Annotated in this window: 39 protein-coding genes and 6 pseudogenes; 21 read left to right on the top strand and 24 right to left on the bottom strand. The window is 60.6% G+C overall.

The genetic code is table 11. The features are described 5' to 3' along the window. Positions 1-169: 169 nt before the first annotated feature. Both NKI17_RS32755 and NKI17_RS32760 read right to left on the bottom strand, forming a co-directional pair. Entirely contained in the window at positions 170-1246 is a 1077-nt protein-coding gene (locus NKI17_RS32755) for a glycosyltransferase family 4 protein (RefSeq protein ID WP_352907459.1), read from the bottom strand. Positions 1247-2157: 911 nt separating this feature from the next. After that, positions 2158-4215 carry a polysaccharide biosynthesis/export family protein gene (locus NKI17_RS32760; protein ID WP_352907460.1) on the bottom strand — a complete coding sequence of 686 codons (2058 nt, stop codon included), beginning with the start codon at positions 4213-4215 and terminating at the stop codon, positions 2158-2160. A gap of 1224 nt (positions 4216-5439) precedes the next feature. Here NKI17_RS32760 and NKI17_RS32765 point away from each other — a divergent pair. The 3 genes and pseudogenes from NKI17_RS32765 to NKI17_RS32775 all read left to right on the top strand — a co-directional run bounded on the left by NKI17_RS32765 (position 5440) and on the right by NKI17_RS32775 (position 7259). After that, positions 5440-6279: a LuxR C-terminal-related transcriptional regulator gene (locus NKI17_RS32765; protein ID WP_352700553.1), complete on the top strand. Its 840-nt coding sequence runs from the start codon at positions 5440-5442 to the stop codon at positions 6277-6279. A gap of 102 nt (positions 6280-6381) precedes the next feature. Then, positions 6382-6758, top strand: a pseudogene (locus NKI17_RS32770) (PIG-L deacetylase family protein); the annotation flags it as partial. A gap of 204 nt (positions 6759-6962) precedes the next feature. Continuing rightward, a complete protein-coding gene (locus tag NKI17_RS32775; protein WP_352700554.1) occupies positions 6963-7259 on the top strand; it encodes a hypothetical protein in 297 nt (98 codons plus the stop codon). Positions 7260-8242: 983 nt separating this feature from the next. On the opposite strand, the gene NKI17_RS32780 is transcribed toward NKI17_RS32775, so the two are convergent. From NKI17_RS32780 to NKI17_RS37185, 6 genes are all read right to left on the bottom strand, one after another. Then, the gene (locus NKI17_RS32780; RefSeq protein ID WP_352700555.1) at positions 8243-8995 is read right to left on the bottom strand and encodes a LuxR C-terminal-related transcriptional regulator; all 753 of its coding nucleotides are present in this window, start codon (positions 8993-8995) and stop codon (positions 8243-8245) included. Positions 8996-9939: 944 nt separating this feature from the next. After that, positions 9940-10644 carry a Crp/Fnr family transcriptional regulator gene (locus NKI17_RS32785; protein WP_352700556.1) on the bottom strand — a complete coding sequence of 235 codons (705 nt, stop codon included), beginning with the start codon at positions 10642-10644 and terminating at the stop codon, positions 9940-9942. Positions 10645-11445: 801 nt separating this feature from the next. Beyond that, positions 11446-11790 (bottom strand): phosphoheptose isomerase family protein, encoded by a 345-nt coding sequence (locus tag NKI17_RS32790; protein WP_352700578.1) that lies wholly within the window; start codon positions 11788-11790, stop codon positions 11446-11448. 11 nt (positions 11791-11801) lie between these two features. Next, positions 11802-11924, bottom strand: a complete 123-nt coding sequence (locus NKI17_RS32795) for a hypothetical protein (RefSeq protein ID WP_352700557.1) — start codon at positions 11922-11924, stop codon at positions 11802-11804. Between the two features lie 156 nt (positions 11925-12080). Beyond that, on the bottom strand, positions 12081-12755 hold the full coding sequence (locus tag NKI17_RS32800; protein WP_352700558.1) for a protein-L-isoaspartate(D-aspartate) O-methyltransferase: 675 nt from the start codon (positions 12753-12755) through the stop codon (positions 12081-12083). Positions 12756-12795: 40 nt separating this feature from the next. Continuing rightward, positions 12796-13170 carry a recombinase family protein gene (locus NKI17_RS37185; RefSeq protein WP_502894685.1) on the bottom strand — a complete coding sequence of 125 codons (375 nt, stop codon included), beginning with the start codon at positions 13168-13170 and terminating at the stop codon, positions 12796-12798. Between the two features lie 148 nt (positions 13171-13318). Between NKI17_RS37185 and NKI17_RS32810 the strand changes: the two genes are divergently transcribed. Together NKI17_RS32810 and NKI17_RS32815 are read left to right on the top strand one after the other, a co-directional pair. After that, positions 13319-13708, top strand: a complete 390-nt coding sequence (locus NKI17_RS32810) for an MbcA/ParS/Xre antitoxin family protein (protein ID WP_352700559.1) — start codon at positions 13319-13321, stop codon at positions 13706-13708. Continuing rightward, positions 13705-14222: pseudogene (locus tag NKI17_RS32815) on the top strand (RES family NAD+ phosphorylase). The gene NKI17_RS32810 and the pseudogene NKI17_RS32815 overlap by 4 nt, the downstream one beginning before the upstream one ends. 37 nt (positions 14223-14259) lie before the next feature. Here NKI17_RS32815 and NKI17_RS32820 read toward each other — a convergent pair. Further along, positions 14260-14560: pseudogene (locus NKI17_RS32820) on the bottom strand (site-specific integrase); the annotation flags it as partial. A 64-nt stretch (positions 14561-14624) separates the two neighbouring features. On the opposite strand from NKI17_RS32820, the gene NKI17_RS32825 reads away from it, so the two are divergent. Then, positions 14625-15086: an AI-2E family transporter gene (locus tag NKI17_RS32825; RefSeq protein WP_502894686.1), complete on the top strand. Its 462-nt coding sequence runs from the start codon at positions 14625-14627 to the stop codon at positions 15084-15086. An 88-nt stretch (positions 15087-15174) separates the two neighbouring features. On the opposite strand, the gene NKI17_RS32830 is transcribed toward NKI17_RS32825, so the two are convergent. Next, a complete protein-coding gene (locus NKI17_RS32830) occupies positions 15175-16164 on the bottom strand; it encodes a Tim44 domain-containing protein (RefSeq protein ID WP_352700579.1) in 990 nt (329 codons plus the stop codon). Between the two features lie 368 nt (positions 16165-16532). On the opposite strand from NKI17_RS32830, the gene NKI17_RS32835 reads away from it, so the two are divergent. The 5 genes from NKI17_RS32835 to NKI17_RS32855 all read left to right on the top strand — a co-directional run bounded on the left by NKI17_RS32835 (position 16533) and on the right by NKI17_RS32855 (position 21405). Next, a complete protein-coding gene (locus NKI17_RS32835; protein WP_352907463.1) occupies positions 16533-17252 on the top strand; it encodes a FadR/GntR family transcriptional regulator in 720 nt (239 codons plus the stop codon). A 14-nt stretch (positions 17253-17266) separates the two neighbouring features. Then, positions 17267-18472 (top strand): mandelate racemase/muconate lactonizing enzyme family protein, encoded by a 1206-nt coding sequence (locus NKI17_RS32840; RefSeq protein WP_352700561.1) that lies wholly within the window; start codon positions 17267-17269, stop codon positions 18470-18472. Positions 18473-18511: 39 nt separating this feature from the next. Continuing rightward, positions 18512-19495 (top strand): sugar ABC transporter substrate-binding protein, encoded by a 984-nt coding sequence (locus NKI17_RS32845; protein ID WP_023678770.1) that lies wholly within the window; start codon positions 18512-18514, stop codon positions 19493-19495. 195 nt (positions 19496-19690) lie between these two features. After that, positions 19691-20671 carry an ABC transporter permease gene (locus tag NKI17_RS32850; RefSeq protein ID WP_352684039.1) on the top strand — a complete coding sequence of 327 codons (981 nt, stop codon included), beginning with the start codon at positions 19691-19693 and terminating at the stop codon, positions 20669-20671. A gap of 2 nt (positions 20672-20673) precedes the next feature. Beyond that, a complete protein-coding gene (locus NKI17_RS32855; protein WP_352700562.1) occupies positions 20674-21405 on the top strand; it encodes an ATP-binding cassette domain-containing protein in 732 nt (243 codons plus the stop codon). A gap of 52 nt (positions 21406-21457) precedes the next feature. Here the strand turns inward: NKI17_RS32855 and NKI17_RS32860 are convergent, their stop codons facing one another. From NKI17_RS32860 to NKI17_RS32910, 11 genes and pseudogenes are all read right to left on the bottom strand, one after another. Then, positions 21458-22456 (bottom strand): sugar-binding transcriptional regulator, encoded by a 999-nt coding sequence (locus tag NKI17_RS32860; protein ID WP_352907464.1) that lies wholly within the window; start codon positions 22454-22456, stop codon positions 21458-21460. A gap of 98 nt (positions 22457-22554) precedes the next feature. After that, positions 22555-23610, bottom strand: coding sequence for a hypothetical protein (locus tag NKI17_RS32865; RefSeq protein WP_352907465.1), 1056 nt, complete (start codon positions 23608-23610; stop codon positions 22555-22557). After that, entirely contained in the window at positions 23611-24693 is a 1083-nt protein-coding gene (locus NKI17_RS32870; RefSeq protein WP_352700565.1) for an ABC transporter ATP-binding protein, read from the bottom strand. It abuts the gene before it with no gap. Between the two features lie 77 nt (positions 24694-24770). Next, positions 24771-26096: an iron-containing alcohol dehydrogenase gene (locus NKI17_RS32875; protein WP_352907466.1), complete on the bottom strand. Its 1326-nt coding sequence runs from the start codon at positions 26094-26096 to the stop codon at positions 24771-24773. Then, on the bottom strand, positions 26089-27618 hold the full coding sequence (locus tag NKI17_RS32880) for a xylulokinase (protein ID WP_352907467.1): 1530 nt from the start codon (positions 27616-27618) through the stop codon (positions 26089-26091). The genes NKI17_RS32875 and NKI17_RS32880 overlap by 8 nt, the downstream gene beginning before the upstream one ends. A gap of 65 nt (positions 27619-27683) precedes the next feature. Further along, positions 27684-29213: an ABC transporter substrate-binding protein gene (locus NKI17_RS32885; protein WP_352907468.1), complete on the bottom strand. Its 1530-nt coding sequence runs from the start codon at positions 29211-29213 to the stop codon at positions 27684-27686. 47 nt (positions 29214-29260) lie between these two features. Continuing rightward, complete coding sequence (locus tag NKI17_RS32890) at positions 29261-30160, bottom strand: carbohydrate ABC transporter permease (RefSeq protein ID WP_031212286.1); 900 nt, start codon at positions 30158-30160, stop codon at positions 29261-29263. Continuing rightward, positions 30160-31071: a carbohydrate ABC transporter permease gene (locus NKI17_RS32895; protein ID WP_352907469.1), complete on the bottom strand. Its 912-nt coding sequence runs from the start codon at positions 31069-31071 to the stop codon at positions 30160-30162. Before NKI17_RS32895 ends, NKI17_RS32890 begins: the two co-directional genes overlap by 1 nt. Positions 31072-31415: 344 nt before the next feature. Further along, positions 31416-32462, bottom strand: a complete 1047-nt coding sequence (locus NKI17_RS32900; protein WP_352700569.1) for an NAD(P)-dependent alcohol dehydrogenase — start codon at positions 32460-32462, stop codon at positions 31416-31418. Between the two features lie 666 nt (positions 32463-33128). Continuing rightward, a complete protein-coding gene (locus NKI17_RS32905) occupies positions 33129-33968 on the bottom strand; it encodes a succinate dehydrogenase/fumarate reductase transmembrane subunit (RefSeq protein WP_352907470.1) in 840 nt (279 codons plus the stop codon). Between the two features lie 679 nt (positions 33969-34647). After that, positions 34648-34782: pseudogene (locus NKI17_RS32910) on the bottom strand (IS110 family transposase); the annotation flags it as partial. Positions 34783-34806: 24 nt separating this feature from the next. On the opposite strand from NKI17_RS32910, the gene NKI17_RS32915 reads away from it, so the two are divergent. Together NKI17_RS32915 and NKI17_RS32920 are read left to right on the top strand one after the other, a co-directional pair. Continuing rightward, a complete protein-coding gene (locus NKI17_RS32915) occupies positions 34807-35148 on the top strand; it encodes an AbrB/MazE/SpoVT family DNA-binding domain-containing protein (protein WP_502894688.1) in 342 nt (113 codons plus the stop codon). Beyond that, positions 35145-35543, top strand: a pseudogene (locus NKI17_RS32920) (type II toxin-antitoxin system VapC family toxin). Before NKI17_RS32915 ends, NKI17_RS32920 begins: the two are co-directional and overlap by 4 nt. A 160-nt stretch (positions 35544-35703) precedes the next feature. Here NKI17_RS32920 and NKI17_RS32925 read toward each other — a convergent pair. Then, positions 35704-36495, bottom strand: coding sequence for a class I SAM-dependent methyltransferase (locus NKI17_RS32925; RefSeq protein WP_352700571.1), 792 nt, complete (start codon positions 36493-36495; stop codon positions 35704-35706). Positions 36496-36638: 143 nt separating this feature from the next. Here NKI17_RS32925 and NKI17_RS32930 point away from each other — a divergent pair, with 143 nt between their 5' ends. The 3 genes from NKI17_RS32930 to NKI17_RS32940 are packed head-to-tail and all read left to right on the top strand — an operon-like array spanning position 36639 to position 39650. Then, entirely contained in the window at positions 36639-37748 is a 1110-nt protein-coding gene (locus NKI17_RS32930) for an ABC transporter substrate-binding protein (protein WP_352907471.1), read from the top strand. Next, a complete protein-coding gene (locus tag NKI17_RS32935) occupies positions 37738-38817 on the top strand; it encodes a FecCD family ABC transporter permease (protein WP_352907472.1) in 1080 nt (359 codons plus the stop codon). Before NKI17_RS32930 ends, NKI17_RS32935 begins: the two co-directional genes overlap by 11 nt. Then, on the top strand, positions 38811-39650 hold the full coding sequence (locus tag NKI17_RS32940) for an ABC transporter ATP-binding protein (protein WP_352907473.1): 840 nt from the start codon (positions 38811-38813) through the stop codon (positions 39648-39650). Before NKI17_RS32935 ends, NKI17_RS32940 begins: the two co-directional genes overlap by 7 nt. A gap of 89 nt (positions 39651-39739) precedes the next feature. Here the strand turns inward: NKI17_RS32940 and NKI17_RS32945 are convergent, their stop codons facing one another. Beyond that, positions 39740-40618 carry a GNAT family N-acetyltransferase gene (locus NKI17_RS32945; protein WP_352907474.1) on the bottom strand — a complete coding sequence of 293 codons (879 nt, stop codon included), beginning with the start codon at positions 40616-40618 and terminating at the stop codon, positions 39740-39742. A 242-nt stretch (positions 40619-40860) separates the two neighbouring features. Between NKI17_RS32945 and argE the strand changes: the two genes are divergently transcribed. The 5 genes from argE (at position 40861) to NKI17_RS32970 (ending at position 46005) form a co-directional block, all read left to right on the top strand. Next, the gene (argE, locus tag NKI17_RS32950; protein WP_352907476.1) at positions 40861-41985 is read left to right on the top strand and encodes an acetylornithine deacetylase; all 1125 of its coding nucleotides are present in this window, start codon (positions 40861-40863) and stop codon (positions 41983-41985) included. 16 nt (positions 41986-42001) lie between these two features. Beyond that, positions 42002-42925, top strand: coding sequence for a 2-hydroxyacid dehydrogenase (locus NKI17_RS32955; RefSeq protein ID WP_352907477.1), 924 nt, complete (start codon positions 42002-42004; stop codon positions 42923-42925). 14 nt (positions 42926-42939) lie between these two features. Then, on the top strand, positions 42940-43296 hold the full coding sequence (locus tag NKI17_RS32960) for a cupin domain-containing protein (RefSeq protein ID WP_352907478.1): 357 nt from the start codon (positions 42940-42942) through the stop codon (positions 43294-43296). A 171-nt stretch (positions 43297-43467) separates the two neighbouring features. Continuing rightward, complete coding sequence (locus tag NKI17_RS32965; RefSeq protein WP_352907479.1) at positions 43468-44511, top strand: tartrate dehydrogenase; 1044 nt, start codon at positions 43468-43470, stop codon at positions 44509-44511. Positions 44512-44529: 18 nt separating this feature from the next. Beyond that, complete coding sequence (locus tag NKI17_RS32970) at positions 44530-46005, top strand: NAD-dependent succinate-semialdehyde dehydrogenase (protein ID WP_352907480.1); 1476 nt, start codon at positions 44530-44532, stop codon at positions 46003-46005. Here NKI17_RS32970 and NKI17_RS32975 read toward each other — a convergent pair. Beyond that, positions 46002-46280: pseudogene (locus NKI17_RS32975) on the bottom strand (IS630 family transposase); the annotation flags it as partial. The gene NKI17_RS32970 and the pseudogene NKI17_RS32975 overlap by 4 nt on opposite strands.

Raw genomic sequence — 46280 nt, forward strand, 5'->3', positions numbered from 1 at the left:
GATAACATTTGCGGCAAGATGGCGTCAGACATTTCTTCCGATAGGAAGACGGAGGCGCTCGCGATGTGGCCGCGCTTACGATCGGGTACCAATCGTTAGATCTACTAAGTTTCGTCAACGATTTCGAGATGCACAACAGCACTGCCGAGCGCAGGAAAGGGCAACAAGATCATGCCAAGTAATAATCATGAACTAGCGTCTCTACTAACTTTTCACCCTGGAACATTTCCTTATAACGCCTATAGCCTGCCTCTCCCATCCTCTTCCAAGCCTCTGGTTGCCTGAGCATGTCCCGGATTGCTTTGGTTAAGCTGTCCACATCATCGGGTGTACATAAGACGCCAGCTTCGCCAGCTTCTCCATCAGACATAAGTCCTACTCGAGTCGTCACGATGGGCAACTTCAATGCCATCGCCTCCATTACAGCTATCGGACCCCCTTCCGATCGAGAGGACTGAACATAGACATCGGCTGCAGTTAAAACCTTCCAGCCTTCGTCCCGAATGCCCGCCCAATGAACATGGTAGGCTATTCCTAAATCCCTTGCCAAAGCCGGCAATTTCGATGTCTCAGAATCTACACCGATAATGATCAAGCGTACATCAGGGCAATCTCCGTGTACTTTCTGAAAGGACTTTAGCAAGATATCTAAGCCTTTGACTGGAGAATCGAAGGCGATACACGCAAGGACTTTCTCCTGGCCAGAAATTCGAAACTCACCTCTGAATTTGACTCTTAATTGCGCTGAGTTTGCTGAATTTAAAAACGCACCGTGAGATAATGTCGATAAATTACTGCTAACACCAGAATAGCTCATTATATTTCGTATTTCATTCGAAACACAGATAACCTTATCGTAAAGGCTTAGAACATATCTTCTCATTATGGGACTTGACACGCAATGCTCAGTATCAATTAACTTATTAACTCTCAACAGCCTGGCAATAATTGCAATTTCTAATAGAAGAGCTGAATTCGCAAAATTTACATGAATAATGTCTGGCTTCGCAGTGAAAATTAGTTTTAAGATTTTCAGAGGATTCCATTTCAATGTTACCGTTACAATGTCAACGTCCAGATCCTTTAGATCGTATAAATAGGCGCTGCTTCTAGGCAGGTCCTGATATTGCACAACAGTCCTGTAACCCAACTGGCGGCATTGGCGGGCCGTCTCAAGAAAAAAATGTTCTCCTCCTCCGTATTTGGTGCTTTTCGAACAGGTTATATACAGAACGGTTTTTTCCATAGTGTTCCTCAATTTCTTGAAACAGATTTGGCGCGCTGCTTATCCGCCGCGGCTTGACGATCGCGAAGACCAAGGTTCGGTACATCTGCAGCCTGCTTCTGAGGAGTCCGATCCACGCTTGATCGAGCACATGGCGATGGCGGTGATCGCACAGCCACCGACGAACAGTGGTCCTGCAAACGAACTCTCGGAGAAGAACCGACCGAGCAGTGAGAGCGAACTCGCCAGAAGACAATAACTGACCCAAAGCATAATGAGGCCATGCACGCGCCCTGGATGCGCCGCGTTTCGCCGAGCAGCAGGGTGCCGAGCCCGAACTCCCCCAGTTGAGCCAATAGCACCAATAAGAGCCGACGCCGAGCCAGTCGCCTCAGCCGAAAGCGAACGTGCGGTCAACCACCAGTATAGGAACCCCAAAGCGGCGTTAGTACAATTTCCGGTCGCTATAGCACCGGAATTTAGCTCGAAGACGGCATTTGCACTCACCGCAATCCGCAGGAATTTGGCGGTAGTTGAAAGGCCGAGCGTTCCTTGCCCGGTCGTTAGCGGACAATCGTGCGTTGAAGGCATCCGAGCGCTTTGATCAGCATTCATCAGCTAAGCCGCCAGACCTTTCTCGATCTGAGATGAGCAATAAGTTCTCAGGCGTCCGCGAGTCGCGATACAATTTCAGAATCTTTGACCAATGCCGCTTGATGGGCACCGTTGTCCCGTTCGAATTCATCTGACTGCGCTCGTGCCAGTGCTCCGAATCCCTCTGCGGAAGCGGACATGCTTGTTCACGAGGTCCTCCGATGGGAACCTCCTCATCCCTAGTCCTCCTCATTCCTGGTTGGGTCCCAACGGAGTTATCCATGTAGATGAAGCCCATTCACCAATCTCCTTGCCGGGCATCAATTCGGACCCACCCTCTACTCCCTCACGACGCGGGAGAGCTCGACATCGTTGGAGTTGGATGCGGCCGGCAAGCTCTCGCTGGTCGGCGACGAGGTCGGGACCGGCGAACCGGCCGGCTCGCTTGGCCCGTTTTCGCCCACGATGATGTTGACGAGGTCACCTGGCTGCAACAGGGTCATCCCGACGGACTCAATGCTGACCGGCCCCGCTGCCGATTGCCGCACGATTTGATAGGTTGCGCTGTTCGCGTCCTTGGCAAACTGGACGCGGGTCACCGGCAACGTGTACAGGACGCCTTCGCTGACGTTAAACTCGCGCACATTGGCCGCGATCTGGCTCTCCGTGGTCTCGATCTCGACCTCCAGATCGTTCCTGAGGTCGGCCCGGGTCCGCAACACCTCAGATTCCAGCGAAGCGAGGCGCTGATTGGCGCTCGCGTATTGGTTGAGGGCATCCTGCCGACGCTGTTCCGCGTCGGACAACTCACTCTGGATCTGATCCATCACCGCCATGCTGAGCACTTTGCGGTCCACGAGCGTGCGCATGCTGTTGACGCGCTCCTGGCGCAGCTTGACGAGTTTGTCGAGCGACTCCGTGCGTCCATAAGCGACAACATCCTGCCTGGCCGCCTCCAGCGCCCGCAGGTTCGCGCGCTCGCGATCCTTGTGCGCCGTGGCGACGGCCTTGCGCCGCTCGCTCTGCTCGTTGACGAGGTTAGCCGCTTCGGTCGCGCCGGCCAGTTCAAGCAACTGGCGCGGGATAGTGGGTGCTGTACCGTCGCGCTCGGCCTTCAGCACTGCCGCGCGCGCGAGCAATTTCAACAAGGCATCGATCGCCCCGCTCCGCTTCTGGGTCTCACGCACGGCTTCGATCTTCTGCCACGGCTCGCTCTCGGCCCGGTCGAGTCCGCCGGCCAGGGCGATCGCGTGGAGGACCGTCATGCCGGGCGCGTACTTGAACGAGCCTGGATTCTTGACCGGCCCCAGCACGTAAATGGGCGGGCGCTCCAGCGGCAGGATGTTGACCAGCCCCTTGCGGCCCAGCAGTTGATCGAAGGTTTCCACCAGGTCGGCCTGTACCTGTTGCGTTGACCGGTTGGCGACCGGAATGGAGCCAAGCAAGGGCAGGGAAATCGTGCCGTCCTCTTGGACAATATATTCGCCGCTCAGTTCCGGACGCTGCAGGATGCCGTGCAAGGCCGAGGACGCGCCCCCCCACTTGTCTTCCTCGACGTCGACGCGCTCGTAGAATGCGACCTTGAGGCGGTCGCCGACGCCGAACAGGGCTCCGGTTGGCATGCCTGGCGCGTTGCTGAGGGTTTTGGGGCGCTCGGCACTGGTGGGGACGGCAGGGACGACGGTCCGCTCGACCAACGCCGCGGCCGATGCATCCGGTCCCGTGCTGAGGATTTTGGGGGGCTCGGCACTAGTGGGGACCGCAGGGACGGCGCTCCGTTCGACGAACGTCGCGGCCGACGCATCCGGTCCCGACACGATCGCACGGGAGGGTTCGGCCATGGCTTGAACCGGTTGTTCTTGCCAGCTATCGATAGCAGCAGACACCTTCTGCGCCACGGCTCCGGAGACATCCTGGACCCCCTGCACCACGGTTCCGGAGACATCCTCGACCTTCTGCGCCACGGCTGCGGAGACAGCCTCGACCTTCTGCGCCACGACTGCGGAGGCAGCCTCGACCTTCTGCACCATGGCTGCGGAGGCATCTTCGACCTTCTGCACCATGGCTGCGGAGGCATCTTCGACCTTCTGTACCATGACTGCGGAGGCATCTTCGACCTTCTGTATCACGGTTCCGGAGGCATCCTCGACCTTCCGCATCACGGTTCCGGAGACATCCTCGACCTTCTGCGCCACGGCTCCCGAGGCAGCCTCGACCTTCTGCGCCACGGCTCTGGAAACAACCTCGATGGGTTCCCAGTTTCTGACTGCTCCCGCTCCCAGGACGGCGACCCCGGAGACCCCCAAGACAAGCAGGACGGCCTTCATTCCCCTGCGGCGGGCCGCCTGTGACGAGGGAGTGACGGGCTCGGAATTGTGTTTTGCATCCATGACCATGGCGCGTGGCTTTCACTTTTATTGGGTGGCCAGCCCGTCCCGAACTGGCGAGCATCGGTCGACGAGGAAGGCTCTGCCTTATCGTGACCCTTCACCGCCAGCGGCACAACTATCCCTTTGTAGGCACTCCTTCCGGATAAACACCCCCTCCGGCGAACCCGTCCAATGAGCAGATTGCTGCGCTGAAGGAGAACCTCTTTGATGGCAAACGGGACAAAGGCGATCGAACGCAACGAAGAGCCGGAAATAGTGGTCCGACGCAGCGTCTCGAACCCTCTGCGGCCCCAACATGCGTTCGCAGAATGGCTGGGCCGTCTCCAACTTCGTCGTCCAGGCCCTGGAGAACGAGCCAGTCACGACCTCAGACTCCTAGCCGCAAACCCGATCATTCTGCTATGTCGATGACCTGATCGACGGCTTGACTCGCCTGATGAATGAAGAGGCGACCTCGACGAAGCCGCAATTTTGGCAACCCTATCGAGGTAGCAATAGCAGAACTGGCCCGCCTCATCATTTCTCTCGCCGGATCTCACCAGGCTCGAATTTCGGCCTCAGCCACGGGACTTCCCCGGCAGCGCTGCCCCGATATGGGCCGCCCCAGGGGCCGCGGCAGGCAACTCCTCTATTGCTCGCTGCAGGTGCAACGCAAGGAAGGCAGACCATCGCCCATTTCGATGCCCGGAAGGTATCCGTGCTGTTGTGCGCGCTGCGGCTCATCGCGCTGGCCCACACCCAGTCGCCACGCCAGCTGTGGCACGTTGCTCCTCAAGCTGGTGAAGCTCGGGCGCTAGTCAGGATCAGCGCGCGCCGCGCCAAGATCGCCTTCTCCTCGGCCTGCGCCGTCATCCCAAAATGGCGGCTGGTCGCGGCGCGGCCCCCTGGGCCCGCGGTTCTCCCGCCTGACAGGCCGCGCCGCCCCGCGCCAGACCGGCGGCACCACCCACGCCCCACGGGAGACCAAGTCCGGCAACTCTCGCGGTCCGCGCATGTGGCGCCACGATGGTGCTGGCTGCCGCCCGGAGCGGCTGAAACCCAGGGCTCGCACTCCTCACTAAGGCCTCGGGCTTGAAAATCCGGGGTACCCCTCGACGAAGTTACCCTACGCCTAAAGAGGGTGTTCTTGTCTAGGGTTTTCCTAGCGTAAGGTAACACGGTCAAAAAAGAAACTATGCGAGGAGCGCCTTGCGAGACGCGCGTACCTCAATCGCGTCAGGGGAGGCTACGATGACAACGAAATCCTTGATGATCACAAAGTCTTTTATGACAGTGCTTGTCAGCCAAAGCGAGTTACTCCGAGAGGGCCTTGTTCTAATTCTGGATGCAGCAAAGTTTCGCATTCTTTTCTCTGCGGCTTGTGTTCACGACCTGCTGCAGAAGCCGCTGCCCAAGCACCGGTCCATCTTGCTCATCATGGATGTCGACGGTATTGATGCAGATGCTGGATTCGCACAAATTTCAGAATTTAAAGGGATTTATCCGACCAGCCATGTCGTTGCGCTAGCCGATCACTGTCGACCGAACGACATAGTTTCAGCCCTTCGTGCGGGAGCTGACGCGTATTTGACAAAAGTTGCCGCTCACGACACCTTCATCAAAGCTCTCGAATTGGTTATGCTAGGGCAGACGGTTCTACCTGCGGAAACTTCGACGTTTATTCAGGACATAAGACATGGTTTGAAATATGATGAAATAGCAGTACATGAGTTTACAAATGTGGCTGTTACAATGGAGAACGCTGATCGAAAACCATCAATGCTGTCAGCTCGGGAAGATTGTATTATACGTTGCCTGATCGGAGGGGAATCTAACAAGACAATCGCGCGCAAGATTAACATCGCCGAAGCGACGGTGAAGGTACACGTGAAGGCCATCCTTCGAAAGATTCGGGTCGGCAACCGTACCCAGGCTGCAGTTTGGGCGATGAACCATGGTATGCTCACTTCCGCTCCTGGCAAAGGTCCGTCAGGGACCGAAAACACGGCTACTCAGCCTTCTCACCATCCGCAAGAGCTACTTGAAGGACAAAAGGAGTACCACCTCCTCAAGAACACTCATCCGGTGTGAACCGCCTCCGGGTCTTGACAGCGACGGATCGAAATGGGGCGCTGAGGTGGACCCACCAACGGGACCACAACCCGGCCTTTAGTGATTGCCGTCGCGGATTTCGCAGACAGATCACGGCTTCATAGCGACGTGGTGTTAATCCAGGCCAGGTTCGACGCCCATCAGGACCACCGGGCCCATCAGGACCACCGGGAGGTTCAACCAACTGACCTGGAACGTCTTCCGCGATCATCTGGTGCTCGAATGCCACCCCGAAATGGGACGGCGACCTTTGGCACCCCAATGCCTACGTGCCGCTCACGGCCGACGTGCTGGAACGCAAGATCGAGCTCCTCGACAAGCACTTCGGAACGCGGCGCTCCAAGGACTGGTTCGACCGCCAGACACTCGCTGGGCTTGCGAGGTTGCGCTGGATGGAATGCCGGGCACCCGAGCATTTCGCCGAGGCTTTCACGCTCCGGAAGGGCAAAATTCTTTAGCAGTTTGCGAACATTCTCTCGCAAAAAAACTTACGGGGCGACCATCGAAAAATGGAGTGGGCCTTGAACTCACCGTGCGATCTGCTTAACTAGTTATTCTACAGCGGTCCGGCAAAAAGACATCTACAAGCAAAGATAGTACAGAACTAGCGATGCAAGCCGATCGTTTCTACTTTCCATTTTGAAGTTGAGGGATGTATCAAAGTGGGCAAGGCAAAAATAGCTCCTGGATTTTCGTTCAAAAAAGCGCGGATCGGAACGGTCGAGGGCGGAGAATCCGGGGTTCTGGTGTGGAAATGGGATCAACTGGTCGCGGTCCTTACTCAGATCGACGAGGAAGCCTACTCCACGAAGGGCAAATGGTTCCTCGAGACAGGCTTCGGGCTGCTGAGCGGGCAGCACAGGAATTTCGATACGATCGAAGAAGCCATAAGATGGGTGGCCAGCCACACTTTCCCTGACACTGCAGATGGATCGGCGGACTCAGCGGCAGAAAGTTAACCCGATTTGCGGTCAGCTTCCGGCTTGGCGGAAGTCGCGCATTCCCTTCTCAATCGGTCGTCCGCGAGGCAAGTTTCCTGTCGGCTGGAAGCTTCTTGGCTTGCGTGCCGATGCAGGTGCCGGCGAAGTCTTTCGGCCCATGTCTGATATCTACCCCGCGCTGGCGGGACTTAGACCCGTTTGTCAGACGGCCGTCACCTTATTGGTCCGCAACCGAAGTGAGGCGTGCTATCACCGGCAGTGCACCGTCGGCGGCCTATATCTTCTTCCTGACAGCCGCCTCGGCGCGGTGTAGCTGACGACGAGAGCGGCATGAGCACTCCACGCCTGAACATCCTGCAGGAACAGGGGACGGTATGTCTACGCCGGCTTGCCGTGGGGTCGAGCGCAGAGAGCTTCTGCGGCCGCACCCGGGGAGCATCTGTATTGGACGCACTTGTTCCTGTCGGCGTCCCAGACATGGCACTCCAAACCGCGCTCGAGGAAGCTCGGCGCGAGGACGGGACACTGGTTCTCGCCTTTCGTGGACGTGTGGCTGCCTGCCCGGGATCAGTTCACGGCCGCCTTGCTGCAGGGGGACGGATTTGGGCAAACGAAGGCTTTGCTCAGACATGCGGACCCCTCCATTCCGGCAGCAAGGTCTACATGCTCGGCTGAGGATTTACGCCTTCCCTGTAGGGTCTCGGATAGCATCTATGGTGGAGGCCCGAGGCGGACACACTGCCGATACTGCGCCCCTTGGAACAGCTTTCCAGAGGACTGCAGAACAAGATCATCGCGACGAAGCCGGGGCTTCGGAGCGCCCCGCCAAAATCCCCCTACAGCATGCTATCAGGAAGCTCGGGGCAACGAATCCGCACCGGGGCGCCCTGTATCTCGGGCGACTTCCAGATACCATTCAATGCAACGGAGATCCCGCGACTGTCACTAAGACGGCCCGCGGGATTCACCCGAGGCGGGCCGTCACATTGCTTGGGAACGCTTCAGGAAGAGTTCCTTCTCGCGAAGAGATCGTTGACCTTGTAGGCGACTTCCGTGCGGTTGGTCGCCTTCAGCTTCTTCATGATGTTTCGGATGTGGACCTTCACGGTGCTTTCGCGCAGGTTCAGTTCGTAGGCGATGATCTTGTTCGCTTTTCCGCGCCGGAGCGCCTGGGCGACCTCGGCCTGCCTGAGCGTGAACATGCCTTTCAAAGGCTGCGTGTCGCGGCTGTCCGAACCTATCAGGTGGCGCATGCAAAGGACACTGCTCGCAGTGACGAAGATGCCTCCCGCTGCCGCAAGGTTTATAGCCTCGACACAGACATCGATTCCGACCGAGGTCGGAATGTAGCCGCGCGCGCCGCATTCGAGAGCGGTCAGTATGTGTGCAAGATCTTCGGTGTCGGCCAGGATAACCACAGGGACTGATTTGAATTCGGACGAAATATGCCTAATCTCGTCTGCGATGCCATGATCGGTGACCTTCCGGCCGCCAAGGTTCAAGAGTATGGCTGCAAGGGGAGGGACCGAGCCCTTCTTCACGCGCCATTCATCGATTGAACCCATGGCCGCGATTTCCATGCCGAGCTCGTGGTCCGCGAGGGCAAGTGCGAGACACTCGCGGTCTAGGGGCCTTCCGTCCAGGACGAGGAGGCTTCCCCTGCCTGCTTGGCCGTGGACGCTTTCCGTTCCGCTGGACAGGACTCCTGACCGATTGGCCGAAGTGTAATTATGCCGTCCTGCTGCGGAACCCATGTCAATCCCCAATCTTTTCGCACACAAGCCGCGTTGCGGCTGCCAAAACTCCCCTCATTCTCTCGCAATCTGAAAGTCTGAATACCCAGCCCTGTCTTGAATGCGCTCGTGTGTGAATACCCAGCCCCTGTGAAAGCGTGAGGTTCACCCAGCTCGGGCGCCTTCAGCAGTTCTTCGCCCCCTAGCGAGAACAGCTTGTGCAGCCTATCGTCTATTTATAAGTGTTCTCTAACATAAGTTAATTTTTGGGAAATTTCACGTCGACGGTCTCGCCTGAGAGGACACGTGTTGAGACCGCGTCACCCCGCCCTGAAGGTCCCGCGAGTTCGATCGTGACGCGCGGGACCGGCAAGATTCAATGTCTGTGGCCATGTGCCACCGGTGAAACGATATCCGACCGCTCAAGGAATGCCAAGGAAGGGGATACCTCTAGGAGGTTGATTAACCGGGTTGGCGAAGACGCCATTCTCAGGAATGGGACCGCTTAGCCAAGCCCAATCCCAGCAGCCATTCGAGGACGATCGGTAGTTCCTCGCGATTGTAGAGAATTCCTGAAGGTGGATATTGGCATGACCAGGGCGCAGTTCGTGACATCCGGGGCCCAGCGTTTTAGTCCGAGAACACTTGGCTGTATCTGCCGCAATGTATGGGCAGCTTGCACGTATTGCGGCAGCACGTTCTCCTCATGTGATAGGCCATTTTGCCGTCGGTCATGGTAACCGGGCCTTTGCGGCTGCCCTCGTCAAGATAGACTGCGGCCCCGCCAGGTAAGCCGCGCACTACCGGCCCGGAAAACTCGTGTGGAACTGCTCCAGCGACGGCGCACTGTCGTCCAGCAGAAATCTTGCTGACGGCCCATGCACTGGCGCCCCGCACCGCGCCGCAGGGGGCGACGCGAAAGCCCCGCTAGGGACGATTGAACCCGAGCTAGAGGGGAATAACCTTTACCTGAGGTACTCGCTGTCGAATCCGGCTGTTTTGACCAGCTTCTTGCGGTTGATCACCTCTACACGGCCTGCCTTGAAAGCGACGAGATCGGCCTTGCGGAGTTCCCTCAACGTCCGATTGAGGTGAACGGTGGTCATTCCCAGGATGTCGGCCAATTCGTGCTGGGTAAGGGGACACTCATATCTTCCATGGGCCGACAGGCCAACGATCGAGAGCCTCTCCTCCAACTCGAGCAGGAAATGGGCGGTGCGACTCATCGCGTTTCGCCGCCCGGCATTCATGAGGTGTTCGGCAAGGATGGCGTTCAGGCGGGCCAGGGAGCAGGCGATAGTCTTGCCAAGGCGGCCTTCCGACAAGATGGCCTCTACTAGTTTCTTGCTGGAAATTTCATATGCAGCTAGTTCGGTTATGGACGCCAGGGACGCTAGACGGGGTCCGTCTACGGAACGGAACCCGACAATGTCCCCCGGCAGAGGAGTGTCGATGATCTGCCGTTCTCCGCCCAGTAGTCCGCGGTAAAGTAGGGCCCAACCGGATTTTACGATGAATATCCCATCGTTGTTGTCATCCTGGCGGCATATCACCGAATGGGGTTTGTAAATTCTTGGGATAATACCGAGAAAATCGTTGTTACCCCAATCGTCCTTCGAGAATGTCCCCCCTACGGGATGCGAGTGTATGAACTGCAACAGTGTTTGCATGTTGCTTCAATTTCCGCACAACCTACACTAATTGCTCCCGCACGAGTTTGACAGAAGGACCACCGACGGTAGAGGCAGGATTGCCTACTGTCCTCGTCTGTTTGAATGAGGTAGACTCCCTTGAGATCAAGGGATTGCAAGCATCATCAGGCAGTTAAGTCTTCCGGCTTCGGCGAGACGATCCACGCCAAGGCCCGCAGAAGTGTGGTAAGATCATTGCTCAGCAGCTGCTGGCCTGCGACCGGCTTCCTAGCTCTCGCCGGACCAAGTCAAGTGTCGGATCATCGGGATAAGTCGGCACAGTGAATCCCATGTCGCGTCGATCCCAATAGCAGCCCGATTTTCGTCTTGAGGCCCAGTCCTCCGGCACATCTTGCTAAGTGGGCGAGCGGATTTCGCGGCGCTGAAGCGCAGATTGCTGACCAGCAGTCGGACCATCGGCGCGACCGGAAATGGTTATCGCTGCTCCGGTGCGGCTCCGGGAGCGGCGGGAGCGGAGCCGGCGGACGGCGGGGAAGGCGGGGAAGGCGGCTGGGGAGGTTGATCGGGTCAGGTTGTGAGGGCCAGAGAAGGATTGCACGACTCTAGCGTTCCGTGGCTTTTGATCGATTCAGGAGGACGCCGAAGTATGATGTGTCAGAGCCGCACCTTTGGCAACGAACTCTCGCGAAGGTCGCTAGACGCGTGCGCTCGCAGTGTCTTTTGGACCGCATCACTATAGTTACGAGCGCAACACCAGTTGGGCATGAAGGGTTGATCACGGATCGCTTCGTCGATCCCGACTACGCCGGCGAATAGACATCAACGTGTCAATCGGCTCGGAACATTGACTCCACATTGGACTGGGCGTGAGCCCCATGTGATTTCACCCATGTCAATGATGATGTCGCTGATAAGTCGCAGGTCAGACTCTGGGTGAGACGTGACGGCAACGACCTTGTGAGGGCCTAAATGTCGGGACAACTCCACCATTCCACCACCTCTCGGGTCTTTCCAGAAGTGGAGGAATGCAAAAAGGCAATCTTCAGGGCCAATTATACCCAAGTCGCCATGTGCTGCCTCGCCCGGATGCACAAAGGCCGCAGGTGTACCAGTCGAGCAGAGGACCGCAGCAAAACGATGAGCAGAAAATCCGGCCTTGCCCATGCCCGTGATGTTCACTTTCCCTGGCAGGCTTCTACGGTTTTGATGGCGGCATCAAAGGCCGAGTTTAGCTCCACGGCTTCAATAGCTGCCGCTTCAGCCCGCAAAATTTGTGTGCCCGTTCTTGGATTTGTCATTTTCCATTTCCGATGAAACTTACGAAGACAACCTGCCTTCTATTTGGAAAGTCTGCAACGGGTTGTTTCTTCGCGTTCACCAAGGGCGAAGAAACGCGGAAGCCTGGCATCTGATTGAAGGTCGGAAAAGCGCGGCGCGCCAGTTGTCGCACCTCATTAGACCGTTTCGAGCCGGCTGAACCGAACCGGGATGAGTTTGCGAGTCTTCAGTTGCCCTGCCGAATCCTTGTCGATGACCGTCAGCAACTGCACATCTTCAGGTCCCACAGGCAGAACCAGCCGTCCCCCCGGCTTGAGCTGCTCAAGCAAGGCCGGCGGCGCGCGCCCAGCTGCGACGGTGACCAGGATCTTGTCGTATGGGGCGTGCTCAGGCCAGCCGCGCGACCCGTCTCCGACACGAATGCCGACATTGGATAAGCCGAGGTCCTGCAGCAGAGCCTCGGCATGGCTTGCGAATTCCTCGATGATTTCGACGCTCCAAACTTGCCCGGCGAGTTCCGCGAGGATTGCGGTTTGATAGCCCAGGCCGGTGCCAATCTCGAGCACCGCCTCGTGCGGTTGCGGCGCAAGGAGATCGGTCATGAGAGCGACGATGAAAGGCTGCGAGACGGTTTTATCGAAGCCGATCGGCAGCGGCATGTCCTGATATGCATAAGGTGCAACCGAGGCTGGCACGAAGAGATGCCGCGGCACTCGCCGCATCGCTGCCATCACCCGCTCATCGAGCGCCGCCTTGCCGAGTTCTTCGCTTGCAAGGTCGGTATGGATTGCAATCATCTCGACCATGTGCCTGCGTAGGACCGCTAGGTGCTCTTCGTTCATTGGCTTCATGACGGTGGGGCTTCCTCAACCAGCTTGCTGCCAGAGAGCCTTATATCCTGTTCGTCACGGTAGCGCCCGCCGTCGTTTCCATTACGGGTGTCCAGGGCAAGCGTGGGTGACAGTCTTGGCAGGCTATCGCCGGCGGCGACCCTGGAGATTCTGGGCGCCATATCGCCATAGCGGTGTGTCCCACGGCTATGGCGCGCATCAGCTTCGCCAGCCCCGGCCGGGAGCGCGAGGCGCCGGAGCCGTGCTCCTGATGGACCAAGCGGCCGCCGGCCGCCTTGTGTTCGTCGACTTGGGCGCTCGCCTGGTCCTCGGTCGAGACGCGGGCATCGCCAATGAGGCCGCAGCTGGGGGCACTCGCGATTGTGCGCGCATTCGGTCGTTTTTGACAGGGCTCTTTTTTGGGGTGTTTATACACATAAGGAATGTGCCAGAAAACGAACGTATGAATGCGTCTGGTGAGGCCTCAAGACGTCCCATCAGCCGACCGAGGCTTATAGTCCGTCGCGCAATGCCATATCTGGTGCACAAGAAATCTGTTTCTGAATGTGGCAAGGGAGACAGGGTTGACCCAAGCGTTGAAAGTTCCAGTTCAGAACGAACCGTTGGTGCTGTCCTATCTGGATCGGGCTGGGAAGATCGCTGTCGCTCAGGTTGCGGATGGATTCGGTATGTCCAAAGGTCAGCTTGCCGAAACGGCGGGTCTTGCACGGGAAACCTTCTATAGGGTTGAGCGTAGCCGTGCTGCAAAGACGCAAGGTCGCCTTCGTGAAATGCTTGAGATCATCAGCAGGGTGACCGACTGGGCTGGAGGCAAAGAGCAGGCGATGGCCTGGTACCGGGCGCAGCCGATACCGGCATTCGGCGGGCGGACGGCGGAAGCTCTGGTTAAGGAAGGCAAGGCCAGCGCGGTTCGCGACTACCTGGATCATGTCGCCGTTGGTGGCTTTGCTTGAGGTTTGCCGGAATTTGCTACCGCGCCCATGATCCGCGTTGGTTTTTCCAGCCGATCTCAGGGGACGGAGCGGCTATTCGGGGTGCCAGATTCAACGCGAAAGGTGTGCCTACGCTTTATCTGGCGCTCGACATCATGACGGCCGTGAAGGAGGGCAATTAGGGTTTTGCATATCGCATTGATCCCTGCGTGCTCTGCTCATACGAGATCGATTGCGATGACATTGTCGATCTGAGGACGGCGCAAGGCCAGGCCGACGCCGAGATCCGGTTCGAAGATATAGCTTGTGCCTGGATGAATTTTCTCGCGGATGTAAACGGCCGCCGTCATGGACCATCCATGACCGCCTCGTTGCTGAAGGCAAGTTCGGCATTCTCGTGCCAAGCTTCGCGCCAGGTGCCGACACATCCGATCAGAACCTCGTGCTATGGAGCTGGGGCGAGGTGCTCCCGCACCAGGTCAAGGTGATCGATCCCGGACGCCGGCTGCGTCGGAACCAATTGTCCTGGAGCTGACGCCGCAAGGGTCGGATCGATCTGCGACTCAGACGATTTACCGCGCCGCCCGCCCGAGCGTGCGTTCCGCGTCATTGTAGTAGTTCGAGGCCTGCTGGACGGAGCGATGCTGCGACTGCTGCATGGCTTCGTGCAACGGAATGCCGCGGCGTGCGGTTTCGGTGAGATAGCCGGAGCTAGGCCGTGGCGGAGAAGGCTTGCGGATCGAGCCCGGCCTCGGCGATGCGCCGCTTCAGGATCAGATTGACGGCCTGCGGCGTCAGGGCGCGCGCTTCGAGATTGCCCCAGCGGTCGAGGTCGCGAAACACGGCGCCTTCAGTGGTGCCGGCGCGTTTCAAACTGTTTTCGTAGCTGTTCCGGCCACGAGTGGCTGAGACCGCCCATGCAACACTGCTCGGAACCGTGTTTGTCGCCGCCGTCCAGGGAACATTGGCTGGCCTGATGTTCTGGTGGCTCGGCGTGCCCACCCCGGTCTTTTGGGGCCTTGTCATGGGACTTCTTGCCATCGTGCCTGTGCTCGGGGCATTTGTGATCTGGGTGCCGGCAGCGGTCTATCTCGCGCTGCAGGGGGCTTGGGCCAGCGCGGCGATATTGACGGTCTGGGGCGGCGTCATTGTCGGCGGCATCGACAATCTGCTCTATCCGATGCTTGTCGGGAACAGGTTGCGCCTCCACACGGTCGTGGCCTTTATCGGCTCGGTCGGCGGCATTGTCTTGTTCGGAGCATCCGGCCTTGTCCTCGGCCCCGCGGTGATCGCCATCACCATCAGCCTAATTGATGTGCTGAAGAACCGATTGACTGATCAGCCCGAGTCAGCGCCGACGCGCCCTGGTGAGCTACCGCATCAGTCCGCGACGGATTGATCAAGGGCGCGAAAAGGGCGCTGGCCTTCGAGTGGTAGCGCGAAACCTGAACAACCTCTGGGCAGACATCTCAATGAAGGCAAGCACATCAGCCAGGCTGCTGGATCGCTGCGAGCTTCCAGTCCCCGCCGTCCTGGCGCATGAAGGTCCACAGTTCGGTTGTCTCCGTCGGCCGATCGGCCTGGCCCTCAACGATCTTGCCGCTGATGCGATCGCGGGTCACGTCGCGAGATTCATAGCGCAAAGCAGCCGTCGCGTAGTCGCGATCACCCTCCCGCCAACTTTCCGCAATATCGGCCTCCAGCAGGCCCACATCCGACACCTCGTTCCTGAGGCCCTTTTTGGCGTTATCGGCAAGTTCCTCGGACAGATAGGAGACCATTTCTGGCGTCGCCAACCGGCGCAAGGCGGCGTGGTCCTCGCGCCCGAATGCTTCCTGAACTTCCGTCAGCCGGTGCTGGAACGTGTCCAGATCGGTTTGGGTGAGAGTGATCTCATCGGAAGCATTGTCTTGGTTCGTTCCGCCATATCCTGACCCAATGCCTGGAATGGGGAACGCTGTGGTGTTGCTCGGGTCAGGCCGGGCTGCAGCGCTTCGCCCAAAGGTCCCCGTACCCCGCGAGGCACCGGCCATAGCGGACGCCGGGCTTTGCGCCGCCTGCGAGCGGAAAAAGCGGATCGCCAGCATGATCGCGCCGCCGATCAGCAGCACTTGAAGCAAAAGACCCAACATGCCGGCCAAGCCGCCGAACCCATGGCCCAGTAGAACGCCGATCAAACCGCCGAGAAGCAGCCCACGCATCATCGATCCGCCGAGGCCGTTGAAGAAGCCCGGGCGCTGGAATGCCTGCGGCTGACGGGCCGCATTGTTCGTTGCCGCATTGGGCGTCATCGAGCGCTCGACCGGTGCGGCCGGTTGCGGCGCAACTCTGGTCGGCGGGACCGGCTGGAAAGTGCGCATGCCGCGACTGCCGAAGCTGCCGCCACGGCGCGCATCGGCGTGATCCACAGCGACCATGGAAAATGCCAGGAACAACCCCGCAAACAAAACTGCAAACCGTCCCCAACGCGAAATCAGCATAGGCAAGTCCTCAAGTGACACTCTTTCCGCTCATATGGGGTGCGTCGATCGAGATATCAGTGAATCGTCCGCCGAGATATTTTCGGGCGGCATGGTCGGCCGCCCGCCGGTGTTCACGACGAGAATGTCTGCCCTACCCAAGCGCGATGATCGCTGTTCGATCATGCAGGCTCCCGCACCCGGCCGACCGGCATCGGTCGCGTCAACAGCATCTGTCATGCAAGCCTCTGGTCATCGATCTCCCCGGCGATGATGCCGAGGGTCTCCCGGCGAAGACTCGATTGACATACAGCTTTCCTATGCACTATCAACATATCTGGAAAAACCTGCCATACAGGTTTGCCCACTCCTGAACTGGAGATTGCGTGAGCACGGCCGTACCCGCAAAACATTCCGACGCAGCGAGCCTGGTCAGCAATACGATCGGCGAGATCACGCGCCATATCCGCGCGAATGAGCTCGGGCCCGGCGACCGGCTGCCCAGCGAGGCCGCGCTTTCGAGACAATTGAGCGTCTCGCGTACCGTGGTTCGCGAGGCCTTCAGCTCGCTCGCCGCCATGCGGCTTATCGACCTGAGGGCGGGCAGACGGGCTACCGTCGCCGAGCTGGATTATGGCGCCATGTCACTGGTGATCGAGCATGGCGTCCACACCGAGCAGATCACGGTGCAGCAGATCTACGACGTGCGCCGCACGATTGAGACCCGCACCGCCATGCTGGCGGCCTTGCGCAGAACAGCTGACGAAGTGGAAAGGATCAGGACGCACGCGCTCGCCATGCGCGAGAATTTCCAGCGGCCGGAACAGGTCATGGAGCACGATCTCGCCTTTCACCTTGAAATCGCCAAGGCTGCGAAGAATCCGGTTTTCAGCCTCATCGTCGGCGCGTTCGAGCGCGTATCGCGCCAGACCTGGCCGATCGGCTGGCGGAGCCGCCCTTCCGATGCCGAGCAGTTGGAGATGATCCAGATCCATATCGACCTCGCCGAAGCAATCGAGACCGGTGATCCCCAGTCGGCGCGTGACCTGATGGCGAGGCATTTTGACGAGAGCGTCAAGGCCCTGCTGGCGGCCGGCATCGCCTGAGGAGCAGGGGCGCAATGAAGATCACGAAACTGGAAACGCTGCGGCTCAAGGAGCGGCCGAACCTTCTCTGGGTCCTGGTTCACACGGACGAAGGCCTCGTCGGACTCGGCGAGACCTTCTTCATGGCTGAAACCGTCGAGACCTATCTGCACGAATATGTCGCGCCGAGCGTGATCGGGCGCGACCCCTTGCAGATCGACCTGCTCGCCGCCGACCTCGTCGGCTATCTCGGTTTCCGATCGACGGGCGCGGAAGTCAGGGGCAATTCCGCTTTCGATATCGCGCTTTGGGATCTGTTCGGAAAGGCGACGGGTCAGCCGATCGCACAGCTCCTCGGCGGTTTCACACGGCACGAGATCAGGACCTACAACACCTGTGCCGGAACCGAATACATCAAGAAGGCCACCGGGCAGACGACGGCCAACTACGGGCTCGACAAGGCCGGCGACGCCTATGATGATCTGAACGGCTTCCTTCACCGCGCCGACGAACTGGCGCATTCGTTGTTGGAGGAAGGCATCACGGCCATGAAGATCTGGCCCTTCGACATGGCCGCCGAGAAAACGCGCGGCCAGTATATATCGCAGCCCGACTTGAATTCCGCGCTGGTGCCATTCGAGAAAATCCGCAATGCGGTCGGCGACAAGATGGACATCATGGTTGAATTCCATTCAATGTGGCAGCTGCTGCCGGCCATGCAGATCGCTCGCGAGCTTGCCCCCTACAAGACCTTCTGGCACGAAGATCCGATCAGGATGGACAGCCTGTCCAGCCTGAAACGCTATGCCGAGGCTTCGCTGGCGCCGATATCGGCTTCGGAAACGCTCGGTTCCCGGTGGGCCTTCCGCGACCTTCTCGAAACCGGAGCGGCCGGTGTCATCATGCTTGATATCAGCTGGTGCGGCGGGCTCTCGGAGGCGCGCAAGATCGCTGCCATGGCTGAAGCATGGCACCTGCCGGTCGCGCCACACGACTGCACCGGTCCAGTGGTGCTCGGCGCATCGACCCACCTGTCGCTGAATGCGCCGAACGCACTTGTCCAGGAGAGTGTCAGGGCCTTTTACAAGACCTGGTACCGCGACCTTGTGACCGCTTTGCCGGAGGTGAAGAACGGCATGATCACCGTGCCTCCCGGACCGGGCCTCGGCATGGAACTGAACCCGGAGATCGATCGCGCCTTCACGGCGCTTCGACGGGTGAGCGACGCATCTACTCTCTGAAAATGAACCTGAAGCAGCTTTCTACGGAGGAGGAGAACCATGAAGAAGCTACTTATCTCGGCAGCCTTGGGAGCAGTACTGGCTGGAGGCTCGGCAATCGGCTCACGCGCACAGGAGCCGATGAACATCGTCTTCACGCATCATTCGTCGGCGTCGAACCCGTTCTGGCAGGCGGTGAAGAAGGGGTTTGACGACGCCTGCGCCAAGATCCAAGCCAATTGCCAGATGGTCTTCACGCAGACCGAAGGCTCGATCGAGCAACAATCGGCCAACATGCAGGCGGCACTCGCGGCAAAACCGGACGCGCTGATCACCTCGATCGTCGACAACAATGCCTTCGACCAGATCATCGCCGACGCCCGCGCTGCCGGCGTCACGGTCATCGCGTCCAACGTCGACGACACCGAAGGTGCAGCCGGCAATGCCCGCCAGGCTTTCATCGGCCAGGGCTTCATTCCCGCCGGCTACGAACTCGGCAAGAAGATGTCCGAGTTCTTCCCCAAGGAAGGCAAGATCAGGGCGCTCGTCGGCGTCTCCGCGCCCGGTCAGAACTGGTCGGAACAGCGCGCTGCCGGCGTCATGAAGTTCCTTGAGGAATACAAGGCCGCGAATGCCGGACGCGAAGTGGTCATTGAACGGCTCGACACCGGCACAGATGGCGCCGTCGTCGCCGATCGTGTTGGCGCCTATCTGTCTGCCCACCCGGACACCACGGTGTATTTCGACACCGGCCTTTGGCATGCCTACGTGGCCCAGGTCCTGATCGATCGCGGCATCGAGCCGGGCAAGGTGCTGATGGGCGGCTTCGACATCGTCTCGGAAGTCCTGCAACAGATGGAAGCGGGTTACATCCAGGTCCAGGTCGACCAGCAGCCCTACATGCAGGGCTTCATGCCGGTGATGGAAGCCTATCTCGCCAAGAACGTCGGTCTGCTGCCGGCAGACATCGACACCGGCAAGGGCATCATCGTCAAGGAAGACGTGCCAAAGCTCAAGGAACTGGCCGCACAAGGCGTGCGGTAGGCGCGAAGCCGGCGTCCTCTCCTCGTTCTTTACGCGGAGAGGGCGAGGGCGAGGGCCAGGGAGCAAGGCCTTGGGCGTCGGCTCCGTCCCACCTCCAACGGCATCTCCCTTGTCAAGGGCGGTAGAAGACAGACTGCCGCCATGCCCTTGCCGATGCGACAAGCCAGCGCAAACAATCCCAAGCCGGAGCGAATGATGAAGCGCTTGATGAAGATTTATCTGGAGAAGCCGGAGCTTGCGGCGGTCGTGTTCCTGCTCCTTCTCCTCCTCGTCTTTCAGATTCGCTCGAACGGCGTATTTCTGAACACACAGAACGTGCGCGGAATGCTTGGGCTGCTGCCTGAAATGGGGCTGGTCGCGATCGGCGTGACCCTGCTGATGATATGCGGCGAGTTTGATCTTTCGGTAGGCTCGGTATTTGCGCTGACCCCGATGACCATGGCGGTGATGCTGGCGGCAGGCGTGCCGTTCGCGCCAGCCTTTGCCGCCGGGCTCGCGATCGCCGCCCTGATTGGCTTCTTCAACGGGTTCATAACGATTCGTTTCGCGATACCAAGCTTCATCACCACGCTTGGCATGCTGTTCATCGCGCGTTCGCTGACGGTGGTAATCTCCGGTGGCTTCCCTCCTGTTATCCCAGCCAACGCTCTGCCCAAATGGCTGTTTACGATCTATGTGGGGCCGGGCGACCTCTTTCGCATGTCGTTCTTCTGGTTTCTCGCCGTGGCAATCCTGGTGACGGTGCTTCTGTCGCGCACGAATTTCGGCAACTGGGTGCGCGCCACCGGCGGCTTTCTGCCCGCCGCGCAATCGATGGGCATCCCGACGGCCCGGGTGAAGGTCGCCTGCTTCATGATCTGTTCGGTGCTCGCCGGCTTTGCCGGCACCATTCAGGTGATGCGGCTCGGCGCGCCGCTGCCCTCGATCGGCGAGGGGCTGGAGTTGCAAGCCGTGTCGGCTGCCGTCATCGGTGGCGCCTCGCTGGCTGGCGGCATCGGCACCATCTTCGGCGGCATCATCGGGGCTGCCCTTATCCGCGTCATCGACAACGGACTGGTGCTGAGCCAGGTTGACGCCAACTGGTTCAAGATGGCAATCGGCTTCCTGACTATCTTCGCGGTCGTCGTGAACGCCTGGCTTCGAAAGCGGGGCAGGGCAATGAAGGTGGAGACCTGATCATGGCGGTACCCATCATCGCGATCAAGGGACTCCAGAAATGGTATTCCGGCGTTCACGCCTTGAAGAACGTCACTCTGGACATTTATCCAGACGAGGCGCTGGGCCTTGTCGGCGACAACGGCGCCGGCAAATCGACGCTGATCAACATCCTGTCAGGCACCCAAAAGCCCGATGGCGGCGAGATCAGAATCGAAGGTGAACCGGTCCGATTCTCGAACCCGCGCGACGCCATGGATCGCGGCATCGAGACGATCTACCAGTACAATTCGATGGTCCCGACCATGACCATCGCCCGCAACGTCTTCATCGGACGCGAGCCGGTGAAGGGCTCGGTTTTCGGCATCGGCATCCTGGACCAGAAGCGCATGCGTGACGAAAGCGTCAAGGCGATCGCCGACGTCGATCTGCATCTAAGATCACCCGACGCGCTGGTCGGCGAACTGTCGGGCGGCCAGCGCCAAGGCGTGGCGATCGCCCGGGCCATGCACTTCAAGTCGAAAGTCATGATCCTCGACGAGCCGACCAATCATCTCTCGGTGAAGGAGACGCGAAAGGTGATCGGCTTCGTTCGCGCCCTCAAGGCCCAGAACATCACCAGCGTCTTCATCAGCCACAACATGCATCATGTTTTCGAATGCTGTGACCGGGTCGTGGCCATGGCGCGCGGCGAGATCGTTCTCGACAAGCGGATCGGCGAGACTTCGATCGAGGAAATCCACGAGGTTTTGTGACGCGAAGAAGCGATCACTCGCGAGCCGCTCTGCTGGTAGAGGTCAGTCTGCGCTACGGCTTTTCCGCAAGGATCGCCTCAGCGGTTTTCTCGTCGGTGATCAGCACATCGACGACGCCCAGACGCAACACGGCGCGCAGCACCGGAACCTTGTCGAGGCCGCCGGAGGGCAAGATCACAGTGTCGACGTCGCGCAGATGTTCGGGGGCGAGGCCGATGACACGGCTGTTTAGCGGGTGATCGACGAGTTGTCCGTCGGGGCCGATCCAGTGGCCGCAAATATCGCCGACAGCTCCGGCTTGGCGGAGCGATCTGAGATCATCGTCTCCTACCAGTCCGATCCGAAAGATGGTGGCGTCCTTGTGCACCGCGCCCACCGAAACGAAAGCGGCGTCAACGTCGCGGGCATGGGTGAAGGCGTCTTCCAGAATAGACTGGCGCATAAGCAGATCGCGCGTGGCCTCGGTGTCCGTGAACACCGGTGCCGCGATGTAGAAGCATTCCGCATCGAAAAGCGCCGCGAGCCGCGAGGCGATTTCATAGATGTTGATCGCCGATCCACGCGTGAGCCCGCCGAGCAGGGAAACGACCGACATCCCTCTGACGGGGCGTACGGTCACTGACCGCAGACTAAGCTGGAGCGTCCGTCCCCATCCCACGCCCACCGATATCCCGTCACGGATTCTATGCGACAGGGCTTCACCGGCAGCGGCTGCGATGACCTGTGGCACTAGGGTAGGATCGGGCGGTGTCGGAACCACGATTGGGTCGGAAACGCCATAGGCGTCCCGCAGCCGGTTCTCCAGCTCGATGCAGTTCGCCACCTTGGAATTGATGCGAATCTGAACGATCCCCCGCTGACGGGCATGCGCCAGCATCCGGTTGACGCGAAGGCGTGTCAGGCCAAGAGACTTGGCGATTTGCGCCTGGGTGAGGTCACCGACATAAGCAAGCCAGGCGGCGCGGACGAGGAGGCCTTCCTCGCGATCGGACGTGACGGAACTCGTTACGGCTTGGCGGCCGTCGCGTTTCTTTCGTGCTGGTTTCTCCATCAGATCATCCTGTCCACTCCGCGGCAGCGGGTCCCGAGCGGGCTCGGCGGAGCCATGTGCTCATCGATATGAGGCATCAATCGAGTTTCCCGGCTACGCTAGCCTCGATGATAGCGGTCGAAGGACAAAACCAGCGGAGCATCATGGCAAATTGCGTCGATGATGGCCCTCGTCAGCGGCAGGCGATCGTGGGGAAGTACACCCCGGGCCATCATATTCTTCAAAGTCGGACCAAGGTCCAGCGCCAGTTGCGCGCCCTCGACCGTGTCCGAACTCATATGTTCGCGCTTCGCCACGGAATAGGGCAGGCCACGGCCGAGCAGGCGCCCCATGCGACCGTTACGGCCCGCCTGGCAGGTCACATAAAGATCGCCGGAGCCGGCCAGCCCCAGCACTGTTTCGACCTTTCCACCCAGAGCTTCGACCAGAATCGCCATCTCGGCGAGGGACTGCGAGAAAAGTGACGAGGCCAGGTTGTGCATGAGTGCGCCATTGGGCGCCTTGCCGTCGCGCTCGAGCAGCCCGACGGGAGCTCCAACGGCGAGTGTGTAGAAATTCTTGAAAGCAGCGCAGATCTCGACGCCGACGAGATCGGATGACGATCGCGCATGATAGAAGGGCGCGCGCAGAATGCGGGACGCCGCCGCGACCTGGTCGGGATTGTGCCCGGCCACGATCACAGAGGTGTCGCGCTGCGCCGCCAGTTCGCCGGCAATGCACGGTCCGCCGACGGCCATCACAGGGACAGACAAGCCAGTGCGTTGCTCGATCTCGCGGGCAAGCAGATGTGGCAGGATTTCCACGCCTTCGTCGCTTGCTGCAAGTCCTTTCGTAATCATCAGTATCGGCACGGGCGACTTGATGCTTTCTGCAATGCGGTCGATCGCCCAAGGAATGCCGGCCGACGAGACGCCGAGTACAAGCAGATCGGGTCCATCGCTCATCGCCGCCCCGAATTCGGTCCAGGAACAGGCGGTTACCACATCAGGCAGAGTGATGTTGAGGCGTGGGTGATGACTTGTGCTGGCCACCGAGCCGACGATCTCCTCATCGAGATGGGTCCCGACAAGAGTGATGCGGTTACCAGCGTGAGCGGCCGGAAGCGTCATGGCAGAGCCCATGACGCCGGCGCCGAGGACAACGACCTGGGCCATTCAGCTTCTTCCCTTGTCCAGCCGCTCGCCGCTACCTTGGTCGAACAGATGGATTCGCTCAGGCGCCGGCTCCAGATGGATCACAGCTCCAGGAGAGAGCTCCATGCGGTCATGCAGCACGGAGCAGATCGCGGTGTTGCCCATGCTGGCAAAGATGTGGATTTCGGGGCCAGTCGGCTCGACAACCGTAATCCTCGCCGGAATGCCGCGCCCGTCGGCCACTGGTCGAAGATGTTCGGGGCGAATGCCGTAGATCACCTTTTGGCCGGGCCGGACCGCAGCCCCTGGCGGGAGCGGGAGGGATAGCTCGTCGGTCCGCACCACCCAGGCGTCGCGCTCGGAAGCCACCTCGCCATGGAACATGTTCATTGCGGGCGAGCCGATGAAGGAGGCGACGAAGAGGTTTGCCGGGCGATCGTAGACATCGAGCGGGCGCCCGATCTGCTCGATATGGCCGTCGCGCATAATGACGATGACATCGGCCATGGTCATGGCCTCGATCTGGTCATGCGTGACATAGACGGTGGTGGTCTTCAGCCGCTGGTGGAGCTCCTTGATTTCGGTGCGCATCTGCACCCGCAGCTTGGCATCGAGATTGGACAGCGGTTCGTCGAACAGGAACACAGTTGGGTCCCGCACGATGGCGCGGCCCATGGCGACGCGCTGCCGCTGACCGCCCGAAAGCTGGCGAGGGTACCGTTCCAGATAGGGGGTCAGATTGAGGATCGCCGCCGCCCATCCGACCTTCTGTTTGATTTCTTCGGTTGGGCGTTTCTTCAACTGCATGGAAAAGGCCATGTTGTCGAAGACGGTCATGTGCGCATAAAGCGCGTAATTCTGGAAGACCATCGCGATGTTGCGGTCTTTGGGATGGAGCGTGTTGACGACCCTGTCGCCTATGGCGATCTCACCGGATGTGATGGGCTCGAGACCGGCTATCATGCGTAACAGCGTGGACTTGCCGCAGCCGGACGGCCCCAACAGAACGACGAACTGGCCATCCTCGATCGAGAGATCGAGTCCATCGATAATCGAGAGAGCGCCATAATCCTTCTTTATGTTGCTGATGGTGACAGACGCCATAAATTGCTACCCTTCGATTGCCCTTGCCGGTTGGATCTCATTTTCGCCATGCGAGCCATTGGCGATCGGATGCGCTCTCACCATTCGCTCTCCAGAAACTCTTCCAAGAGTCCCGCATCGGCTGCCAGATTGACAAAGGACCATCGGCCACGGATTTCCCGCGAATAGCGAATGGCATCGTGCCAAAGCGCGCGCGGCAGGCCTAGTTCCGCGCCGGTGACCGGCCCCCCGGCAGCCTTGAGTGCTGCCTCCATGCGGGCGACCGGCATTGCCATGGGCCGAACCTCCTGGCGCAGCGCCGGCCAGATTTCCGCAAGCCTGCGGTTGAAGGTTTCCGTCTGGCTGGCGTCGAGTGCCGTCTTCTTCGTCTCGGCAATGCAAAGTGGTCCAAGCTGCGCGCCATAGCGGGCCAGCATCGCCGCTTCGTCGATGGCGGTCGGCTTCACCTGCGGCGGCTCTTTCAGGTCCAGCAGCCGCGCTTGCAGACGCGCCATGACCAGCGAGGCAACCCCAACCTGCTGGCCGTGCGTGGTGCCGGGATGACGCTCTCCCGCGAACATGTCGATCCAATGGGAAATCTGGTGCTCTCCCATGGACCCGGGATGGGAAACGCCGGCAAAGCACACGCCCATCGAGCACAGCGTCAGGACGCGCTGGAGATGCCCGACAGCGGTGACGTCATGCCTGGCAAGGCCAGGCGCATGGGCCAGCATCGGCTCCTCATCGCCCGCCTGCAGCAGGTAGGGCACCTCGGAATAGTAAGTGTCGAACAGCCGATGCGAAGCCCACCAGTCGATCTGGGCGGTGGAGCGGCAGAGGCTGTCGCCAAGCCCGGCGGCGCTGAGCCAGGCGGGCGCTGCGGCCGACACGCCAAGGTCCAGGAAGATGCCCCGGGGCGCGTGTGAGGGCAGCGAGATCTTGAGCCCGGAGGCCAAGGTCACCGACGCTGTCGAGGCGCCGTAGCCATTCATCGAGGCGGCCGTGCCGAAGACGGCATAGGGCCGCTCGTCGAGAAAGGTTGCATGCTTGCAGCTGTCGTTGAGGACGCCCGACCCGACGGCCAAGACCCCGTCGGCGTGACGCGTTTTCTCCCTGACCATCTGGATCATTGCCTCATCGCAGTCGAGGCCGTCAGGCAGCACGATTTCATCGATGTCGGCGATGGCACGCAGCGCCTTCGCGACGCGCCTGCCCATCACATCGACGGTGTTGATATCCGACACAACAGCGATGCGGCTGCCTAGCGCCAGGGGCGCAACGAGATCCGACTCGCGGCCCTCCGTCGTCTCCAGCAGTTCGATCGTCTGGAACGGCAGGACCGCGGCCGCGCCGGTCTTGGGATCTGTCCAGCGTCCCGCGACAACGTCCTCGATCAACGCGTTCCAGTTGGTCGTTTCAGCCATGATCGGCCTCCATGAAGGCAGCGAGGCGCTGGTTCCAGGCTGAAAGCGTTGGCCAAAGATCGGCATGGATCGCAAGAAGTTCGGCGTAGAGCGCGGCCCGTTTCGTGTCCGGTTCGAAGGTTTTGGCCGGCTCGCTGGCCATTGCGAGCGACGCTTCGGCGATGGTGGTAAACCAGCCCACGCCCTTTGCCGCCGCCATCGCCGCGCCAAGCGAGGAGGCTTCGACGGTCGTCGAACGCTTTATGGGACGATCGAGTGCATCCGCCAGAATTTGCATCCACAGGTCGGACTTCGCTCCTCCGCCGATGGCTATGAACTGGTCGATGGTCTGGGCGGCAGCCGCAGCGGCCCGCCGACTTGTCGCGGCCTGATGCAGCGCTATGCCTTCCAGCACGGCGCGATAGATGTCGCCGCGGCGGCTGGAGCCGGAGAGCCCGGCAATCACACCACGGGCCGCACTATCCCAGTGCGGGTCCATGACGCCCTGCCAGTAGGGCAGGAGCATTATGCCGCCTGCGCCGATCGGGCTGGCAGCGGCTTCGGCCTCGAGCGTCTCCAGGGCATCATTTGCGCCATGCAGATCGACGCCAAGCATCTCGCGCGCCATCCAGTCGACGAGAAAAGTGCCGGCGCGAAGGCACGTCTCGTAGATATAGCCATCATCGGCGACCGCCGTCTCGGTGCGGAAGGCCTGGTCGTGGACGTAGTCCGTGCCGAAGCTGCCGGAGACGACCGCCGTGCCGAGGTTGATGTAAGCGCATCGCGCCTGCAACACACCCGCGCCCGTGCCGGCGCATTGACCGTCGCCGCCGCCGGCGACGATCGGCGTGCCCTCGCGCAGGCCCGTCGAAATGGCCGCTTCCGAAGTTAGTTGGCCCAGAACGGTGCCGGGCCGCGCCAGATCCAGCATCATGCGCCGGGCGACGCCCGCTGCCCCCAGTATATCGTTCGACCAGTCCATAGCTCGCATATCGAGTATGCCCATCGGGTCGGCGGATGCGGTGGACGTCACCCACCGGCCGCTCAAGCGAAAGACCAGATAGCCGTGGACTTCGGCCATCCGCTCCACCCGGGCAAAAATCTCGGGCTCTTGCTCGCGGAACCAGATCATGCGGTAAAGGCAAGGAATGACGTCCAGCGGCTTGCCGGATATTGCGTGGACCCGTGCCGCGCCGAAACTCTCGCCGAAGCGGCGTGCCTTCCGCCGGGCGCGCTCATCGAGCCAGAGCGTCGCCGGCCCGACCGCCTGGCCCTGCTCGTCGAAAAGTCCGAAGCTTTCGCGCTGGTTGGCAATGGCAAGGGCGGCAATGCGTGCCGGCGAAACCGTTGACGTCACGGCGCGCAGCGCTGCGACCGTCGAGGTCCACCACTCGGCCGGATCCTGCTCGAAATAGCCCGAACGCGGGTTGGACATTGCAAGCGGTGCACGACCTTCGGCCACGGCCAGACCATTGCGGTCCCAGGCGATCGCCTTGGTTGCCGAGGTCGAGGAATCAATGCCGATGACGAGATCAGGAACCATTGCCGCCACGTTGCCAACGGGCGAGGGCGGTCGAAACCGCCTTCGCCCAAATCACCGACTAGCCGCTAAAGACCGGCGTCCTTGACTTTGCCGTCGACAATGCCGGCAATGGCATCCAGGCATGCCTTGGCATCGCCGCCATAGTCTTGGCCCGTAAGCAACTTGCCGAGCTCAACCGGAATGTCGTTGTTCGACAGATCCGCCCAGATCGGCATGTCCGGCTCCGATCCCATCTGGTTGTCGATAGTGTATTTGATCGCGTCGAAATGGCGTGTCGTTCCGGGGCCGACAACGGCCTTCGCCTTGACCCGAGGATCTGTAAAAGAGGAATTGCGCATCGGCGAGGCGCCGCCGCCGAGCGTCGATACCCGCGCCATCACATCCTTCGAGCAGACCCACTGCATGAACAGCCATGCTGCTTCCTTGTTCTTGGAATATTGCGACAGCGAAATCGTCGAGCCACCTTGGTGACCAACAGCCGGGATTTCGTTGAAGCCGCAATCGGCGGCGGCGCGACGGCCAGGAACCTCCTTGGGCGCGGGCAGGGCCTCGAACAGGCCTTTGACCTTGGAATCGTTGGCGTCGAAGCCGGGGAAATCCTCGCCCCAGGTGATTGCCATAGCGGCTTGTCCCTGTGTCAGCGCCTGCCCCTGGCCGTCCCACGTCCAAGTCGTCGCCGACGGCGGCGAGTTCTTGACCAGCTCCTGATAGAATTTGAGCCCGGCCACGCCGCGCTCGTCATTGCCGACAAACTTCTTGTCCTTGTTGAAGATAGAACCGCCATGGCCCCACAATGCGAAGGTCCAGTCGCATTCCAGCGAATAGTGGCCGGACTTCGCCTGGCACGCGGTGCCGAAGATGCCGTTGCTTTTTTCTGCCTCTGTGAGCGCCTGGACGGCCTTGAGGTAGGCGTCGAGGTCTGTCGGCAGGGCAATGTTGTGTTTGTCGAAAAGATCCTTGCGGTACATCAGGATGAAGATCGGAATATCGAATGGAATTCCGCACTGTTTGCCGTTGTACATGGCAATGCCGTCGACCAGCGGCTTGGAGAAATCGTCCCAGTCGAAGTTGGGCATCGCCAGTTCTTTGTTCTGGTCATAATACTCGCGCGGATCGACGACATCCTGGGCAAATGTCGCCATCCAGGACTGGTCGAGATAGTAGACGTCGTAGGTGCCAAGCTGGCCCTGTACGTCTTGCGTCGCCTTGGCGAGAACCTGCTCCAGCGGCACGATCTCGACTTCCACCTCAATGCCGGTTGCCTTGGTGAATTCACCCGCGACAAGCTGGTTGGCGACGATCGTTGGCGGCGTCGCTTCCGAGGTGTAGCGGATTTTGGTGCCGGCATATGGTTTGCCGACGTCGGCCAGCCACTTCAGCATATCGGCGTCCTGGGCACGGGCTTCCTCAACCCCGAGGCCCAGCATCCCCCGACTGGTGCGGCCGCCACCTAGCATGGCTGATCCGAAGGCGGAAAAGCCGACACCAGCGAGCGCCATCTTCCTCATGAAGTCGCGTTTGGTTATCCGGCGCGCCGTAAAGTCATTGCAGGTATCGGCGACGAATGTCTTCTTGTCGTGTTCACTGAAGCTCATGATCGTTCCTCCATTGCGTTTTTGTCGTCGTTCTTCTCGTCTGCGCCTCACTCCTTCAGCGATCCGAGGGTGAGGCCGCGGACCAGATGCCGTTGAACCAGCAGGATAAAGATGAAGCTGGGTATGATCGCGGATGTGCCGAGCGCTGTGATGTAGCCCCACTCGGTCGCGGTCGATGTGACAAAGGTCGAGATCTTCACCGGCACAGTGCGGATCGACGTTGTCAGGAACAGTGAGAGCAGGAACTCGGTCCACGAAAAGATGAAACACAGCACGGCCGTCGCAGCGATGCCGCCCTTGACCATGGGAAGGACGACGCGTCGAAACGTCTGCCAGCGCGTCGCGCCGTCAATCAGCGCCGCCTCATCAACCTCGCGCGGAACATCGTCGAAGAACGACTTCAAAAGCAAAACCGCCAGCGGCAGGTTAATCAAGCTGTGAACGAGGATGAGCCCCGTATAAGTATCGCGCAAGCCGAGATCGCGGAACATGAAAACGATCGGAATGACGATCGCGATTGGCGGCATGAAGCGTTGCGAGAGAATCCAGAACAGGAAGGACTGCTGGCCGCTGAACTGCATTCGCGACAGGCAATAGGCGGCCAGCGTGGCCAGCAGCAGCGTCAGCGCCGTCGATCCGACGGCTATGATGGCGCTGTCGAGCAACGACTGGCGGGAATCGTAGGAACTGGCGCCACCCTTGATGACCCCGGCCGCCTCGCCGCCCTGTTCCATGCCGATGTCGACGCGTGAGACGCCAAGCAACGTCACGCGGTAATTGTCCGGCGTCGGTGTGAAACCGGTGTAGACCGGTCCGCTGCGGTCGAAGATCGCCGAATAGGGTTTGATGGACGACAGGGCCCACCACGCGATCGGGAACATAAAGATCGCCACCACTAGGACGGCGAGCACGTCACGGGCGATCGTTTGGGCGCGCGACGACTCCATCAGAACCTCACCTTGAAGAGCCTGACGAAGAGGTTCGACACGACGATCAAGACGACGAGCACGATCAGCGACAGGGTCGCGGCATAGGGAAAGTCTCCGGTGAAGTAGATACGGCCAGCGTAGAATGAAAGCGTCTCGGTGGCCGTGCCAGGCCCGCCGGCGGTGATGATGTAGACGTAGTCGTAGATGCGAAAGAGATCGACGCCGCGGATCAGCACCGCGACCGCTATCACCTTGCGCAGCATCGGCAATGTGAGGCGCAAGAACGTCTGGATGCCGTTGGCACCGTCGATCGCCGCGGCCTCGAAAGGTTCCTTCGGCAGCGCCCTGAGCCCTGCCAGGATGATGAGCACCATGAACGGCGTCCACTGCCATATGTCTGCCAGCAGGATCGCCGCCAATGCGGTTCCGGGCTGCGTCAGGATCGGCTGTGCCGGCGAGATCAGGTCGAGGGCATAGAGGTAGAACGACAGGACGCCGAAAGAGCCGTCCTGCATCAGCAGGAACATCATTCCGGTCACCGCAGGCGGCACCACCAGCGGCAGTGTCATCATCGCCCGCAGCACGCCGTAACCTTTGCGATCGGTGTCAAGCAGAAGCGCGATGAGGATGCCGAGCGCAAGCTGAACCGCAAGCGCGACGAAGGTATAGATCAGCGTGGTTTCCAGCGAATGCCACATACGCGCATCCGAGAAGGCGCGCGTCCATTGGTGGAGCCCGGCGAAGTCGAGCTGCCGGGAGACGACATTGCGTTTGTGAAACGACAGCCAAACCGAATAGGCGAGGGGATAGATGCCGAAAACGAGAAGCATCACCGTGATCGGCGCGAGCCAGGGGAAAGGATGCTCGGCCGTCATGAACCGGGGCAGGGCCCATCTGGGCGTTTCCCGGGTCACGGTCACCGTGCTCACGCGCAAATCTCCGCTCGGTCACAGAGACGCATCGGCCTTCTCCCTATCGGCCAGATTGTGCCAACTTGAACTTTTGTAAGTTTGTTGTGCCTTTTGTTAAGAACGTGTCGGACGGCCGCCGATTTGTCAAGTGTCGGTTCCGTCAGGCTCAGGGGTTTTGGTCGTAGTCCCAGAGGATGCCGTCATCGCCGGGTACGGGGTTGTTTTTGGAGGGAGCGCCGCCGGCAAATGCCGTGTGTCAGCATCAAAAGCGCTCAGGGCCGCCGCAAACTTTGGCAGCCCAAGGAAGCTACGCAACCCATTGAGGAGATCGGGAGGACAGCCCGGGGGCTTTGGAACTCGCCTTAATCCGGCAATCGGATCTGAAGCTTTACGTCCGCCGGCCGGGCTTCGACCGCGCGGTCGAAGGCGGTGATGGAATCTTCGAAGGCGAAGGTCGCCGAAATGAGTGGCTTTAGGTCGACCCGGCCCGACCCCATTAGCGCGATTGCCCGCTCATATTGGTGGGCATATCGGAACACAGTCTCGATGCGGACTTCCTTGGTCGAGGCGGTGGCGACATCGAATGCGATCGGCGCCACCGGCAGGCCGACCACCACTACCGCGCCACCGGGCCGCGGCAGATCGAGCAGGGTCTCCCATGCCTTGGACGAGCCCGAGCATTCAAACACCACGTCGGCGCCCCAGCCATCGGTCAGCCGCTTTACCTCCGCCGCCAGGTTCTTGTCGCGGACGTTGATCGGGATCACGCCTTGATAGCCGCCGGCGATGTCGAGCTTGGGTTGGGCGAGATCTGCAACAACGGCGCGGGCGCAGCCGCCGGCGAGCGCCGCGATCGCCACCATCGTGCCGATCGGCCCTGCGCCAATCACCACCGCCGTGTCACCCGGCGCAATCTTCGCTTTGGCCGCCGCCTGCATGCCGACAGCGAAGGGCTCCACCATGGCGCCTTCGGCGAAGCTGACATTGTCGGGCAGTTTGAAAGTGTAGTTGGCGGGGTGGACGACATAGGGCGTCAGCACGCCGTGGATCGGCGGCGTTGCCCAGAACCTGACCGCCGGATCGATGTTGTAGAGGCCGAGCCGGCTCGCCCGCGAATTCGGGTCGGGGATACCCGGCTCCATGCAGACGCGGTCGCCGACCTTTAGATGCTCGACGCCTTCGCCCGTTTCGATGACGGTGCCGGCGGCTTCGTGGCCAACGATCATCGGCGCTTCGACCACGAACGGGCCGATGCGGCCATGCGTGTAGTAGTGCACGTCGGAGCCGCAGATGCCGACAGTGTGGATTTTGATGCGAACTTCGCCTGGGCCTACGGTCTGTGGCAGATCGATGTCACGCAGCTTGAGTTCGTGCTGGCGTTCGAGGACAAGGGCGCGCACGTTTGTCATCGACGTAATCTCCTCTAAAGCCGATCGTAGGGCCTTCGTAACCTTACTTGCACTCGGCGCGTTCATCATAGCCGCTCATTCACGGCTTCAAAATCCAGCTCGGAAAACAGGGGTGTTGCCTGATTCCGACTATCTGTACCAACTTCCCGGCCAAAGGACTTTGAAGGCCGGCCATGCCGCTGCCGAATGCCCTCGGCGGAATGAAATAGTCGTTCGCCCAGAGACTCCCCACTCCCCAGCCTCCAAGCCAGCAGGCCGGCATCGGTCAGTCATCAACAGGGGTCCAGCAGGTGCGCGACACACGACGCTACATTGCCATGGAACGCTTGCCCAATCCGCTTCTGGTCGATGCGGCCCACCAGGTGAAATGTCCGCTATCGTTTTTTGGGCGCCAGAAGTTCCCGGTTCGCTTCCGGCCCATAATGCTGCCGGGCGGCAATGCGCTTCATTAAAGTCATTCTCCATTCGAAGCGCTCAGGCCGGAAGCTGCCCTGCGTAAGACGCCAGGTCATTGCCCGCCGCGGATAAGTTTGCAGTTGGACAATATTGGCCAGTCGGGCGATCCCGGCATTTGGCGTTGCTTCGGCGAGTCAATACTGAGCCTGCGCTTACGCGCCATCCTTCTCGACAAGACCAACGGCTGGACCCGATCGAGTGCAGACGGGTTCAGTTGGTGCTGGTTGTGGCGGTGAACCCGCACTGCTTCTGTTCCATATCGATCTGCTTCGTGATGCGGACGGCGTTCTGTGCGTAGGCCTCCGTCACGGAGCCACTATTCACAGTCTTGTCCTTCAGCGGGCTCACGCCTGCGCAGAGGTGGAAAACATGCGGCTCGGTGGACTTCGCGGCTCCGTTTTCGGGCGCGATCCAGTAGACGACATCCTGACCGGCGGGGTGGCTCGCGTCCCGCGTCGCCGCCGCCACGGCGGCGGTGTCCGTCGCGATCGCCTGCGCCTGAGCGGCGACATCAGGCGAACAGGCGGTGGTGGGCTGCCCCGACTTGATCTGGGCTGCGCATGCGTTCATATCCTGGGTGTACTGTTCGACCGACGGGGGTTTGAAACTGATCCCCATGACCGTCGCGAGCACCGCCAGCGCAGCGCCGACGCCGCCGGCAACCTTCTTGGTCCGCGGATCCATGTTTTTGTCGGTGAGGATCAGGAAAACCAGCGGGAGGAAGGCAATCAGTGTGATGATTGCGCCGAGCTGGTTTTGGAAGAAGAACCTGGCGACGTCGGATGCACGAGCCGGATCGTGCCTGTTGGCCGCCTTCCATAGCAAGTTGCCGGCGATTGCGAAAATCGCGATGCCGACCAGAAGGCCGATGACCAGCGGCAGGTGTTCCTGGTCGAACTTGTTCTGGCGAAGCAGCATAATTCCGTAGATCTCGCCGCCAATGGCGACGATCCACGAGAGTGCGGCGAAAAGCCGAAGACGCGTGGCGGAGGACTTCTGGCCCTGCGTCGCTTGCCAATCCTTGGTAACGTCTGGCTTGTTGTCGGTCATTGACCAAATCCCCTGATATCGACACTTCTGCGGGCGGCGTTAGACCAGAAGGCCAACCCGCCCGGCGCAGCGGCATTGAACGAGCGCCACCTGCCTTAGCGACGCGGCGAAAATGTGAGCGCCACGGCAGGCCTCATCTCCATTCATAATTCATATTGCGCATGAGTGAATCCGTCCATACCCACGCAGGCAGACGCCTACGCGGTGATGGTTCGTTCTTCTTAATCTCTGGCTCGAACTTGACGCTGCCTTCCCTCGCTTCCCGGCGGCGGTCGCGCCATTCCCGACACCAGCCGAAAATCGAAATCTCCATAGCCATCGCCCGTGGCCGGCGATTCCTTCCTCGGGGACTTTCGTACGCCTACGGCGCCCGAAACTCTTATATGGGGATGGTCAACCACAAACAGCGTCACGTCGACATTGTCATGTACCTCCGGGCAATCCGCAGATCCATTCGATGGGTCCGTTTGCGTGACGCGGTTCGCGAGCGAACCCAGTCCACCTTATATTCGGTCAGGGCGCATGCACCTGTTCGATGATCCCGCTTGCGGCGGATTCGGACCCAAGAGACGAAACCATTCTTTAACGGCGGCTGTTTGAGGCCATGAGTTTCGTCAGTTCGTCTACCGAGGATCTGCCAGGCCTGATCGGCCTGGAGATTTTTATGATCGATTGGCGTCTACGCTGATGGTTTCGTCAGGAGAGCTCCTTCTATAACGACTCCGGCGTTCACGTATTTCCACAGCGCAACAAGCAGTTTCCGGGCGAGGGCGATGATCGCCGTCTTCTTGTACCGGCCACCATTCTGGACGATTCAGTCGCCGCACGGACGCCAAGCTTGGCCCCGACCATCTGCATTGATAATAATGCAGATTTGCATTATCTTTATCGCGATGAACAGGAAATGTTTAATATGACAACGTTGACAGTGACGACAAGGGGACAGGTGACGTTCCGCAAGGACGTGCTGCAACATCTGGGCATCAAACCGGGCGAGAAGATCGAGCTTGATCTGCTGCCCGACGGTCGGGCGGAATTGAGGGCTGCACGGGCGAAGGGGTCGTTCCGGGACCTCCACGGCTTCCTCAGAGGCAAGACGAACGGCCGGGTGCTCAGCATCGAGGAGATCAACGAGGCGATAGCGGAAGCGGGCGCTGCGGCTGGGTCCGGCAAGGAATGAGGGTTACGGCCGACACGAATGTGCTGCTGCGCGCCTATGTCGCCGATGATGAGGGATAGGCGGCCATTGCCGTCGACCTGCTGGCCAAAGCGGACATCGTGGCCGTGAGCTTGCAGGCCTTGTGCGAGTTCGCCTGGGTTCTGGCCCGGCAGTACCAGACAGAGCGCGAAAATATTGCCGCGGCGATCCGGGCGTTGCTGAACACCGCGAATGTTGTCGTCAACCGGCCGGCAGTTGAGGCAGGGCTGTCAGTCCTCGATGCCGGCGGCGATTTCGCGGACGGCGTGATCGCTTTTGACGGCGGCTGGCTTGGCGGGGAGACTTTCGTCTCGTTTGACCGGAAGGCCGTCAAACTGCTCTCGGCGCAGGGACAATCCGTACAGCTTCTTTTCTAAGTCTTTCCGCGGTGGTCTTTCGCCCTGTGCTGTCGCGTCTTTAGAGGCCGCTGCGAGCAATCGGATTCTGTCTGCGGTACGGATGTCAGATCAAGAATGGCGCGGTGAGAGCCGATAATCGTCGATAGATGGGTTGTGGAAATCGTTAGAAATTTCCCAACTACGAGGCCGACTTGGTCGCGCAGATCGCGTAGCGATGCTGCGTCGAGCGTTCCAGCGTCCTGAGGAAGTTCATGTGCCGTGCCTGCGCGCGATGAATCGCGCCGAGCCGGGTGTCGACCACAGGCATCTCAAAGCCAGCCTCCACGAGAAGCGCGCAGACCTCGTCCGCTTTGGCGCCGTGCGAAAAGTGCAGCCGCGACAGGATGCTGCGATGGCGGTCCGCCATCACCTGATCCAGTCCGTGGACCGGCCCGACTGTCCGGCCAACGGCCCTTTCCAGGACCTGTCGCAGAGAGGTTACCCAGGTCTTACTGACGAAATCACCATCAATGATCAGCAGCCGTCCGCCAGGCTTGAGCAGCGAGAACCATTCGGCGAATGCCGCTCGCGGATCCACCAACGTCCAGACGAGATGACGAGTGACGAGGACGTCATAGCTTTCTCCGTTTTCAAGGGTGCGCTCGGCGTCGCCGATCAGAAACCGGATGCCGCTTTCCCTCTGCGTCGCCTTTGCACGCGCGCGACCAAGCATGGTCTCTGACCAATCGAGCCCGGTCACCGCATAACCCAGGTCGTGCATGAGATGGGATACGACCCCGGTGCCGCAAGCGAGGTCGAGCGCGCGACGCCCATCCCCGCGCCCCAAGTGCTTGAGCATCAGCCTGTGCCAGGCCAGGCGTTCCCGCTGTGAGAAGATTTCATGCCCCACCGAAAGATCGAATGTTCCGGCGCGCGTCGACCAATAGTCGCGTATCTCGTCCCGCAGCGAATAGTTGGGCTCGCCTGCCATTCCTGACCCCTTGTCGTCGTACCAGTCTGGAATGGCTCTAAAAGATATTTCTTGAGAATTGAAGTCATCTTTTATAAGGCACCTCTGGCTAATCCACTTCAAGAGAGGGCGCGATGAATTTTGGAAAGATCCCAGCAGGGACGATGTCGGCCGTTATCGTCGCCCTGTCGATGACGCTGGCCGCCAGGGCCGAAATGGTTGCAGTGACTGACATCACGGGCCGCCAGGTCGAGGTGAACGTCCCGGTCGAGAAGGTAATCCTGGGTGAGGGCCGGCAGATCTATCTCGTCGCGGCACTCGACACCGAGGATCCGTTCAAGCGCATCGCTGGCTGGCGCGAGGATTTCAGCCAAGCGGATCCGGACAATTACGCCGCCTATCTGGAAAAATTCCCCAGGATGGCCGAGATCCCAACTTTTGGCGGCTTCAAGGACGGTACTTTCGACGTCGAGCAGGCGGTGTCGCTCAAGCCCGACGTCATCCTGATGAATATCGAGTCGAAGCAGGCTACGGAAGACGGCAAGTATATCGAGAAGCTCGCCGCTGCCGGCATTCCGTTGGTCTATGTCGATTTCCGCGAGCGCCCCTTCACCAACACCGAACCCAGCATGCGCCTCTTTGGCAAGCTGTTCGGCAAGGAGGAGCGCGCCGAGGAATTCATCACCTGGCGCGCCGCCGAGATCGCGCGCGTTACCGATGTCATCGAGAAGGCCAAGCCGGAAAGGCCCAAGGTCTTCATCGAACGCGCCGGCGGCTATTCCGATGACTGCTGCATGAGCTTCGGCGACGACAATTTCGGCAAATTCGTCGAGATGGCAGGCGGCGACAACATCGCCAAGGACATCATCCCCGGCACGTTCGGCACGCTCAATCCCGAACAGATCATCGCATCCGACCCGGATCAGATCATCGTCACCGGCGGATGGTGGGAAGCCTATGTGCCGGGCGGTGCCTGGGTCGGCGTCGGGCCCGGCCGTGATCAGGCAGAGGCGCTGCGCAAGCTGAAGGCGCTGACCGAGCGGCCGGCGCTGACCGGCGTGAACGCCGTCGAGGACGGCGCGGTGCATGCCATCTGGCATCAGTTCTACAACAGCCCCTATCAGTTCGTGGCCATCCAGCAGATGGCGAAGTGGCTGCATCCGGATCTTTTCGCCGATCTCGATCCCGAGGCGACCTTCAGGGAGTTGCACGAGAAATTCCTGCCCGTCGCATACCGGCCCGGCCACTGGGTCTCGCTGACCGATGTCGATTGAATCGACGGCCGTCAACACCGCGCTCGACAGCACCGATGGACGAGGGCGTTACCGCGCTCTCGTCTGGCGGCGGCAGTTGATCCTTGCCGGCCTCGGCGCTGCCCTGCTCTTCAGCCTGTGCGTCGACCTTGCGGTCGGTCCCGCCCGCTACGGACTTGGCGAGGTCGTGCGGGCGCTTGTGTTTCCCGACACCGTGCCGCAGCAGGTGCGCGTGGTGCTCTGGGACATCCGCATGCCGGTGGCCCTGATGGCCATTGTCGTCGGGGCGGCGCTCGCCGTGGCCGGCGCGCAGATGCAGACCATCCTCAACAACCCGCTGGCCAGCCCCTTCACGCTCGGCATATCCGCCGCCGCGAGCTTCGGCGCCGCGCTTGCACTTGCCTTCGGGGTGAGGCTTCTCCCCGCCGCAGTCGAGTATGTAGTGCCGATCAACGCCTTCGTGATGGCGATGCTGGCGGCCTTCCTCATTCACGTGCTGAGCGTAAAGCGCGGCGTCAGCGCGGAGACCATCGTGCTGCTTGGCATCGCGCTGGTTTTCACCTTCAACGCGCTGCTCGCGCTCGTCCAGTTTTTCGCGTCGGCGGAAGCGCTGGCGGCGGTCGTCTTCTGGACAATGGGCAGTCTCACCAAGGCCACCTGGCCCAAGCTTGCAGTCACCACATTCATTCTCCTCGCAGTCTTACCCATTTTCGCCCGGCGCGTTTGGGCGTTGACGGCGTTGAGGCTCGGTGAGGACAAGGCGGCCAGCTTCGGCGTCAAGGTCGGCCGCCTGCGGCTCGAGACACTCATTCTGGTGAGCCTCCTGGCCGCCATTCCCGTCGCCTTCGTCGGCACCATAGGTTTTATCGGTCTCGTAGGCCCGCACATTGCGCGCATGGTCATCGGCGAGGACCAACGCTTCTTCCTGCCGGCTTCGGCCCTTGCGGGCGCGCTCATCCTGTCGGCTAGCTCGGTCGTCAGCAAGTCGCTTATCCCTGGGACGGTCTTCCCGATCGGCATCGTCACCTCGCTGATCGGCATCCCGTTCTTCATCTCGCTCATCCTGTCCAGCACGAGGCGCTCATGGTGACGATCCGGCTCGAGGCGCTCGGCGCGCGCTACGGCACGAGCCTCCGGCTTCGGGATGTGACGACACCTGCGTTCGAGGGCGGAGACATCGTGGCCGTGATCGGTCCGAATGCCGCCGGGAAGTCGACGCTCTTCAGGCGCATCGCCGGCCTCCTGGACGGACCGGGAGCAATGCATGTCGAGGGGGCCATTCGCGGGAAGAGCGGCATCTGCTACATGCCACAGGAAACGTCCGCCAACGCGGTGCTCACCGTCTATGAGTCAGTGTTGCTCGCCCGTAAGCAGGGTATGGGCTGGTCTGTGGGCGACGATGATCTGGCTCGCATCGACGAGACGCTGGCGGCGCTCGGCATCGCCGACATCGCTTTCCGCAACATTGGCGAGCTTTCCGGCGGCCAGCGGCAACTGGCCAGCCTGGCACAAACGCTGGTGCGCGAGCCGGAGATCCTGCTGATGGACGAACCGACATCAGCACTCGATCTGTCGCGGCAGGTGGAAGTGCTCGGCCTCATGCGGGGACTTGCTCAGGCGCGAGGCATGGTCGTGCTGATCGCCCTGCACGACCTCAATCACGCCCTGCGCTTCAGCGATCAGACAATGGTCATCGCGGACGGCCGGCTGGTCGCATGCGGGTCATCGCCGGACGTCATCACATCCGATCTGCTGCGGGACATTTATCACCTCAACGCGCGCATCGAGCCGTGCTCGCGCGGCATCGGCCATGTCATCGTGGATGGCGTGGCGGATGGGCGTCGGACGGCCATTATGTCGGCAGCGGAAACTGAATCCTGGATTAGGAGCAGATTCGAAGCGGCAGCCGTTCCGGCCGCGTGACGGCAAACCGCATTATGCCGGTGGATCGACGCGCGCACTGATCGACCTGATTCTCTGACCGCTGGTTGAAGGCGACAGTATGCTTGCATTCAGCTCAAGGCGTGGCCGGCCAATCCATAGACCCAAGGCCCATTGTCTTGCCGGTTCAGGAAGCGGCGCCCTTTGGACATGGTCGTAACGGTCTCGGCAATGCCGAAGCCGCTCTGCTGGAGAAACGCGGCAAACACGCCATCCTTCTCGCGGGTGTCGACGCGGGCGAATCGTCCTGCCAGTTCCTTCAGATGCAGGGCTGTAAGATGGACCGCGTCGAGATCGTTTCGCGCGACCATGGGGCCGATCACGTGGCCACGTCCGAACTCGCGACACATGGAATAGCCGACGATTTCGCCGCCGCGGCTCAAAGTGCAGATTGAGGCATCCGCTGCGAGCAACGCGAGCAGCCTCTCGCGGTTTATCCCTAACGCGCGCGTATCCAGCGGCGTGATGTCCTTAAGCCTGTCGCTCGACAGCGCCTGCAATTCACCGTTCAAGGCCGGCATAGCCGGGAGTGTTTGTGGGACCTCCCCCTGGCGCTGGTATACGATCGCCTCGGTCGTGAAGCCGAGTGAAACGTAGAGGGGGTAGGCAGCATGGGTCGCGTTGAGTGCCAAATTGCGATCGCCGCACTGCTCAAGGACTAGGTCCATGAGCCATCGGCCGCCTCCTTGCGCTTGTGTGCGTGGCGTTGTGATCACCAGGCCAATGGTGGCAAAGTCGTCCCCGTGGGGAAACCACATCGCGCTCCCGAAAACGCGTCCAATACCATCAACGGCAACAATGCCGCGGCCGGCACGGCGCAGAAAGTCCCAATCCTTCGGCCGGTGAGGCCAGCGGACTGAGATCGACAGCGCGTGCAGTAGCTTGACGTCGACATCATCAATGTCCCGCGCGACCAGTTCGAAGGATTTCAGGCGTACTGATCTCTGCATCTCAATCGATCCGCTCCTTCAACGAATGCGCAAGGCAAGCGGTGTTGATCCTGTCATCGATCGCCATGTCGCGACATACCTCTTTTGCCGCAGCATTATACGGGAAAGCCAGCAGGTTTCGCTGGTTCGAAGTGCTTTTTCGCAATCTTCGGCCAAAGCACGACGCAATTCGGCAGGGAACACTGCTGCCTGCGGATAGGCTGGTTGCACCCGGTGATAGTGTGCAAGCAGAGCGGACCGCCATGAACGTGGAAGAAATCCTCGCGACCCTGGTTGCATTTCCCTCTGTTGTGGGCACGCCAAACGGCGCGATCGTCGATTGGATCCGCGACTATTGTCAGGCAGCCGGAGCCGAGGTGACGGTTCTGCCCGGTCCCGAGGGTGACCGGTCCAACCTTTTCCTTACGATCGGCCCGCGCCAGGGTCGGGGCTACATCATCTCCGGACATATGGATGTCGTGCCGGCCGGCGAGCCGGAATGGAGCTCGGACCCCTTCGTCCTGCGCCGCGAGGGTGGCAGGCTATACGGTCGCGGCACCACCGACATGAAGGGCTTCCTCGCCTGCGCATTGGCCGCGCTCCCAGGACTTGCGGCGATGAACCTGCGGCAGCCAGTTCATCTCGCATTCTCGTATGACGAAGAGGCGGGGTGCCGTGGTGTGCCGCATCTCCTAGCCGCGTTGCCGAGCTTATGCGAGAGGCCGCTTGGCGCGATTGTCGGCGAGCCGAGCCGGATGCAGCCCGTGCGCGCGCACAAGGGGAAGGCCGCCGCGCGACTCGAGGTGATCGGGCGATCAGGCCATTCGTCACGCCCCGATCTCGGACTCAATGCCGTGCATGCCATGGCCGGCGTTATCACGCACGCCGTGGCCTACGGCCGATCCCTCGCCGACGGGCCGCTCGATGACAATTTCGAGCCCCCGTATTCTTCCTTGCAGGTGGGCGTCATCGCCGGTGGACAGGCGGTCAACATCATCGCTGGCCACTGCACAGCCGATATCGAGGCGCGTGCCGTGCCCGGCGTTTCTCCAGCCTCCCTGCTTGAGCCGGTCAAGGCCCGGCTTTTCGCCCTGCGAGACAGCGGCTTCGATGTGGCGTGGCACGAGTTGACCACCTATCCCGCCCTTGCGCCCGCCAACGGGAGCGAGCTAGCGGCCGTTCTGACGGAGCTGACTGGGCAGGAGCCGCTGACAGCTGTGAGTTACGGCACGGAGGCCGGACTTTATCAGCAGGCCGGCATCGATGCGGTCGTTTGCGGACCCGGCGACATCGGCCGTGCCCATCGTCCCGACGAATATATCGAGATTGGTGAACTCGCCGCTTGCCGGAAGATGATCGAGGGGCTCGGCGCGCGTCTTGCGGCCTGAAGGAAGGGCGGTCACCATGGCGTTTCTTTTCAATTCCGATGCGGCGCGTGCTGCGGTCTTCCGCGAGATCTTTGCGCGCCAGCTCCCGGATCTGGAATTCGTCCATTCCGGGGACGAGATGGAGCCGGAGAAGGTGCGCTATCTCATCACCTGGACGGTGCCGGACGAGATCTCGCGCTACCGCAATCTGGAAGTGCTGTTTTCCATCGGAGCGGGCGTCGACCAGTTCAAGCAGGACGTGGTGCCAAGCCATGTGAAGCTTGTGCGCATGGTCGAGGACGGCATCATACGCATGATGCAGGAATACGTCGCGCTCGGCGTGTTGGCGCTCCACCGGGAGATGCCCGCCTATCTCGAGCAGCAGAAAAGATGCCTCTGGCAACCGATTGCCGCTCGACAGGCGGCCGAACGCCGGGTTGGCTTCCTCGGCCTTGGGATGCTGGCGCAGGCGGCTATCGAGCGCTTGAAGCCCTTCCGGTTTCCGCTTGCCGGCTGGAGCCGCAGCGAAAAGCGGATCGAGGACGTCGCCTGTTTTCACGGCACGGACCAACTCGCGGGCTTTCTGAAGCAAACGGATATTCTCGTCTGCCTGCTCCCGCTCACGGAACAAACACACGGTGTGCTCGATGCAGAGTTCTTCGACTTGCTGCCCGTCGGGGCGCAGCTGCTGCATGTCGGCAGGGGTCCGCAACTGGACCAGGCCGCGCTGATCAACGCGCTCGACACCGGTCACGTATCTGCGGCGATGCTTGATGTCACTGATCCAGAACCGCTCCCGGAAGACCATCCGCTGTGGTCGCATCCGAAGGTGATGATAACGCCTCACATCGCCTCGGTGACGCAACCGCATACGGCGGCACAATCCGTCGTGGACAACATCCGGCGCCACCGCGCCGGAGAAGAACTGATCGGCCTCGTCGATCGGACACTCGGCTACTAACCAGGAAACATCACATGTCACTTCTGATCACGATCGACACAGTTCCAGACTTTGCGCCGAAGGAGGCACTACCGGCTCCGGAGCGGCTCATTTCCGGCAATCCATCCTTCAAGACCTGGGCGCAGGATGCCTCGAAGGGCGAAAAGGTGCTCACCGGTGTCTGGGAGGCGACGCCCGGCGAGACGCATTCGATCAAGGGCACTATCTCCGAGTTCTGCCACATCGTTTCGGGTCTCGTCGAAATCGAGGAGAAGGGCGGTGAGACCAAGACCTACCGCGCCGGCGACAGTTTCGTGATGAAGCCTGGTTTCGTCGGCGTCTGGCGCACTATCGAGACCGTGCGCAAGATCTACGTCTGCGTCTATGACTGAGTTCAGTGCTCAAGGTCCGGCCGAATAGCGCGCGGCGGCTCCAGAACAATCGGCTTTTCAAGTTCCGCCTGACGCGATTCGACGCCGCCGGGCGGCTCATCCTCGACGGAAAATGCGGCGGGCGGTCGACTATTGTTCCGATGACGCTAGTGCAAATGAGGACCTCCATCAATGAAGACCTACAAGATAGCGCTCATCCCCGGCGACGGCATCGGCAAGGACGTCACGCAGGCGGCATGGCAGGTGCTGCAGGCGGCGGCAAAGCGGAGCGGTTTCGCCCTTGATGACACAAGATTCCCGTGGTCGTGCGCCTACTACCTGGAGACCGGTGCAATGATGCCGTCAGACGGCATCGAGACACTTCGAAAATTCGATGCGATCTATCTCGGCGCTGTGGGCTGGTCCGCGGAAGTGCCCGACTCGGTATCGCTTCACGGACTGCTCCTGCCGATCCGGAAAGGGTTCACGCAGTACGCCAACATACGACCGCACCGGCTGTTGCCGGGCGTTCAGGGGCCGCTCCGCTCCGATGGCTTCGATATCCTGTGCATCCGCGAGAATACGGAAGGCGAATATTCCGGCGCCGGTGGGCGCGTTCATTCCGGCACGGCCGATGAGGTCGCGGTTGAGACTGCGATCTTCACGCGTACGGGTGTCGAACGGATCATCCGTTTCGGTTTCGAACAGGCGCGGGTGCGTCGCAGGAAGCTCGCATCTGTCACCAAATCCAACGCGCAGAAACACACCATGGTTTTCTGGGATGAGGTCACGCGCGAGTTGGCAAAAGACTATGCCGATGTGGAGGTCTCGCACTACCACATCGACGCCATTGCCGCCCGCATGGTCCTGGCGCCGGAAAGCCTCGACGTAATCGTCGCATCGAACCTTTTCGGCGACATCCTCACGGATATTGGAGCGGCCATTCAGGGCGGGCTGGGTTACGCCGCCTCCGCCAATATCAATCCCGATCGCAGCGCGCCTTCCATGTTCGAGCCGGTCCACGGTTCGGCGCCCGACATCGCGCATCTCGGTGTCGCCAATCCGATCGCCGCGATCTGGTCCGGTGCGATGATGCTCGAGCATCTGGGCGAGGGGCAGGCTGCGGCCGAAGTGATGTCGGCAATCGAGTCCGCAACCGCGCGGGGGATTGGCACGATCGCGGGCAAGGACAGGACTGAAACAATCACGCAGGCCGTGCTGGCACGATTGAGCTGAAAGAGCAGAGGAAAGACCATGAATGCGATGACGAAGATTGGCATGTTCAACGATTCCGACCTTTTCCGCCAGCAGGCGCTGATTGGCGGTGTCTGGCGGGGTGGCGAAACGAAGGGCGTGGTCGATGTCATTGACCCTGCCAGCCAAAGTGTTCTCGGCACCGTTCCCGCAATGGGCGAGAACGAGACGAGAGCGGCAATCGCTGCCGCGGCTGAGGCCTTCAAAAGCTGGACGAAGAAGACCCATGCCGAGCGTGCAGGACTTCTGGAGCGCTGGCACGACCTCATTCGCCAGCACGAACAGGATCTCGCGCTCCTGCTGACGCTGGAACAGGGCAAGCCGCTTGCCGAGGCGGTGGCGGAAATCCGCTACGGCGCATCTTTTGTGAAATGGTTTGCGGAGGAGGCGCGCCGGATCGGTGGCTCGACCATTCCGTCACCCACGGCCGATCGCCGCATTCTGGTGCTGAAAGAACCCGTCGGCGTCTGCGCCATCATCACGCCGTGGAATTTCCCCAACGCGATGATCGCACGCAAAGTAGCACCGGCGCTGGCCGCAGGTTGTACGGTTGTCATCAAGCCGTCGGAATTTACGCCATTCTCGGCGCTGGCGCTCGGCGTTCTGGCGGAACGGGCAGGTATCCCTGCAGGCGTGATCAACATTGTGACGGGCATGCCCGTCGAAATCGGCAACGAACTGATGGCCAATCAGACGGTGCGCAAGATCTCGTTCACCGGTTCGACCCGCGTCGGTGCGCTGCTCATGCGTGGTGCGGCCGATAGTATCAAGCGGCTGAGCCTGGAGCTTGGCGGCAACGCACCCTTTATCGTCTTTGACGACGCCGATCTGGATAAGGCAGTTGAAGGGGTGATCGCATCCAAGTTCCGCAATGGCGGTCAAACCTGCGTCTGCGCGAACCGGATTCTTGTGCAGGAAGGCGTTTACGACGCTTTCGCCGAAAAGCTGAGCCGGCGCGTCACGCGGATGAAGGTTGGCGCAGGGACCGACGAGGGCACTGAGATCGGCCCGATGATCAACGCGGCCGCGATCGACAAGATCGAGCGTCACATCGCGGATGCACGGGCGAAAGGTGCGCAGATCATCGCCCAAAGCGAGACGATGCCGGAGGGTAAGCAATATGCACGGCCCGTCGTGCTGGGAGAAGCTACTACGGGGATGCTCCTGGCATCGGAAGAGACGTTCGGTCCGGTGGCGCCGCTTTTTCGCTTCGAGACGGAGGAAGAGGCCATCGCCATTGCGAACGGTACGCCGTTCGGCCTTGCCGCCTACTTCTACACCGACAACCTCAAGCGCTCATGGCGTGTTGCCGAGGCGCTGGAGTTCGGTATGGTCGGGCTCAACACAGGCATGATCTCGACCGAGGTTGCGCCTTTCGGCGGTGTCAAGCAGTCCGGAGTGGGGCGCGAAGGATCGCAGCTCGGCATCGAGGAATATCTCGAGGTCAAGGCGCTTCATGTTGGCGGGCTTAACTAGTGGATGGAATCTAACGCTTGGTGCCCGCGTTTGACGGCGGCAATGATCTTGTCGGGGTCGGCGATCCAAGAGAAGGGTTTGGGTTGCTGGTTGTGCTCTACGAGGAAGCGGTTGATTGCCGCTTGGAGGTCGACAACGGAATGGAAGACGCCGCGCTTGAGGCGACGCTTCGACTTGGCGAAGAAACCCTCGACCGCGTTGAGCCACGAGCACGACGTCGGCGTGAAGTGGAAGGTGAAGCGCTGATGGCGGTCGAGCCAAGCGCGCACGTTGGG

The organism is Mesorhizobium sp. M0816 (assembly GCF_040320005.1).
Classification (GTDB): domain Bacteria; phylum Pseudomonadota; class Alphaproteobacteria; order Rhizobiales; family Rhizobiaceae; genus Mesorhizobium.

Excerpts from the sequence above, each read along its gene's own strand:
- NKI17_RS32755 (WP_352907459.1), bottom strand. The coding sequence starts at position 1,246 with ATGGAAAAAACCGTTCTGTATATAACCTGTTCGAAAAGCACCAAATAC.
- NKI17_RS32880 (WP_352907467.1), bottom strand. The coding sequence starts at position 27,618 with ATGGTTCCTGATCTCGTCATCGGCATTGATTCCTCGACCTCGGCAACC.
- NKI17_RS32970 (WP_352907480.1), top strand. The coding sequence starts at position 44,530 with ATGAATGCGATGACGAAGATTGGCATGTTCAACGATTCCGACCTTTTC.
- NKI17_RS32790 (WP_352700578.1), bottom strand. The coding sequence starts at position 11,790 with ATGGGCAAGGCCGGATTTTCTGCTCATCGTTTTGCTGCGGTCCTCTGC.
- NKI17_RS32875 (WP_352907466.1), bottom strand. The coding sequence starts at position 26,096 with ATGGCTGAAACGACCAACTGGAACGCGTTGATCGAGGACGTTGTCGCG.
- NKI17_RS32855 (WP_352700562.1), top strand. The coding sequence starts at position 20,674 with ATGGCGGTACCCATCATCGCGATCAAGGGACTCCAGAAATGGTATTCC.
- NKI17_RS32965 (WP_352907479.1), top strand. The coding sequence starts at position 43,468 with ATGAAGACCTACAAGATAGCGCTCATCCCCGGCGACGGCATCGGCAAG.
- NKI17_RS32800 (WP_352700558.1), bottom strand. The coding sequence starts at position 12,755 with ATGAAGCCAATGAACGAAGAGCACCTAGCGGTCCTACGCAGGCACATG.
- NKI17_RS32930 (WP_352907471.1), top strand. The coding sequence starts at position 36,639 with ATGTCGGCCGTTATCGTCGCCCTGTCGATGACGCTGGCCGCCAGGGCC.
- NKI17_RS32795 (WP_352700557.1), bottom strand. The coding sequence starts at position 11,924 with ATGACAAATCCAAGAACGGGCACACAAATTTTGCGGGCTGAAGCGGCA.
- NKI17_RS32870 (WP_352700565.1), bottom strand. The coding sequence starts at position 24,693 with ATGGCGTCTGTCACCATCAGCAACATAAAGAAGGATTATGGCGCTCTC.
- NKI17_RS32925 (WP_352700571.1), bottom strand. The coding sequence starts at position 36,495 with ATGGCAGGCGAGCCCAACTATTCGCTGCGGGACGAGATACGCGACTAT.
- NKI17_RS32785 (WP_352700556.1), bottom strand. The coding sequence starts at position 10,644 with ATGCAAACACTGTTGCAGTTCATACACTCGCATCCCGTAGGGGGGACA.
- NKI17_RS32900 (WP_352700569.1), bottom strand. The coding sequence starts at position 32,462 with ATGACAAACGTGCGCGCCCTTGTCCTCGAACGCCAGCACGAACTCAAG.
- NKI17_RS32890 (WP_031212286.1), bottom strand. The coding sequence starts at position 30,160 with ATGGAGTCGTCGCGCGCCCAAACGATCGCCCGTGACGTGCTCGCCGTC.
- NKI17_RS32780 (WP_352700555.1), bottom strand. The coding sequence starts at position 8,995 with ATGGGTTCCGCAGCAGGACGGCATAATTACACTTCGGCCAATCGGTCA.
- NKI17_RS32885 (WP_352907468.1), bottom strand. The coding sequence starts at position 29,213 with ATGAGCTTCAGTGAACACGACAAGAAGACATTCGTCGCCGATACCTGC.
- NKI17_RS32850 (WP_352684039.1), top strand. The coding sequence starts at position 19,691 with ATGAAGCGCTTGATGAAGATTTATCTGGAGAAGCCGGAGCTTGCGGCG.
- NKI17_RS32865 (WP_352907465.1), bottom strand. The coding sequence starts at position 23,610 with ATGGCCCAGGTCGTTGTCCTCGGCGCCGGCGTCATGGGCTCTGCCATG.
- NKI17_RS32845 (WP_023678770.1), top strand. The coding sequence starts at position 18,512 with ATGAAGAAGCTACTTATCTCGGCAGCCTTGGGAGCAGTACTGGCTGGA.
- NKI17_RS32935 (WP_352907472.1), top strand. The coding sequence starts at position 37,738 with ATGTCGATTGAATCGACGGCCGTCAACACCGCGCTCGACAGCACCGAT.
- NKI17_RS32945 (WP_352907474.1), bottom strand. The coding sequence starts at position 40,618 with ATGCAGAGATCAGTACGCCTGAAATCCTTCGAACTGGTCGCGCGGGAC.
- NKI17_RS32860 (WP_352907464.1), bottom strand. The coding sequence starts at position 22,456 with ATGGAGAAACCAGCACGAAAGAAACGCGACGGCCGCCAAGCCGTAACG.
- NKI17_RS32905 (WP_352907470.1), bottom strand. The coding sequence starts at position 33,968 with ATGACCGACAACAAGCCAGACGTTACCAAGGATTGGCAAGCGACGCAG.
- NKI17_RS32940 (WP_352907473.1), top strand. The coding sequence starts at position 38,811 with ATGGTGACGATCCGGCTCGAGGCGCTCGGCGCGCGCTACGGCACGAGC.
- NKI17_RS32760 (WP_352907460.1), bottom strand. The coding sequence starts at position 4,215 with ATGGTCATGGATGCAAAACACAATTCCGAGCCCGTCACTCCCTCGTCA.
- NKI17_RS32840 (WP_352700561.1), top strand. The coding sequence starts at position 17,267 with ATGAAGATCACGAAACTGGAAACGCTGCGGCTCAAGGAGCGGCCGAAC.
- NKI17_RS32765 (WP_352700553.1), top strand. The coding sequence starts at position 5,440 with ATGACAACGAAATCCTTGATGATCACAAAGTCTTTTATGACAGTGCTT.
- NKI17_RS32960 (WP_352907478.1), top strand. The coding sequence starts at position 42,940 with ATGTCACTTCTGATCACGATCGACACAGTTCCAGACTTTGCGCCGAAG.
- NKI17_RS32955 (WP_352907477.1), top strand. The coding sequence starts at position 42,002 with ATGGCGTTTCTTTTCAATTCCGATGCGGCGCGTGCTGCGGTCTTCCGC.
- argE (WP_352907476.1), top strand. The coding sequence starts at position 40,861 with ATGAACGTGGAAGAAATCCTCGCGACCCTGGTTGCATTTCCCTCTGTT.